Genomic DNA, 57,226 nt, shown 5'->3' on the forward strand with positions numbered 1-57,226 from the left:
CAGCATCGTTTTCATTATGTTCATGAAGGATCCTCTTCTCGGTTCTGTATGGGTGGCGCTGTGACTCAATCGCCTCATCTGTACAAAACTTTTGAATTTTTTATCAGTTTCCAAGCAAACTACATGAGCGATGGGGCTGTTTCAATGTTGAAATGTATCTGTAACGTTGTGCTTCGGCAGTTTTAATGATTAAAGCTACAATTTTTATTCATCTTGCATCGCTTAAAGGCTTTTAGGATACAACACTACATTGTGTGCATTGGATCGTGGACAACAAAATTAAAAGTAAAGTTTATCCTCCGATTCTAAGACAGGTGTTGATCAAACCAATATATTCAACATAAAAAAAGTCTGAGCATGGATTCATGCTCAGACGCTGTTTATAAGAAATCTAAAAATTAATGCTTCAGATATTGAGTCGGGACTTTTGGTAAAACCACGCTTGATGGGTATTGTGAATTCGAATAGATCGAAATCGATCCCAAAAGCGATGAAGTTAAACTTGGTAATGGGGCAACGCCTTTCCATACATCACTGGAAACCACCGAAATTTGAATACGATGTCCTTTAGGAATAAGCGCAGCAGTTGCTGGAATCTCAACATTGACCAAGACTGGCTTGTTTTTGTCTAAAGGCTGAATATCCGATGCTTTAAATGTATGCCAAGGTTGAATCATTTGTCCTTTGATATAACGAGAACGTGATTCGTCAACTTTACGCATGGACGCTGTGATAATACCCGTGCTTAATGTTTTAGCATTGCCCGTTCTTGGGTCCACATCGGATACACGTACGACTAAACCACTGTCTTTAGAGCTGGATGAAATCCACAAGTCAGCTTGTATCGGTCCATTTAAATAATAGTCTTCAGTTAAAGGTACTGAGTTAAAGACCGACGCAGGAATATTTGCCAAGTTGCTATTTTCCAGACATGGGAACGGTAGGATAGACGTTGCACCAATGAGAACTTGTTCAACAGTACTTGAGCATAAACCGAAAGTTGGCGCTTGTAATAAGTAGTTTTCACCAGAGCTTGACGTTGGTCGATCTTTTGCAAGATTTCCACGTGTATTTAAGAATAAACGATCAGGTTCTAATGCTACATGCGGCCAATCTGTACTGACGACATAATCTTCATAACCGTGCACCCATTGTGTGACATTAGGTAGAGTTTCAGCGCCAGTGTTGATGCCTTTTAAATATTGATCAAACCATTGAAGTTGTATTTTGTCTAAACGCGGTACATTACCTTTAGGCAAACTTGGGAAAAGTTGTGCGGCTTGAATGTGTGCCCAAGGTCCAATAAAGGTTTTTACTGTGGTATGACCTTTTAATGCTTCATGCCAAAGCGGTTCACTGCGTTGGAACAAATCACGTGTTCCCCCGACAATAAAAGTCGGAACTTTAATATTATTGGCTTGTTCTAACAGCGATCTTTCTTGCCAAAAGTCATTATCAAATGCATCAGCTTTGCCTTTTAGAGCATTGGCAAAAAGCGGTATTTGGAACTCTGTACTGTTAATAATTTTATCGAGTGCGGTAAGTTTTCCAGTAATCGGGTCTTGAACCAAGGTATCAATCGGTAAAGTACTCAACAGTGTAATCAAACTCATCCAAAGTGGAATGAAGTTAGTATTTAGCTGTCCACCATTGAAAAGAATATCACGGTACGCATCACCCATAGGTACGATTGGGAACGCTGCCTTGATTGCTGGATGTTGTGTCGCTGCACCCAGCATCGCCGTGATTCCTAAATAAGAAACGCCATATAAGCCGACATTTCCATCAGAGAAGCTTTGTTTACTTGACCAGTCAATAATTTCATAAGCATCTTGTTGTTCGACTTTGCCAAAAGCTTCCCACTTGCCCGTAGAGTTACCTGTTCCACGAACATCTGCAACGACTGTTGCGTAGCCACGTTTCACCATTTCAGGGTCTGCACCACCTGCTATTGCTGAAACCTTACCTGCAACCCCTGCGCTATAGGCAGTTTGAATAACAATCACAGGGAATTTTGCATTGATAGGACGACCTGACTCATCCGCAGGGAGCGTGACATAAGTGGCGATTCGCGTTCCATCACGCATGGTAATCCACTGTGCTGGTAAGGTCACCGACTTAGGATATTCAGCAGGTCGATCATACAATTGCCATTGAGCATTGGCATTGGAAAGTAATGGGACTTGAGGTTGACTCGGAGATTGTCTAGTTCCGAGTCGGGTGTTTTTTAATGCAACGGGAGTACCTGGGAGTGTGACATCTGGGGAGGTCACCGGGTCGGGTTGAGGAATTAAATAGCTTAAGTCTGGTGTCACATTTGGAGTTGGATTAATTGTTTTATTTGCTATGCCAATGGTGGTCGCAAGTATCGTGACACCGATGCCAACAGCAGCATAGAAAGAATTTAGCAACTTCATTACATAATTCCTTTTTGTTTTTCATTTTTTTAGTAGTGCTTGAGTGAAGAATGAAATATGCATAAAGCAAAATCGTTCCATTCATTTTATTTTTATGTCTCCTAATCTGATCAAAAAAGATAATTCAGATCAGGCTTTGATGTTGTATCACTGTTTAGTTTAACTAACAAGTTGGGGCCTTGCTGTTTGTCGGATTGGCAATGATGTTTTGATTAAGTATTTTATTTTTAATATAAAAAAATATTGATTGGGTCAGTTTAAAAAATACAACTGTATATAAATTAATCATAATTTAGAAGATATTTCTTTTATCTGATTTCTAAAGAAAATTATAAATTATGAGCATTTATGCCAATTAGGTACTGTGATTAAGAAATCATGAAGTAGCTTCATTCCAATTAAAAAAGCACAGTCGGTTTTAGCCAATTGTGCTGTTGTAGTTTACGAATGATCAGATGAATGGTGTTTTAGAGCCTTAGAAATGTTCACATTGTTGAAGGTTTTGCGCTTTAAAGTGGTTTTTCAGCGCGTTGAAATTGGCTTGTTTCACCGAATCTTGAATATCAAATACGGTTTGTTTGTTCTCCACATCGGCATCTAAATTTGAATGGGCTGAAATCAGTTGCTCCCCTTGGAAGAACCAGTATTCAGTGGCTTTACCTGTTTCAAAGTTGCCTGTAAATTCGATGAGGCAGTTATTGCTTTGCTTAATAAGGCGTGCTGAGTTGCGCTTGGTTTTAGGCTCTACAGCAATGTTTTTATGTTGTTCTAAAACGATAGGGGCGTTTGGATTTGATGGAGCAGTTGAGCAAGCGCTAAGTAGTATTATGAAAACAGGGCACGAAATAATTTTGTTCATAGATCTGATTTATATCTAAAAGTATTAATAGCGATTTTAATATTGTTGAAGCTATGTTACAAAATAATAAATGTAAATAAATCATGGGTTTTAGAGAAAAATGTATTTAAAAAATCTCCATATTAGAAACATAGGGCCACTAGAGAAATTGGATATTGAGTTTGATGTTCAAGAAAATTTAAACCCAAAACCGGTAATATTGGTAGGAAAAAATGGTTCTGGAAAAACTTATACTCTCTCCTATATCGCAGATGCATTTTTTGAAATAGCTAAACAAGAATTTAGCGATATTGTTGCTAATACAGAAAGTACGAGTACCCCCTATTTTAGAGTAATTTCAGGTTTAGACATCAATACTAAAGCAAATAGTCAAAGTGCAGCGGCATATCTCAGATTTATTAATAGTAAAGACAATAAGGAAATACATTACTGTGAGAAAGTAGGAACAATTGAAGAAGTACAAAATCTTTTAAATTTATATGGCAATAAAATTAATGGGATTAAAGGCGGGATTGCGAGTGATAAAAAGCTTCTAGCTTCAAAGGAAGATTGCAATAATTTATTTTCAAATACCATTGCTTTTTTTCCAAGCTTTCGCAAGATTATTCCACATTGGTTGAATTTAAGGGCACAAACTCAAGAAATTTTTAATATTGAAGGTAAATATGGGGGACGATTGCATAAAGAAATAATGTGTATAGATACTTTTCAGAAAAATATTCAATGGATGCTTGATGTCATTTTAGACTCGGCAATTTTACCTGCTGAATTAGATCATATTATTGATGTAAATGAAAAAAATTTACTAATACAAAATAAGCATGCTATAAATAATTCATATAGAAATATGAATCGAATCTTTCAAATAATTTTAGATAATGATGAGTTGTATTTAAAGACAGGTTTTAGAAATGAGTCTCAGTCTAGATTGTCGTTACATAATAAAAATGGACTACTAATTCCCACACTAGAGCAATTATCTACAGGTCAATTAATTTTACTTAATTTATTTATTACTATTGTTCGGCATGCGGATAGGAAAGATTTGAATAATAGTATCAGAATAGAACAGGTTGAGGGGATAGTAGTGGTCGATGAAGTTGACGCTCATTTGCACACTAAACATCAGAGTGAAATTTTACCTAAGTTAATAAAATTATTTCCTAAAGTTCAATTTATTATGACTTCACACTCTCCTCTTTTTGTTCTAGGAATGGAGAAAGAGTTTGGAGCTGAAAATATTCAGTTAGTAGATCTACCATCAGGAATGAATATTACATCTGAAAGATTTGGTGAGTTTGATGAGTCATTTAAGTTTTATAAAGAAACAGCAAAATTTGAGGAAACTTTACATCAAAAAATTCAAGAAACACAAAAACCTTTAATTTTGGTTGAAGGGAAAACAGATATTAAATTTCTTAAGAAAGCATTTGAATTAAAAGGTAAATCTGAGTGGTTAGAAAATATAGAGGTTGATGAAATTGGTGTTACCCAAAATGATGGGCAAGTTAAATTTGGTGGGGACAGTAGCTTAGATAAAGGGTTTGATTTTTTAAGGCATAATGAGAAAGCTATTACTAGAAAAGTTTTGTTTTTGTATGATTGCGATACAAAAACACAAAATCAAAAAGTTGGGAATATTATGAAAGCTAAAGTTCCTTTCAATGAATTTAATAAAAAAATTAAAAAAGGTTCTGAAAATTTATTGAAAGCAGAATTATTTACAGAAAATTTTTATACAACGAAAGAGAAAGAAAGTGATTATGGTGCTATATCTACCATTGTGGATTTTGAAAAGAATTTATTCTGTGATTATGTTTATGAAAATATAGATGATCCGACTAATTTTGATAAATATGAAGAATTAGTATTCCCAATTATTGAAGAGTTTTTAGCATCATAAATAAAAAAACCCGCTAAAAAGCGGGTTTTTATTCTATTTCAAATATTTAGCTTAGTGCTGTAACACTGAAATATCAGCGACTTCCGTGAACAAGTCACGAAGCTGAGCAAGCAAACGCAGACGATTTGCTTTCAAGTCTGCATCTTCCGCCATGACCATAACATTATCAAAGAAGGCATCAATTGGCGCACGTAATGCTGCAAGCTTAGATAACGCAGTCGTATAATCTTTGGCATCCAAAAGCGGTTGAACCACAGGAAGAAGATTTTGAATCTCTGCATAGAGTGCTTTTTCCGCATCTTCAACTAATTTAGATTCTATAATCTCACCTGTCGGTGCAGCTTCCTTCGCAAGAATATTTGCCACACGTTTATTCGCAGCAGCCAAAGCCGCAGCTTCAGGTAAATCACGGAAATGATTGACCGCATTAACACGCTTATCAAAATCAAGTGGTGATTTTGGTGACAAGGCTTGAACCGCTTGAATCACATCAACCGCAACGCCTTGGTCTTCATATTTGGCACGATAACGACCTTCCAAGAACGCAATAGCATCTTTTAAAGTCTTGTCATGATCTTTGATCACATCGCCATAAGCGTTTAGCGCCAGCGTGATCAATTGTTCAATCGATACATCAAGCTCGTTTTCAGTCACTAGACGTAAGATACCAATTGCAGAACGACGTAGTGCAAACGGGTCTTTAGAGCCTGTCGGCGCTTGACCAATACCAAAAATACCTGTGAGCGTATCTAAACGGTCAGCAAGGGCAATCGTTGTACCTGTTTTGGTTTTCGGTAAAACGTCACCTGCAAATTTAGGTAAATACTGCTCACCTAAAGACTCAGCCACTTCATCATTTTCGCCTTCAAGACGTGCGTAGTAAGTGCCTGCAATCCCTTGAAGTTCAGGGAATTCACCCACGAGTTCAGAGGTTAAGTCACATTTTGCAAGAAGTGCAGCTTTTTCAGCGTCTTCCGCTTTTGCACCAGTGATAGGCGCGAGTGCTACAGCGAGTTTTGCAATACGTTCAGACTTGTTCCAAAGCGTACCCAATTCTGCTTGGAAGACCATGTTCGCAAGTTTCTCTTTACGAGAAGCAAGCGGTTGTTTTTGGTCTTGTAAGAAGAAGAATTCAGCATCAGACAAACGTGGACGAACAACCTTCTCGTTACCTTCAATAATTTGTGTCGGGTCTTTCGACTCAATATTTGAGACAGTAATGAAGTATGGTTGAAGCTTATTGTCAGCATTCACTAAGCAGAAGTACTTTTGGTTGTCCTGCATGGTCGTGATCAATGCTTCTTGAGGAACAGCAAGGAAGCGTTCTTCGAAGCTTGCACGAAGCGCAACAGGCCATTCAACCAATGCTGTTACTTCGTCACGTAAATCTGCAGGCACAATCGCAATCGCATTCACTTCATCCGCCAACGCTTTTACTTGTTGGTCGATGATCGCTTGACGCTCTTCAAAAGAGGCAACAACGTAAGCCGCTTTTAACTTCGCTAAATATTCATCAGCATGCGTTAAAGTAATTGCTTCAGGTGCATGGAAACGGTGACCGAATGTCACGTTACCAGCTTTGTGATCTTGAATCGTTGCATCAACAACGTCGTTGTCTTTTAACAGAACAACCCATTTAACAGGACGTACAAATTCGGTACGGCTTGCCGCAGAACGCATACGTTTTGCAATTGGTAGGTTGTCTAAAGCTGCTTGTAAAATTTGCGGTAAAAGTGCATCAAGACTTTGACCTTTTACATCTTTTAAGTAGCAAACTTTTTCAACTTTACCCGCTTGGAAAGTAGAGATTTGATCTACGGTGATGCCTTGACCACGCATAAAGCCTTCTAAAGCTTTAGTTGGGTTGCCTTCCGCATCAAAGGCAGCTTGTTTTGCAGGGCCATCAAAACGTTTTTGTGTGTCTGCTTGTGCAGCATCAACATTGATGATTTTAAGTGCAAGACGACGTGGTGCAGCATAAGCTTCGATAGAATCAAACGCTAAGCCTGCATCTTTTAAGCCTTTAACGGTTTCTGCTTGTAGTGCATCACGTAATTTTTTAAGGCTTTTTGGTGGAAGTTCTTCACAACCTAATTCGAACAAAACGGTATGTTTAGACATTATTTGCTCTCCTCAGATTTTGCTTCTGCTTCAACTTGTGCCTTTAACTGTGCCAATACTTCATCACGTAGAGCTGGTTCTGCCATTGGGAAACCAAGTTCCGCACGTGCAGCCACATAAGCATTTGCAATTGAACGCGCCAATGTACGTACACGTAAAATATAACGCTGACGTTCAGTCACAGAAATCGCGCCACGCGCATCGAGTAAGTTAAAGCTATGCGACGCTTTAACCACTTGCTCATACGCAGGAAGTGGAAGTTTTGCTTCGATTAAACGTGTTGCTTCAGTTTCATAGAAGTCGAATAGTTCAAACAGTTTATCAACAGGTGCGTATTCAAAGTTATAAGTCGACTGTTCAACTTCATTTTGATGGAATACATCACCATAAGTCACTGTACCAAACTGACCTTTAGTCCAAACCAAATCGTAAACTGAGTCTACACCTTGCAAGTACATTGCAAGACGCTCTAAACCGTAAGTGATTTCTCCAGTAACAGGGTAGCACTCAACACCACCGACTTGTTGGAAGTAAGTGAACTGAGTCACTTCCATGCCGTTTAACCATACTTCCCAACCTAAGCCCCACGCGCCAAGCGTTGGAGATTCCCAGTTGTCTTCTACGAAACGAATGTCATGTACCAATGGATCAATTCCGATCGCTTTAAGCGAGTCAAGATACAACTGTTGTATGTTGTCTGGGTTTGGCTTAAGTACCACTTGGAATTGGTAGTAATGTTGCAAACGGTTTGGGTTTTCACCATAACGACCATCTTTCGGACGACGTGAAGGTTGAACGTATGCAGCGTTCCAAGTTTCAGGCCCTAATGCGCGTAGGAAAGTTGCAGTGTGGAATGTACCTGCACCCATTTCCATGTCGTAAGGCTGTAACACGACGCAGCCTTGCTCCGCCCAGTAGTTTTGTAAGGCAAGAATTAAGCCTTGGAAAGTATCAATATGCGATATGGCGCGACTCATGGTCTTCCACTTAAAATTAGAGAAAAATTGCGCTCAATTATAAGGACTTTAGCAGGGAGTGGCAAAGGGTTAATACGCTGAAAATATTTTGGAAAAAATTAAAATGGTCTTGATTCATGCCAGATTTTGCGCGGCTTTGCTACAATTTTATGCTAGATCAGCAATGGGGTGAGATCTAAAAATCAGGAATAAATCAGATGTATAGCATCCTGTTCACTGAAGCGCGATAAAGTTAAACTGATCTCATACGATTGCGGTCTTAGAATTAGTTCAATCTTCACACAATATAATAATGCCTAATAATAAGGAACTTCATGACCACTTACCAAATTCAGTGTCATTTGAAATACAAGATTGTGCAACCTACCGAATTTATTTTTATGGTTCAGGTCGCCCATCATCCCGATCAGAATATTCTCGAAGAACAGCTCACCATGAATATGCCGGTCAAATGGCATGAATTTCGGGATGCTCAGCATCAAAACCGTCATATCCGGTTGCAACTCGAGCCTTGTGAGGCATTTGAACTGAATTATAGCGCGACAGTTACCCGTCAGCCGTGCATTCCTGTTGATCTGAGACAAAACCTGAATGAAGTCAAAATTCCAGACCTGCCGGATGAAGTACTACCTTATTTGCTGGCCAGCCGCTATTGCAATTCAGATTTATTACTAGAAATGGCGAAACGCTCATTTGGCTGGATGACACCCGGCTATACGCGTGTAAAAGCCATCGAACAGTGGATTTATAACAATATTTTTTATGTCTCTGGCTGCTCTGACCAGTTTACGACTGCGACGGATGTACTGATCCACCGGGCGGGGGTATGCCGTGACTTTGCCCATTTAGGCATTGCGCTGTGCCGTGCTTTAGGAATTCCGGCACGCATGGTAGTCGGTTATGTGGAAATTGAAAAGTTTTTACCTGATTTTCATGCCATTTTTGAAGCCTATCTGGAAGGAGGATGGGTGCAGTTTGATCCGACCCGTTTAGCTCCAGTCGACGAGCTGATTCGCATTGGCACCGGGGTAGATGCCGGAGATGTGGCATTCTCAACCTATTATGGTCAGGTCGAGCTGCTTAAAATCGAGCCTCTGATTAAACCTGAATGCGATAGCGGCGCTGAGGCTAAAATTACCTGACATGAATGATCTTATTGAAAATCCTATGAGGAGTTGAACCGTAAAAGAGAACTAGATGGATGACTGTTGCCTGGAGAGAGACTTGGCTTTTTAAACAGCATCCATTTAAGTGTAATTAAAAGATATAAAATGAATACATCTTTAAAGCGACTAGTTTTATAATGAGCAAAATCTGTAAACATTAAAATCAGGCGCGCCGTGTTCCATTCCAATCTTGACTGGCTCAATACCTTAAAACCGAATTTTAAAGTTCTTCCACTCAAAGACCGTTTACTCTGCGGTATTGGGGCACTACTGGGTCTCACGGTATCGTCATTACTGAGTTTATGGATTCTGGGTGATTTTGAAGCCTGGTATATTGCGCCGATGGGGGCCTCATCTGTGCTGCTGTTTGCAGTTCCGGCCAGTCCCTTGGCACAGCCCTGGAATATTCTGGTAGGTAATACTATTGCTGCGGTAGTGGGTGTGACCTGTGCCTTGTTTATTGCCAGTCCGACTGAAGCTTTTAGTCTGGCGGTGGCCTTGGCCATTATCCTGATGATGACCACAGATTCCCTACATCCACCCAGTGGTGCTGTCGCCATTACGGCGGTACTCGGCGGCAATGCGGTCCATGAACTCGGCTATGCTTTCGTTTTCTATCCGGTGCTGCTGAATTCGATCTTATTGATGGTAATTGCGATCGTCTTTAATCGAATGATTGGCAAGCGTTATCCGCAGCAGGCGCAATTGAATACCCGTTCCAAAGATCCGACCCCGACCCAGAAAGTCACTATTCAGCCGCAAGATATTCAGGAAGTACTAGATCAGCAAACCGAGCTGCTGGACATTAGTGAATATGACCTGCAAAAGATTATTCTGGAAGCGCAGGACCGAGCCAATGCCCGTGCGGTCAACCAGTTTACTTGTCAGGACATTATGACCAAAGACGTGGTGACCTTGCATGCCAATGATGATATTCAGCATGCACTGGACAAGTTTAAGCAGATGAACCTGATGAGCCTGCCGGTGGTTAATGCGGAAGGCAAGCTGGTGGGAACGCTGGCCATGTATCAGGTGGTAGAATGGTTTAAACGTGCTGCAGATGTGCGCAGCAGCTGGGAACATCAGGTCAAACATATTATGACCCGCAAGGTAGTCACAGTGCAGCCATTGCAGCCGATTCAGGATCTGGTGCCCTATTTTGTGGAACGTTCTTTTAACTATATCCCGGTAGTGAGCGAGCAGCGTCTGGTCGGAATTATTAGCCGTGCAGATATTATCGCTGCCCTGAATCAGGAACTAAACCATTTTAAAATGAGAGCTTAAAACTGTTTTAGATTGTCCTAAAAAGCACCCAAGGGTGCTTTTTATTTGGAATCTGGATTTATTTAAACTTAGATAAAGAACCAGTAAATAAACAGGGAAACCAAGAAAATACACATGATATTCAGGACAAAGCCGACTTTCATCATTTCACTTTGTTGAATATGGCCAGTACCAAACACAATCGCATTCGGTGGTGTCGCAACAGGAAGCATAAATGCACAAGAAGCACCAATGCCGATCACAATAACTAAAATTTCCTTAGGCATGCCCATTTGATCTGCAATCGCTGCAAATACTGGTACTAACAGTGCAGCTGATGCAGTGTTACTGGTGAATTCAGTCAAGAAGATAATGAACGTAGCAACGACGAAAATAATGAGGAGTGGGGAGGCATCACCAAAGGCATTGGCAAGCGTTTGACCAAGCACCAATGAGCTGCCTGAATCTTTTAAAATTGCACTGAGGGTTAAACCACCTCCAAATAGAAATAAGACGCCCCAATCTGTATTTTCAGCGACTTGTTTCCATGTTGCAGTACCGATAATCACGACCAAGCATGCTGCCAAAACAGCAATCCAAGTATCAGGTTGTGAAATACCAAAGTTCTCGGTCAGCTTTTTGCTGAAGATCCAAGCAATAGCCGTACAGACAAACAATACCATTGTTGCAATTCGAGTACCCGTCCAAGGAATATCCTCAGTCACAAATTGCACTTTATGATTGAGCTTAGGTCTAAGTACCAGATAAAGACTCAAGAGCATGGCAGGTAAAATAAGAAGCATCATCGGTAAACCGATTTTCATCCAATCTGCAAAATCATAGTCTAAAGCTTTTGCTGCAATTGCATTTGGTGGAGAGCCAACCATGGTCCCTAAGCCACCAATACTTGCAGAATAGGCAATACCTAACAGGATAAAAACAAATGTTTTTCGATCTCGACTGACATCTAAATGTGAAAGTAAACCAAGGGCAAGTGGAAGCATCATTGCTGCAGTCGCCGTATTTGAAATCCACATAGATAAAAGTGCTGTTACAGCAAAAATCGCTATTACAGAGATGCCGAGATGACCACCAGACATAGAGATGATCCACATCGCAATTTTTTTATCGAGCTTTTGAATATGCAGCGCGGTCGCTAATGCGAAGCCACCAAAAAATAAAAAAATCACAGGATCTGCAAATGTAGCTAATGCCGCTTGTGTTGTGATTGGTATAAGCTCATCGCCTTTAGCCATAGGCATCGCGAGAAGAACTGCGAGTACGGGTACCAATAGGGCGGTAATCGTGATGTGGATGGCCTCAGTCAGCCATAAAATGCCGATAAAGCAGAGTAATGCCAAACCTTTATTGGCATTTTCATCATAGGGTAAGACTTGATAGAGTCCATAAGAAATAAAAGCGGCGATCAATATCAACACCCAACCTTTGATGAGCCCTTTTGGCATCATGTTGGTCGGGGTCGCGAGTTGTTCCGTCATATTCGCTCCTTTTGAATATCGCTATAGGTTTTATAGTTGCATGTATTAAACTTCTTAATTCTGAAGAATGAATATCCTTATCACTTTTCAAAATATACTATTCAAACAATGAAATCGATTGTTCTAATAAATTATAGCTTTGCCACAGGGCTTGAATACCGAGCAAAAGTAATAGGATCAATACTGTATTTTTAAAAAACTGTTGAGAGATGTGTTGCCTGATCAGTCCGCCGATCCATACCCCAAATATTGCAAAAACACAGATCAACATGACTAAAAGTTGTTGATGCTCATCAATATTGACCAAAATTGGGTAAAGTAGAAGGAGTTGTATCAATTTGCTGGCGATAAAGCTTAAATTACTCACGATCACAATATCGGTTTTACTCAGCTGACAGCTGAGTAAATACATCATTAGAAATGGTGCCATTGCATTGGTAGCACCACCGATAATGCCTGCTAACAGACCGAATATCAGCATATTGAGCACTGACGGGCTGACGGTGAATGAATGTTGTCGTAATTGATCAATCACATACAGCACCATCACCATGCCAAGTAAAAGCTTTAAATAACCTTCATTGAGCCACAATAAAAGTTTTACCCCAAGCAGACTGCCAACTAAGCTACTTAGAATAAGGGGGAAAAATCTTATGCTGTAGTGTTGAATGCTCTGCCATATTGAATACTGAGGGTGAGCAGTTAGCAGAATTAAATTTAAAATGAGGCAGGGAAGAATGACCAAAGTGACAGCGAGGCTGAGCGGGAGTTGAGTAGAGAGTACGGCGGTACTCATCATGGGAAAGCCGAAACCGCTCAGGCCATGTAATAATGCGGCCAGTGCGCATAGCCACAATACCATCCATTCCGACTGTGCCATTGATTGTCCATATTTGTTGTTTTGTTCAAGTTAGCGCTATTTTGAGAAAGATGCAAAATGAGAATAAAAAAAACACGATAATTGGGGGAAATTATCGTGTTGAAAAACTCACCCGAGGTTGTGTGGGTGATTGAGGGTAAACTCAAGTTAAAGCGGTGATCTGTCCTGATGTACAGTGCGCATTGGACGATCATAAGTATCTGAATGTTCGTGCTGAACTTTATTTTTTGGCATCACTAACCAAAGCACTAAGTACACTAAAATTCCTGGAAATGCAGCGCTCATCACTGACACTAGAACAAAAATAATTCGTAATAAATTCGCATTCCAACCAAAACGTTCAGCAATACCGCCCATCACACCAGCAATCATGTTAGAGCGGTTTGAGCGATATAAACCAACATTGGCCATTGAGTTCTCCTTTAGAACCTAAAATAGTCATGAAATAGACTTCGCAATTTCTCTTTAACGTTTGTCTATACATTTTATATGGAGAATAATTTTTAGTTTTAAAGGAGATTATTCACAAAATATCGTAATTTTATGTAATGAAAAAGATAAAACCTTGATGTGGTATAGGTTCTGGATAATTAGACAGAACATGCTAATACTTGTATATCCCTATTTTATAAGGATAATATTTTTATACATCGCAATTTATGAAATGGCTCAAGATATAAAATGATGAATTTAAATTTTAAAGTTCATTCAATCTCAATGTTCAGCATTATCGCCATCATGAATATTGCACTTGCAGCATGTAGCCAGAATGAATCGCCACACATTGAACACATCAACCAAATTCAGGAGTCGCATACGCCTGAGTCTTCTAACTCATTAACGAATGTCGCAGGTAAGGCACGGCCTCCAATTCAAGAGAAAGCGGATACAACACCGCAGTCTGTTGCTAAAGAATGGCAAAAATTTGTAGGTCGTTACCAAACCACGATGCAATGTGATGATGGCTTTGCTCGTTGTGATAAGGGAGAAGCTGAGTTTATTATCAATTTATTGGCTGATGGCACAGCTCATCGTATTTTTATGCATCGTGGTAAGGTTGAATTTACAACGCAACGTCAATATCGCCAAGATCGTTGGTTGTATGATCCGCATCACCATCAAATCATTATTTTGAGAGAGAGTGGGGTTCAGTTTTTTTACGATTTGGATGAGCAGGGTAATATGGTCATGGATCTTGATAAAATTGCCAATGCAACGCAAGTGAACCAAACTTTCTTTAAAGACAATCCGCTTCCGTCACGTGCATATACTTTGCAACGTCAAAAGCTTTAAAGACATAAGAATTGATACTCTATAAGGGTAGCTTGTATTATATTGCAGGCAATAAAAAAGCCTTTCAAGATGAAAGGCTTTTTTAAGAATCTGGTGGGTCGTCCGCGACTCGAACGCGGGACCAACGGATTAAAAGTCCGCTGCTCTACCAACTGAGCTAACGACCCATAGGGGTTTCAAAATAAGTGGTGGGTCGTCCGCGACTCGAACGCGGGACCAACGGATTAAAAGTCCGCTGCTCTACCAACTGAGCTAACGACCCATCTCGTTTTGATGTTGCGTATTTTAGCAAGTTATTTGAGTAGCGCAAGTAAAAAATATAAAACTTTGTTACGTTTGGCTAGAAATGACACAATTTCGTGTTTTCTAGCCAAAAAACAATCGATTTTAGCTTAAAAACGATATTTATACTGTTCAATATTTTTCAGAATCTCTTCATTTAAATCGCAATATGCATCTTCATTTGGTAATAAAACCAAAATACGATCTGAAGTTTTGTCTGGAAAATAAGCTTCTTCCTTTAACTTACTCTTTTGATATTTAAATGTTCCTGTAGTTTCGAGTGTTTTCTGTACACGTAAGAACACTGGAACTGCATAGCTAGGCAAAGACTTCTTAAAGAACTGAGCCATATCGGATAAATCTTGCTCATTTAGTTCAGCACCTTCTGCTAAAGTGATGGCTGCCATACCTGCACGACCGTTAGTATTTGGAATCTCAACGCCGTATACCACTGCTTCTGTGATCTTTTCATAATCACTACAAATATTTTCAACCTCAGTTGTAGAGACATTCTCACCTTTCCAGCGGAAGGTATCACCGAGACGGTCAACAAATTGAGCATGGCGGCACCCGATATCTCGCACAAGGTCACCCGTGATGAAATAAGAATCTCCTTTGGTAAAAACATCATGCATGATCGAGGATTTATTCTTTTCTGGATCGGTATAACCATCAAATGGCGAGCGATTGGTAATTTTACCAATCAATAAGCCTGTTTCACCTTTTTTGACTTTAATACAATGACCTTTTGCATCGCGAATAGGAGCTTCTTTTTCCTTGTCATATTGGATAATGGCATAAGGAATAGGAGAGAAACCTACAGTGTTGTCGAAGTTTAAAATATTGGAAAAGCCGACATTGCCTTCACTTGAAGCATAAAGTTCGAGTACTTCTTCAATGCCAAAGCGATTTTTAAATTTATCCCAAATATTTGGACGCATGCCGTTACCAATCATCTTGGTGACGCGATGATTGCGATCTTGGTGTGATTCAGGTGCATCTAGAAGATAGCGACATAGCTCACCAACATAACCAATTGCTGATGCATTAAATTTTTGAACATCTTTCCAAAAAGAAGAGGTTGAGAACTTACGACGAATCGCTAGCGTCGAACTACCAGCAATTACACCACACCAGCAAACCACCATGCCTGTGGCATGATAAAGCGGTAAAGTGACATACATAACGTCATCTTTATTTAGATTGAGGACATGACCATATGTGCCATACGCTAACATCCAACGACTATTGGTAAAGACTACGGCTTTTGGTAAACCTGTTGTACCAGACGTATAAATATAGAATAAGCCGTCAGCACCAGTCACCTTATGTGTTTCAGCTAGATTATCTTTAGATTCAGATAAAATTTCTTGTGCAAGATTATGATAGCCATCAGGTGCTTGACCAGCATTTTGACGTGTATTTTGATCAGCCAGCCAATAGAGCTTATCTTTTGCGACAGTCAGTTGTTCGCGTACTTCATCTACAGCTTCACGGCATTCTTCACCGACAATTACACCGATTGGTTTAACCAAATTAATACTATGGGTAAGTACCTTACCTGTTTGAGACGTATTGACGAGCGCTGAAACAACCCCAATTTTTGCAAGACCAATGACGGTGGCAATAAGTTCACTACGGTTTTCAACAATGACCGCAATCACATCACCTTTTTTTGCACCCTTAGCGATGTAGTAGTGTGCAATTTGGTTTGCCCAATCATTTAGTTGTTGGTAGGTATATTTCTGATCTTCACATAACAGCGCAATACCTTGAGGATTTTTTTGCGCTGCACGCTCAAAAGCGAGGGCAAGACCTGCTGGCGTTTTAGGAGTACGTAAATAAGCCTGTTTGAGCCCGACAAGAATATTTGGCAACTTCGTGACCAAATGTGGGAGTCGTGCTGCTACGTCTTTGATTCCAATGAGATCGTTTTGATAAGTCTGGCTCATACTGGTCCTATTTTTTGTGATATTCCGTTTAGTCTTTAATTTTTCGCAAGTTTTTTTACTTGGTTTTGTCACTGAATATCTTATCCATTTTGAAAAATTGATCAATTCTGAACAGGATTTTTCAGTCAAAACTTTAAAGACCATAACAAAAAAACCTAGCCACCGTAATGACTAGGTTTGTCAAAAGCTAATGTAGTTTAAGCAAATTACTCAGCTGATGGTGTTGCTTTTTTAGGTGGGCGACCACGAGGGCGACGCGGACGAACAGGTTTATCTTCTTCCTGCTGTTCTGCATCATCCTTATCTGCTTCAGCTTGTGCTACGGCAACTTCCGCCACTTCAACTTTCGCAGTTTCTGCTTCTGTAGGCGCTACTTCAGTTGATTCTGAAGATTTTTCTTCAGGTTGCTGTTGTGAAGAAGTTTGAACTTTTTCTTCAGTCTTCACTTCAGATTGAGTCACTTCAGCTGTCTGTGTTGCTGTTTCTTGATGTGCAACTTCAGATGTTGCATCAGCTGCTTGTTGAGCATCCGCAACAGGTGCTTCAACTTTCACGGCTTCTTGTGCTGCAACTTCTTCAAGACGCGCTTGTTTTGCTTGCTCTGCTGCAAGTTTTGCAAGACGACGACGCTCACGTGGATCGTTTGCAACACGCTTATCAGACACTGGTTTTGGAGGTGTTAAGTCCAACACAGGTGCAGGCTCTTTTTCAGCTGGAGCTTGTTGAACAGCGACATCACGTGTGACTGGTTTTTTCTCAGTAGTAGGTTCAGCAGATTGAGTATTTAAACTCGCTGCATACTGTTCAGTGAACTTTTGCAATGCGCGATTGAAGGTTGGAATTAATCCAAACTGCTCAATCAATACAGAGCAATCCGCACCATAAACATGTTGAATTAAACTTAAAACCGTATGTTGTGCTAAAGCTGGCACTTGTGAAGGGCGAAGCTTCGGCGCATCTGATTTTGCTTTCTGGTCATGTTGATGCTTGTTACGACGACGTTGACGTGGGTCGTTACTTGCACGTTGTGGTGCTTGTTGAGGTTTAACCTCAGCTTCAATGACAGGTTCATCAACCGTAATTTCCACTTGAGGTGCTGACACTTCAGCGTCTGTCACAACAGGTGCTGGAGCAGTTGCTACAGGTGCTGCCACTTCAGGCGTTAATGCAACAATCTCACTTTGTGCTTGATCAACATTAACCACTAACGCTGTTTTAAGCTCATCATTACGAGGTACATCAATTAAATCAACTTTAACTTGAGCTTCTGGAGCAACAGGTGCTGAAGATTGCTCTTGATTTAATACACTTTGATCGCGGTGACGATTTGGGCGTTGTGGACGTTGTGCATTACGGTCACGACGTGGTACAGCTTGTTCAGTTTGTGCTTCGAAAGCCGTCTCATTTTGTTGAGGGCGCTTTTGATGACGTTTCTGATCACGCTGTTCTTGACGTTGCTCATGACGGTTTTCATTGCGTGACTCATGACGATTGTCTTGACGTTGTTCATGGCGAGGTACCTGTACAACTTCTTCAATCACATGTTGATCTGCGTTAACTTCGCGTGTCTCACGTTGCTTATTGCGATTTTTCTTATTATGACGTTGTGGACGCTCGTCTTTTTCAGTTTGGCGTTCTTGGTCACGTGCATCATTTTTCGTAACAGGCGTATGTGAAATATACGCATTTGTTTCAACAGGTGCAGATGCTTCAATTGCCACAGGTGTCACAGGTGCAATATGACCGAATTGACCACGACTTACGGCACCACCGTTCACCATTTGTTCAATTGCAGCCGCTGCAGAGTTAGCCGTACGCGATTGGTCAATCGTACTCGCTTGTTTTTGAACAAAAAGATTTTCTAACCATGCGCATGGGCTAGTTGCTGGAGCAGCTACTGCTGGGGCAGTTTTTTGTGCTACCGCAGGTTGTGTAGCATTTTGATTGTTTTTATGACGCTTATTGCCTTTTTCCTGTGTGACAGGGGCATGCGTAGGTGGAGCTGTATGCTCTTCTTCTAAGTGCCATTCTGAAGACTCATAACCCAACTCTTTTTCACTAGAACGAGTCGCTTCAGTACGTTCATAGCTGGTTGGTGCAAAGCCTTCAGGATTATACGAGATTTCGTAATGTGGCGTTTCTAAATGCGGGTGAGGGAGTACAGTCACACGTACATTTGAAGTTTGCTCCAAATACACGAGGCTATGACGTTTTTCATTGAGAAGGAATGCTGCAATTTCAACAGGAACTTCTACTTGAACTTCACCTTGACGCTCATGAAGTGCAATTTCTTCAACTTTACGCATGATCGAAAGTGAAAGAGAGCGTAAGTCACGAACCATACCTGTGCCATGACAACGTGGACATACATAGCCAGTCGCTTCTTCTAAAGAAGGGCGTAAACGTTGGCGACTCATTTCCATTAAGCCGAAACGAGACAATTGACCGAACTGGATACGTGCACGATCACTTTGAGTTGATTCACGCAGTTTCGCTTCAACCATACGTTGATTACGTTCTTTGGTCATATCAATGAAGTCAATCACGACCAGACCACCGATATCACGTAAGCGAAGTTGGCGAGCGATCTCTTCTGCTGCTTCTAAGTTAGTACTAAGCGCAGTTTCCTCTACATCGTGACCACGAGTAGATTTTGCAGAGTTAATATCGATCGAAACCAATGCTTCTGTTTGGTCAATGACAATTGAACCACCAGAAGGAAGTTTCACTTCACGCTCGTAAGCTGTTTGAATTTGACTTTCGATACCAAAATGAGCAAATAAAGGCTCATTCAAAGTATATGTTTTTAACTTGTCTAACTGGTTCGGCATCACGGCTTTAACAAAGTTATAGGCTTCGTTATAAGCTTGTTCAGAATCAATTAAAATTTCTGCAACATCATCACGTAAATAGTCGCGAATTGCACGAGTAACTACACCAGCTTCCTGATGAACCAACATTGGAGAAGGGCCAGAATTTGCTGTACTTTGGATGCGTGCCCAAAGATCGAGAAGGTGCTGAAGATCAAGTTGAAGCTCTTCTTGTGAGCGACCAATCCCTGCAGTACGTACAATCACGCTCATCCCACGAGGTACATTTAAAGACGCCAACATTTCTTTCAATTCTTCACGAACTGAACCAGAAATTTGACGGCTAATACCACCACCTTTCGGGTTGTTTGGCATTAAGACCAAGTAACGACCAGCAAGGGAAATAAAAGTTGAAAGAGCAGCGCCTTTGTTGCCACGTTCCTCTTTTTCAACTTGAACTAAAAGCTCAGTACCTTCAGTGATTAACTCACGAATGTTTGAAGTTTGACGAGGGTCAGCTTTGTAATATGAGTTTGCGATTTCACGCATTGAAAGGAAGCCTTGACGGCCTGCACCATATTCTACAAACACAGCTTCAAGAGATGGCTCAACGCGAGTCACATGACCTTTGTAGATATTGGCTTTCTTTTGTTCACGAGTACGATTTTCTAAATCGAAATCGTAAAGACGGTGACCAGTGATGAGTGCAACGCGAACTTCTTCGGCATGTGTTGCATTGATCAACATACGTTTCATGGGTGTAACACCTAATAGTGATACACAAGCAAAACATCGCGATTTACGTAGCGAACATCAACCCGCATGGATCAATTCCTAGATCACCATAATCAGTTTGATCTAAGTGTATTACCGGCCTTTATTGATCGGCTTCGGTATTTTGATTCACGTATTGATGACGGCAATACGGCTTTAATCCTGTCACTGATTAAAGAAGCCTGAACATTCACTGGCGGACTAACGGTGCATTGGATGTTCGTTACTTTCACTGTCACATTGCTCGAAGATCATCTCTTCAATTTTTTGATAGAGTGTCTTGATACGGAATTATCGTCGTATCTTTACAAATTGTGCAGATCCAATGCATCTAACGTTATAGCCTGAATGAGAAATCAGGTTGCGACCATTCTGATGTGTATCAGTTAACGTTTAAAAACCAACATAATTGTTGGCGACATATTTTTTTAAACAAACTGATTTATGTGCAAAAGCACAATTAAACGCAACAGTTTGTCTTTTTGCCGATATAATAAGCCTTCGGCGTTGGCATATTCTTTTGGGACCATTCCGAGTTTATGCTAAACAAAAATTTAGTTTGAATTTCAAAATTTTGAAATCTCTAAACAAATGTTCACTTACGGCGGTATCCGTGCGCTGACTATAGCAAACCTTAGATCATCTGCCTATGGGCTACACAGACATTTCTAGTCAATTGGGTAGTCTAAATGATCAGTTTTTAATCGAATTTAGTATTTTTTTAGGTCAACGTAACTGTATGAATTCTACGCAAGAATGGCAAAGCGTCACTTGGTTTGAAGTGGATGAGCACCAATTGGGGCAACGCATCGACAATTTTCTATTCGCTCGTCTTAAAGGAGTACCGAAAAGTCGAATCTATCGTTTAATTCGTGAAGGTCAGGTGCGGGTCAACAAAAAGCGTGTGAAAGCGGAAACCAAATTAAATATTGGTGATCAAATCCGTGTTGCACCGATTCGTTATGAACAAAAAGATGAATCTCAAGCTCCAGTATCAGACAAAGTCGCGCAGGGCTTGTTAAGCCGTGTGGTTTATGAAGATGAAGGTCTTTTAGTGGTGAACAAACCTTCTGGGATTGCGGTGCACGGTGGAAGTGGTGTGGCGTATGGTTTAATTGAAGGCTTACGCGCAGCGACAGGGAAAAAATATTTAGAACTGATCCACCGTATTGACCGAGATACTTCAGGCTTGGTGATGATTTCTAAAAAGCGGAGCGTGTTAAAAACACTTCAAGATATGCTTCGTGAACACAAGATTCAAAAAACTTATGCTGCTGTGGTGAAAGGCCAAGTCACATTAGACTCACAATTAATCGATGCACCATTACATCGCTATGAGTTAGCCAATGGTGAACGTCGAGTACGTGTATCTAAAGAAGGAAAACCTTCAAAAACCCAATGGAAGGTAGCAGAACGCTTCATGCATGCATCACTTGTGTATGCGTCACCGCTTTCTGGTCGTACACATCAAATTCGTGTACATGGACTCAGTATCGGTCATCCCTTGGTGGGTGATGAAAAGTACGGGCATGAGACGGAATATCGTGGACCTAAACCACGCCGTTTATGTTTACATGCAATGCGCTTAGAGATCCCAGGATATCCAGTAATTGAAGCACCATTGCCTGAGGATATGCAAAGCTTGGTTGCACAACTTCGCGCACAAAAAGCGGATAAACCTGTAGTGCAGTCTCAACAAGACTGAGTGCGTCTCAGTGGTTGGTAAGGATTGAATCATTGTGTCATGACGAGGTCATGCAACGATGAGATCTTAATATGTCATTATGATATTTACATGGCATCCACCCGATCAAAATTAGGATAAAAAATATGACATCAGCGGTAAAACTCATTATTTTTGATTGGGATGGCACTTTGTTTGATTCAGTGGGTCAAATTGTTGAAAGTTTAAAATTTGCCGCCAAACAATTTAATCAACCTTTGACTGATGAGGATGCTAAAAGCATTATTGGCTTAGGATTACCTGAAGTTGCGCAGGTTTTATTTCCTCAGGTTCCTGATTTACACGAGGCAATTTTACAGTCTTATTCAGCGCATTATGTTGAGCACTCGAAACATGATCGTTGGTTTGATGGTGTGGCTGAAATGTTGCATGATCTCAAAGAGTCAGGTATTCATTTGGCTGTTGCGACAGGAAAAAGTCGTAAGGGGCTAGATCGAGTACTGGGGCAAACTCAGAGTGTGAGTTTGTTTTCAGCGACACGTGCAGCCAGTGAAACAAAATCAAAACCAGATCCGTTGATGTTGGCTGAAATTTTAGCCGAAACTGGTTTTAATGCAGATCAAGCGATAATGGTAGGAGATACTTCATACGATCTTGAAATGGCATTGAATATTCGTATGCCAAGTGTAGGGGTGACGTATGGCGTTCATGTACCTGAGGTACTACAGCAATATCATCCACTTGCGGTCGTGGATTCCATTGATGAATTACATCAACTTTTAAAAAATTTAATTAATCAGTCAGTTGCTTGCTAAATCACATCGATAAAAAACCCGCTCAATTCAGCGGGTTTTTTATTCACGTTGAACTTTGATTAAAGTCTAAATAAAAGACTTTTGAAAGTAACTCCATAAATTTTTGCACAGCAATACCAGTGGCATTCTTGCGATAACTTACAAAGAGATCAAGCGAAGGTAGCTCTACATCGAGTGGACGAGTCACACTATTTTCCAAGAGAAGTGGCATAATATAGCCAGGAAGAATCGTACACCCTAAGCCAATACCAATAGAGTTAATGTTAAACAAGATATTGTCAGCTTTTTGAACAATTTTAAAAGAAACGCCATTTTGTTCAGCAAAGCCTAAAATGGTGTCATGCAGGGTCTTAGATTGCTCATCTGAAGGGATCACAAAATCAATGCCATCAAGCGCTTTTACAGGAATACGATCGTACTTTGCCAAAGGGTGATCTTTAGGCAGAATAAAAACTAAAGGCTCACGGAGTACAAAGCGACTCTCGATCTCTTCAGAATCTAAACGTTGACGAGTAAAAGTAATGTCCAATTCACCTTTCTTTATGCCTTTGAATTGCTCAATATTATTTAAGCTTTGTAATTCAATTTTTAATTCGGGATTTTGAACACGTAAGTTAGGTAATACATAAGGAAAGATTTTCATTTCTGCAACTGGCACAAAACCAATGCGTAGCATTTTTTGTTTTGCTTTAGACACTTGGCGCGCCATATTAATTGCTTTTTCTGCTTGAGCAATGGTGAGTCTCGCCTGTTCCAGAAACACAGCGCCTTCTTCGGTCAATTCAACTTTTCGTTTGGTTCGATTTAGTAAACGCACACCAACATCTTCTTCTAAATCTTTGATTTGTTGGCTGAGTGAAGGCTGTGCTGTGTAGAGCTTAAGTGCAGCTTTGCTAAAATTAAGCTCTTCTGCAACTGTAATAAAATAGCGCAAATGCCGTAATTCCATATAGCCTTCCAGAGAATAATCTAAAAAATGTCTTAATGTTGCTAAAGATGAGTATAAGTGAAATTGATCAATAAGTAGATGTATTTTGGTATTTAGTTAGTGAATGAAGCATTTTTTTGTATTTTAAAATTTACATGCATTTAATTTCTTACTTAGATAGAAATTTTAGATTTCAAGATCGAACTCTCATCGTGAATGAGTGACTGATTTGTATAGGTTTAGAAAAGATTGTATCTATTAAAGTTGAAACCAATTGTTTCGGCTTTAAGTCTATGAAAAATAATAATGTAGAGAAAAGTACGTTGAAGCTTTGGGAGATCAGTTGTTCAGCGTTAAGTCACATCCTAAACAAAATTTAACTTCCTCTATTTAAGATTTCTGTGGGTGATTAAAAAAACATCAAAAATCAGAAAAAAACAACAAAATCATAAACAAAAAGAAAGTCTGAGTTGTATATGATGAATAATAGAGGGATGATTGGTGTTCTATTTCACAATTTATTGATGAAATTATAACCACTTCATGGGAATTGAGATTGATGTTGTCTTAAATGAAACACGAACAGTGTATCTTTTAAAAACATAATTTAAAAATGCGAATAGATGATGAACATAATCTATTTATATAACTGAATAATCAACTATTTCAAAATCGCTTCGGTTTAAGGTGCTTACATTTATTATGTCTAATTTGACTGATATTCCAACGACGACTTCGAGTAATCCAGAGTCTACACTTGTTGTTGGACGGAAGCCGCAAGATTCTAATCTGCACTATCAACTAAAGACTGAAGATTGTATTCGGCATGTGTGGTTTAAACCAAAACTTAAATTGGTTTCACTGGATCACCATAATGGGCAAAGATTCGTTAATCAGGAACCACGTCCTGCACAGCTCAACCAATGGAATTTATATAAATGGTTGATGGCTCGTAAAAGCTTTACCTGGCAAGGTGATTTCGCGAAAGAGCAACAGGACTTTATTCAAACCAAACGTGCTAAGCCTGAGGCTCGTCCGCATGCAGATTTAGAAGATTGGCAAGTATGGTTTGTTGGTCATGCTACGGTTTTAATTCAAATTGGTCCATATAACTTCTTAACCGACCCTGTATGGGCGGATTATGTAAGCCCAAAGCACGGGAGTGGACCGAAACGTGTTATCCCTGCAGGGATTGCACTTGAAGATTTACCACAGATTCACGCAGTATTACTCAGTCATAATCACTATGATCATATGGATTTAGCGAGTTTGAATTGGCTACATCAAAAATTTGCTATGCCGATCTATACAGGTCTAGGAAATGCAGCCTATTTGCCGAAAGCATTTCATGTGATTGAGATGGATTGGTGGCAGTCTGCCTTATTCAAAGATTTTAAAATTGTCTACACGCCTGCCCAACATGGTTCTGGTCGAGGGCTTCGTGATCAAAACCTTGCATTATGGGGTGGTTTTTCAATTTTATCTGAGCATGGTCATTGTTACTTTGCTGGTGATACAGGCTATGCACAACATTTTAAAGAGATTCACCAGCGCTTAGGTGCACCAAGGATTGCTTTACTGCCAATCGGTGCATATGAACCAAGAGTATTGATGCAATATCTACATATGAATCCTGCTGATGCATTCCAAGCACATAAAGATTTACACGCAAAACGTTCACTAGCGATTCACTATCGTACTTTTCAGTTGACAGATGAAGATCGGAATCAACCTGAGTTGGATCTGCACCAAGCGATGAAAAATGCATCTAAATTTATCAGTCCGTTTTATTGTATTCGGGAAGGTAAAAAACTAATTGTTTGAATAAAAAAAACCGCTGATAACAGCGGTTTTTTTATGGAGATATTAATTAAAGTAAGCCTGGATTTCCTTGTGCTGGGTCAGTTGCACGTGCAGCCTGTGCATCAGCTACGGTCATGCCTAATGCTTTTGCAACACCCTCGCCATATGCTGGGTCACAAGCATAGCAGTTACGAATATGACGATACTTAATGAAATCTAATGCATCGCCCATTGCTGCGGCTGTATTGTCAAATAAAGCCTGTTTTTGCTGATCATTCATGAGATTGAATAATGCGCGTGGTTGACTGAAATAGTCATTGTCATCTTCGCGGTAATCCCAGAAATCTGCCGCACCAGAAATTTTTAATGGTGGCTCTTTATATTGTGGCTGTTCCTGCCATTGGCTGAAACTATTTGGTTCATAGTGTGGCAAAGCACCATAGTTACCATCAGTACGACCTTGACCATCGCGACGGTTTGAGTGAACAGGGCAACGTGGTGCATTCACTGGAATTTGATAATGGTTAACACCAACACGGTAGCGTGCAGCATCTGCATAGTTGAACAGACGTGCTTGAAGCATACGGTCAGGTGAGAAGCTGATGCCTGGCACTAAGTTACTTGGGGCAAAGGCAGCTTGTTCTACGTCTTGGAAGTAGTTTTCAGGGTTACGATTAAGTTCGAATTCACCGACTTCGATCAAAGGATAGTCCCCTTTAGGCCATACTTTGGTTAAGTCAAATGGGTGATATGGAACTTTCTCTGCATCTAGCTCAGGCATGATTTGGACGTACATTTTCCATTTCGGGAAATCACCACGTTCAATCGCATCAAATAAGTCAGTTTGAGAACTTTCGCGATCTTTCGCAATAATCGCTTCAGCTTCTGCATCAGTTAAATTCTTAATGCCTTGTTGCGTGCGCATATGGAATTTAACCCAGAAGCGTTCGTTGTTGGCATTGATAAAACTGAAGGTATGGCTACCAAAACCATGCATGTGACGGTAACCATCTGGGATACCGCGGTCTGACATGACAATCGTCACTTGATGTAATGCTTCTGGAAGTAAAGTCCAGAAATCCCAGTTGTTGGTTGCACTACGTTTGTTGGTTTTAGGATCGCGTTTTACTGCTTTGTTTAAGTCAGGGAACTTACGCGCATCACGTAAGAAGAAAACTGGAGTGTTATTACCTACTAAATCCCAGTTACCTTCTTCAGTGTAAAATTTCATTGCGAAACCGCGGATATCACGTTCAGCATCTGCTGCACCACGTTCGCCAGCAACTGTAGAGAAGCGCACAAAAATATCGGTTTTTTTACCGATTTCAGAGAATAATTTAGCGCGAGTATATTGCGTAATATCATGGGTAACAGTGAAGGTACCAAATGCCCCAGAACCTTTCGCGTGCATACGACGCTCAGGAATCACTTCACGAACGAAGTTACCTAGTTTTTCATTCAGCCATAAATCTTGTGCAAGTAAAGGACCACGTGCACCTGCTGTCATACTGTTTTGGTTGTCTACTACAGGAGCACCAGCATCAGTTGTTAAGTGGGTGACAGGACATTTTTTTGAGTCATCGCTCATATTCATTCTCCATTTATAATATATGTCTTTCTTGATGGTTGGCTGAGCATTCACTTTTATAAGATCTAGCGCTTCCAATACCAGAGACATGAACCGTTTTGTTCGATCATTCTAAAGCAACATTGTGACAAGAATGTGTGTTTTATTGAGTTTACAAATTCATCATAAATCATGATGCGTTCAATTGGAGAGTTTAATTTGTAAATAAAATTCCAATTACCCTCATATAAATTAAGGGTTTATTTGAATATTCACCAATAGAATATTTGGTTCAGGTTAAAAGGATTTAACGATGATTTACAGTAAGGTTTTGGTTGTGCAATTCTTGGATATGAATCATAAGTTTGGTTGTTTAAGTGTTTGAATCTTACTGTCATGAAGCATTGCATGATTACTTCATGACGGCGATTAACTTAAGAATCTTTGTTAAACATCAAGCACAATGATTGGTGAGCGAGCTACAGTGTTGCATAGGGTAATGCGATGTTGAATAGTGGATGAGTCAACTTCTAACTGAGTTTGACCTTCCAATTTAGTGCATACACAGGCTTTGCATAAACCTTGTTGACAACCGCTTGGCAGTTTCAGTCCAGCTTGACGCGCGGCTTCAAGTAAAGTGACATTCCCTTCAATGTCGATACTTGAATTACTCTTTTTGAAAATCACTCGACGTGTAACCCCATCAGACTCAAAACTGAGAGGAGCAGGTTTAAAATTTTCTGTGTGAAATGCTGCTGCTTTAACGCCTGCTTGAATAAGTTGTTGGCGAGCAGAATCGATTAATGCTTGAGGGGCGCAGGCATATACGTGTTGGCATTTAAAATCTCGAATATAAGCTTGGAAAATTTCAAGACTAAAACGTCCTTGTCGTAAATCAGATGCCGACTCGTTCTGAACTTTGGAGCAGATGAAGTGAACATTCAAATTTGAATACTTCGCGATTTGACGAATCTCATTTTCAAACAAAATAGAATTTTCATCATGGTTAAAGTAAAACAAATGAGCTTCAGCTTTACTTTCGATACGCTGATATTTTCTTAACATACTTAAAATTGGTGTAATACCGACTCCTGCTGCGATAAAGATTAACTTCGGCGGAAGGGTGTCTAAAACAAAATCAGGTGTAGATTGTGGTGGACTTACAATCGTCACCTTTGTATTTACAGGAACATGATCATGAATATAGTGAGAAACGATGCCCGCAGGTGTACGTTTCACTGCTATTTCAAAATAGCCATCTGCGCTTTGGCTTTCATGCAATAAGCTGTATTGACGAATATAAGTTTGCCCATTTATTTCAAAGCTTAATGAAATAAATGCACCTGCCTGCCATTTTAAATGTTCCCAGCCTTGAGGCTTGCTCATTTTGAGTGTTTTGACTTGACCATTAAGCTGTATTTCGACTTGTATAACTTTTGCCGACGCATTATAGAACTGTGGCTTGTGTAAATATGTCATGGTTGAGGGTGGCTGATATTGAATTCCTCGTTTGATACGTTTTAGAAATTCTTTTGGTCGAATGAGTAATTTGAAAGGGTTATTTTTTTCTTGATTACCAAAAGGTAGAGTTCTTTTAATGAGGCTGAGCGGTATCGCTGGAATCAGCTTTTCCATGGGTGAATTGTGATAAGGCAAATGATATTTTTCACAAATACTACGTACTACAGCTTTGATTTGTCTTTGACGATTACATGCTAAATCTGGAAATAAATGATGCTCAAGATGTGTATCTAATCCGCCATAAAAGATTTCAAATGGAGGTGGATTTGGATACGGGACCTCATCATCAAGGATTTTTTTGAGAAACTGATCCAGCGGTGCATATGGGATAAAATTGGTGGTACTTTTAATCTGTCGTATGAAATATTCTTCTTGCGTCTCATCAGGTCCAGGATCTGAATAAAGCTCCAAATTTTCAGCGTGATGTTCTAAGAAGAGGATATGAAGTAAAAAACCATAGCCTATCGTTGTTGTAAGATAATTTCCGATAAAAACAGGTAATTTTTTTGACCATTTTGCAGCAACTGGTGCTTCAATAAACTGTTTTTGAACATGATCTTTTATGAGACGAAATGATTGAGTAAAGGTTTCTTTGGAAAGGATTTTTCGACCTTCTGTACGTGCTGCTGATGTGGCTGTATAGAGTGTGAAATAGTAGGATGGAGTGATCATCAGCGCACTGTAAATCAGCAATTGAACACTGTGATGCCCATACCAGCTTTGACCTGCCAAGCTTCTTAAAAAGGAATACCCTAAATCATGATCTTTGCCAACGATGTTGGTAAATGGATGATGATTTTGATGATGCATGACGCGCCATTCACGAGGATCAGTCACAAAGTCCCATACCCAGCGTTCTGAGTGAAACTCGGTTGCTTGGGGGAGGTGATCATAACTTCCGTGCATGATGTTATGACCGAGCTCTGAAAATTCGAGTAGGGTGTGTAAACAACCCAGAATAATGCCCCGTCCCCAAGATTCTAAACTTACACATTCACGAATAAGTTGATCACTGCGTAATTTTATAGCCTTTGAATATGCAGCAACATTTCGAATATGATCAATATCTTGGTCGTTCATCTCGGCTTTGGTTTTTTGATATAACGCCGTGAGTTCATTGACCAGGCTTTGCTGTTCCTCAGCAAGATTGGTATACTTGTTCATAAAAAATTCCATTTTCTTTTTTTATGAATATAAGAGATTGAATTCACTTGTAGAATGATAATTAAACAGTTAAATTTGACATTAGATGACAAATAAAAACGTGAACAATGATGCTTAATTCATGGAAGTTTTTAAGGGAAGCGAATACAGCTCGGGTACTATGTCATGTTGCTGAAAGCTACGGTATTACTTTTGAGCAATGCCTCGAAAATACACAACTGACGAAACAGGATCTTTATCAAGAAAATTTTGAAATCCAAGAGCGAAATGAATTACAGATCATCAGAAATATTCTGAATCTAATCTCTGATGAACATCCCATTGCGCTCGAAGCTGGGCTTCGACATCACACCACCACATTAGGGGCTTGGGGATTTGCAATTTTAAGTAGTCCCAATGTCAGAGAAGCGTTGTTGATCGCGATACGGTATCTAAAATTAGGCGCAATTTTTTCTGATGTGGCCTTGCAAGAAGATGGTGAATTTACACATTTAAATTTATTCCATCATGATCTAAGTGCTGATATGCAATTATTTATTTTAGAAAGAGATATTGCCACGATCATCACACTTCAAAATGATATTCTTGGTGCTCAATTACCCTTTCAGATAGATTTAGCGATGACCAAGCCTTGCTATGCAAACCAGATAGAAGGCTTAACAGGCTATCCTATTTTTTATGATAAACCACAAAGTCGAATCACGATTCAATCTGAATTGTTGCTTACCCCATTGCGTCAAGCTGATGACTTCACTTTTATGCGTTATCAAAAAGAGTGTGAGCATGTATTTCGACGCCGAAAAAGCTTAGGGGACTATAGTAAAAAAATACGTGAGTTTTTATTAAAAAATGCATCCCAAATGCCGACGATTGAAGATATATCGAAAGCTTTAGCTGTCAATATTCGTACCATTCAGCGCAATTTAGCCAATGAAGGGATTACGTTTCACCAATTGGTTAAAAATTTACGTGAGGATTTGGCAGATGATTTATTGCTGGGTACTGATCTCACAATAGATCAAATTTCTGAACGGTTGGGTTATGCAGAAGTATCTGTTTTTTCTAGAGCATTCAAGCGCTGTAAGGGTATGCCACCAGCAAAATATCGAAAGATGATGCAACAATAGCAGAACACAATACTGAGATCATATTAAGACGTTAATAAAAATTTAATGACAATTCAGGTCATCATTTGCACTAGATAATCTACTTTCAAAAGCTATACTCGATAAGATAAATAATGAAGTTATATATAAAAATTCCAAAGAGGGTGCGTTTATGTCGGCATGGATGACACATCAAATACATAATCAATTTGATGAGCTTCAAGATTACAATTTATATACAACAGATCCAATCTTACAAGAAATCTTACAGCGTTATGGCAGTAGAAACTCAGTCCATTTAAGTGAGTTTGGCGCAGTCGTAGGTTGTGAAAGCTTTTATCACCATGCTGATCTTGCCAATAAACATCCTCCTATTTTACATAGTTTTGATGCTCGAGGCAGGCGGGCAGATTTTGTTGAATTTCATCCTTCATGGCACAAATGGATGGCGTTAAATCGTAAATATGCGGTTCATGCACATCCTTTTCTAAATTTCACTCAAGAATCTGGTTGGGTGGATTGGGCAGCAAAATTCTTCCTCAGTGGTCAAGTGGAGTGTGGAAACTTATGTCCAAACTCAATGACCTTGGGCAGCATTCCATTGATTCAAAAAGAACCTGAGCTGTGGAAAAAGCTAGGAGATAAACTTTTATCCACTGAATATGATGAACGCGATTTACCGATTGCTCAGAAAAAATCGATTTGGATTGGAATGGGCATGACTGAAAAGCAGGGTGGTTCTGATGTGCGTGCTAATGAAACGACAGCTGTTCCAGTTGGGCAGTCTGGAAGAGGACAAGCCTATTTACTAACTGGGCATAAATGGTTTTTTTCAGCACCTATGTGCGATGCACATTTGGTTGTTGCTAAAACTGAGCATGATGGCTTGGCATGTTTCTTTGTTCCGCGATGGTTGGAAGATGGCACAAAAAATGCGATTCATATTCAACGACTCAAAGAGAAGGTTGGAAATCGCAGCAACTCCAGCTCTGAGGTCGAATTTAAAGAGGCTTGGGGCATTATGATGGGGGAGGCTGGACGCGGCATTCCAACGATTATTGAAATGGCGAACTATACCCGATTAACGTGTGCGGTAGGTTCAAGTGGCATTATGCGTCAGGCCCTAGTACAAAGCATTGCCTATACTCGTCAACGTCAAGCATTTGGTAAGAGACTTATTGAGCAGCCATTAATGCGGTCTGTACTCACAGATCTTGCTTTAGAAACTGAAGCGGCAATGCAGTTGAGTTTCCATTTGGCTCATTGTTATGAGCATGACAGCGAACTTTGTTTGGCATGGAAACGTATCATGACACCAGCAGCAAAATTTTGGGTCTGTAAAAGAGCAGTAGAGATGACTGGTGAAATGATGGAAGTCTTCGGTGGCAATGGCTACGTCGAACATGGCATCATGGCTCGTCTCTTTAAAGAAGCACCTGTAAACACCATTTGGGAAGGGTCGGGTAATGTCATGTGTCTCGATGTGCTTCGTGCTATTTCTCGTGATCCTGAATCAATCGAGCACTTATTTAAAGATTTAGCATCTACCGCAAGTCACGACAAAATTCTCAATGAAGAGTTGCAGGGACTGTTTAGATTATTTCATCAGGAACCTGATGATTTACAATTTATGGGGAGAAGCTTAGTCAGTCGTTTGGTTGTGCTCTCTCAAGCAGTATTGCTGAAACGTTATGCGCCAGATTTTATTGCCAATGCTTTTATTGCGACGCGTTATCAAAAATTTCATGGTCAAGTGGTGGGAATGCTTAATCCTAAACAAGTAGATGTGACCTCAATTTTAAATCGAGCATTTGCCGCTTAATTATTTTACAAAATCCTTTTCTGATAGACAGCCAACACATAGATGCGGTTGGCTGTTATCGATACATAAAAATAAATAAGTACGACAGTGTGAAAACATAGAATTCACTAGAATCGTGTCATTAAAAATTTTTAAATTTTGATCATATTAAAGTGAATAAAACATGTTGATCAAAAGTTATCTCCTTAATAAAGATTATTCGTCATTATGCATATGCAAAAAAAATCAAAAAAATTAAAGTATTTTTTGGTCTTAGTGGTATTGGTTGCTTTAGCTCTTTCTGTTTATTTCTATATTCAGTCACAAAAAAAGCAGCCAGAACCGCAGACCGTTGAAGTCACTCAAGGTGATCTAACGCAGATTGTTAAAGCCACAGGTGAAATTTATGCATCCGATATTGTCTCCGTGGGTGCGCAAGTCTCAGGTCAAATTCAAAAGCTGTATATCAAGTTAGGACAGGATGTAAAAAAAGGCGAATTAATCGCTGAAATTGACTCGACAACACAGTTGGACAAGCTCAATACCAGCAAAGCCGAACTTGAAGCTGCGAAGGCAGACTTGGCAGCGAAATGTGTCGCTTTACAAACTTTAAAACAAAACTATCAGCGTAAATTAACCTTATACAAAGCTGAAGCAGGCTCTCGTGAAGAGCTCGAACAGGCGAATAATCAGCTTAAACAAGCGATTGCAGATGTTGAGTCAAATGAATATCGGCTGAAACAATTACAGATTAATGTGAATACAGCACAAACTGAATTGGGCTACACACAGATTCGCTCTCCATTGACGGGTACCGTGGTTTCCATGCCTGTTGAAGCTGGTCAAACCATTAACTTTGCACAAACGACACCTTTGATCGCGACGATCGCCAACTTGAATAAGATGGAAATCCGAATGCAGGTCGCAGAAGGTGACTACACTAAATTAAAAGAAAACATGCCAGTTAAATTTAGCACCTTGGCAGACCCCAATGTGAAATTAGATGGTGTGATTCAAAGTATTGATCCTGCTTTAACGACCCTGACCAAAGGAACTTACGACGACAAAAATGAAAATGCGAATGCAGCAGTGTTCTACTATGCAAGAATGTTGGTGGACAACCCTGAGCGTAAGCTCAGTATCGGTATGACAACTCAAAATGACATTATTGTAAATCAAAAAAAGAATGTGCTGAAAATTCCGAAAACAACGGTGATTGGATATGGATCAGATGCCATGGTTTACCTCTATCAATCTGATGCGAAACCTCAACCAAGAAAAGTTGTGACTGGAATTTCTGACTCAAATGATATTGAAATCAAGGCTGGTTTAAAGTTGGGTGAAAAAATTTTGGCAGAGGCACCTGACGATAGTGCGAATACATCAGGCGATACTCAATGAGTTTGATTGAATTAAAAAAAATAAATAAATTTGTAGGTCCAGAAAATAATCAGCAACACATCCTAAAAGATGTCAGTCTCAGTATTGAACAGGGTGAGTTTATTTCGATTATTGGGCAATCAGGTTCAGGTAAGTCTACTTTAATGAATTTACTTGGATGTTTGGATCAAGCCTCTTCAGGACAGTTTCTGTTTCGTGGACAAGATATTTCCTTATTGAGTAATGATGAGCTGTCATCGTTACGTTTAAAAAGTTTTGGGTTTGTGTTCCAACGCTATAATTTATTGAATGCTTTATCTGCTTTAGAGAATGTCGCCTTGCCCGCGATTTATTCAAATTTGAATGCACAAAATCGTTCAGATCGAGCACTGCAACTTTTAGCTCAGCTCGGTTTAGCTGATAAGAGTGACAATAAACCCAATGAAATGTCGGGTGGACAGCAGCAACGAGTCAGTATTGCCCGTGCGCTTATGAATGGTGGTGAGGTTATTTTAGCCGATGAACCCACAGGTGCTTTGGATTCTGAAAGTGGTGAAATGGTCTTGCAAATTTTGGAAGATCTACACCGTCAAGGGCATACGATTATTTTAGTCACTCATGATAAAAGTATTGCAGAACGTGCAGATCGTGTCATTGAAATTAAAGATGGACGCATTCTTTCGGATACGCAGCGTAAATCTTTAGGGCAAGTTTCTCCATCAAAAGTTTTTCATGCGGACATGAAATTCAGCTTTGTTTCCCAAGTGTATGAAGCGATGAAAATGTCTTTGCACTCAATTTTCGCCAATCGTTTAAGGTCATTTTTGACCATGCTAGGGATTATTATTGGCATTTGCTCAGTCACCATTGTCATTGCCATTGGTAATGGTGCAAAAGAAAAGTTTTTGAATGATTGGGGAGGACTGAAAACAGCAACACTTGAGATTTATCCTGGTGGAACAGCTTTAGCTGCATCTGCCAGCCGTTTAAATATGGATGATTTAAATGCTCTCAATGAGATGAAAGAAATTATCCATGTTTCTCCACATGTCAGTTTAAGTGGGAACATGATTTATCAAAATCGTAATATTGATGTGAGTGCAACAGGTGCAGATGGTTTTTATTTAAAAATTAGAAACATGAAAGTTCAACATGGTCGCTTTTTTACACAGAGCGATGTTGAACAGCGTTCCCAAATTGTAGTGATTGATAAGCAAGCTGCTGAAAAGTTATTTGGACAGCAAAAATTAGCTTTAGGTAAAACAGTCTTATTTAATAAGCGTTCTTATGAAGTTGTTGGAATCGCTGAACCTCAATATAGCTCAGGTTCTTCACAAATTTGGATGCCTTATAATGTATTGATGTCACAAATTTCAAGTAGTGATCATGTCAATCTGCTGACTGCGGTACTACATCAAAATACTGACTCAGTGAAAGCCGAAAAGAAAGTGAGGCAACTATTGATTGCTCGTCATGGTGTGGAGGATTTTGATATATATAACAGCGATGAGTCTATGAAGTCCTTTGAAAAATATTTAGGAACGATGACTTTCTTTATTTCTGCAGTAGCCTTTATTTCATTGGTCGTAGGTGGCGTTGGTGTGATGAATATCATGCTCGTTTCTGTGACCGAGCGAATTAAGGAAATTGGCTTACGAATAGCAGTTGGTGCTCGCCAAAGTGATGTGCAGGCTCAGTTTTTGATTGAATCTGCAGTTTTATGTTTAATTGGTGGCGTAATTGGTGTTGCGATCGCCTTGATCGCCAGTTTTATTTTTAATGCGATTAGCTCAGATTATAAGATGGTATTTTCATGGTCAGTTGCTATTATCGCACTGCTATTTTCAACGCTGGTTGGTTTGATCTTTGGTTATATGCCCGCTAAACGTGCTGCAAACTTAAAACCAATTGAAGCCTTAGCCCATGAATAAGAAAAAATTAGAGATGGCTGTTCAGTGAGTATTGTCTGTATTAACAGGTATTCAAAGTTCAAGATACTAAAGTTAACATTTTTTATCGTGGAATTTATTGTTGCAAATCAGTCTAATATTTTAACTGCAAATTCAATTTATTTACTTACTAAACCGTAAGTACTTCTCATCCTTCTTCTGCCTCAATAAGCTTTTAATTCGCCTTGTTGCACTGCCACATCCGCAGTATGACGAGGGGGAATATGGCACTTTTGCTTTAAAGCTTATTTAAAAAATAAAGATCAATAAGAACCATAGATAAATTTATCTTATGAGGCTGATATGAAAAAACTCCTAACCACTAGTTTATTTGTGACCACCATTGCTTTAAGTGGCTGTAATGATTCTGATGATAAAAGTCCAAAAGATTCATCAAATCCATCTCCACTCACTTTGCAGACTTATACTCCTGGAGAGGATGCTGTTTTTTCCGTTGCATCAACTTTAATTACAGGAAAAAAAGATGCTATTTTGGTCGATGCTCAATTTCAGAATCAATACGCTAAAGACGTAGTCAATCTGATTAAGAAATCAGGTAAAAATTTAAAATATATTTATATTTCCCATAGTGACCCTGACTATTATTTTGGAACCAATGAAATTTTAAAAGCATTTCCAAATGCTAAGGTTGTTTCAACCGCGCAGATAGCTTATTTGATACAAGCCTCTAAAGAAGATAAGTTATCAGTTTGGCAGCCACAATTAGCAAAAGGCGATGCCCCTGAAAAGATTATTATTCCTGAAGCCTTAAATTCAGGACATATGGAATTAGATGGGCAAAAGCTTCAAGTCCAACTTGATCCAGAAGATTCCGCACATAGTTTCTTATGGATTCCAAGTTTAAAAACGGCATTGGGTGGTATTTCGGTCGCTTATGGTGAGCATTTGTGGATGGCCGATACCAATGGTGTGCAAGGGATCGATCTTTGGAAGAAGCAAATTGATAAAATACTGAGTTTAAATCCTGAAAAAGTGATCCCAGGTCATTATGTAAAAAGTGACTTTTCACCTAAGCCATTGGATTGGATTAAAGGGTATTTAACGAACTTTAAAACAGCAGTTACTGAAAATCAAAGCTCGGAAGGGATTTTTGGATATATGAAAGCAAAGTATCCAGATCTTGAGTCGAGTGAAGAAGTGCTAAAAATGTCTGCACAAGTATTTGCCAAAGAAACCGATTGGAAAGTTGCATCTCCTTATCCGCCAATAGGACAAAAAATTCAAGTCGATTTTACGAGTTTGAAATTTGATCTTGATGTCAAAGACCATCAAAACCTAACTTTTACAGGTGCCGGTGGCGCAGTTGGGCCAGATCTTTCTGAAGCGGTAAAATACACACCTGTTGAGATTGCTAAAAATATTTTTATGGTTTATTGGCATGAGGATAAATCAGGAGATAATGTCGTTCATATTCAAGATTATAATCGAGATATCGTTTACACCAACATTGCTGGGAATGATGGAACAATTCATCTTAAAGGCAAAATACTAGGCGTCAAAGGTGTAATCAAGGACATCGGTTTACAACAAGCATTGAACAAACCATTCTTCGCTATTGGACAGACTTTGGCGTTAAACATCAATGGTCAAACGCAGCGTCTTGAATTCAAAGACCAAAGTCTTTTAAATATCACATCAGGACAAAATAAATCTGCCAATATTGAATATTTAGCCACACAGGTTGGACCTGAGCAGTTTATGGTGTATTGGACAGATGATGCGACTAAAGAAAATGTTGTACTGATCATCGATCAAAAGCAAAAGATCATTTACCAAAATATCGCAATGCCAGATGGAAAATTTAATCATCATCGAGGTACATTTAGTCTTCTACCGAAATAATGATGATTTAGTCCTTTCTATGCTGAGTAAGAGTACCTTCGGGTGCTCGAGTTTTTGATCAATTTAACATAGAAAAATGGCAGAGCTAATCTTAAACATTGTATGCATTCGATGAATGTCATTGAAAAAACCATTATGAATTTGCTTGTATAATGTACAAAAAAGCGTAATATCGCTTTCCCATCATGAAGGATGGATAAACTGAAGGTGATAAAAAAATGGCAAAGAAAAAAGCGTTGCCAGAAGTTGTGATTCACAACTTTGTGGCAAAACATATGCATGAAGTCAACAAAAGCCAAGTTTTTGTAGATCGTAAGAAAAATGCAAAACGTGGCTATAGCAAGCACAAAAAAGGGAGATATTCGAATGATTATCTCCCTTTTTTTATATGCCTAAACACGTGAAGGTTAGTCTGCTCCACCACTACTTCCACCATAATCTATATCTACATATGATGATTCTCCCATTTGGTGTTCAGAATTCATCGTTGAGCCATGACCTAGCGTATGATTTGAAATAGGTTTGTTAGGTGTTGAACTACTTTTTAATTTACTAACATATAAATGAAATAGAATTACCGAGATCGCTACGATCAACATGAAGATAAAAAAAGCCAATTGATTATGTTGTTACTCAGCTGTATCTCTGCTTAAACGGGGATTCATATTAAGCATTTACAATACGATTTGATTTAACCATATCCGCTAAACCATGGTGACGGAAATAATATTCCATCCAACTTTTCACAATGAGTGGATTACTCATTTTCACCACTTCATCCAAAAGTGTTTGCGCATCTACCATTGGAACATGACAAATTGCTTTACGGACTCTGAGAATATTGCTCGAACTCATTGAAAGCGTATTAAAGCCCATCGCCATCAGTAAAATTGCTGAGAGTGGGTCGCCAGCCATTTCACCACAAATACTGACAGGTTTGTCATATTTGTGACACTCTTGAACTAAGCGTTGCAATGCTCGAAGCACTGAAGGATGGAAGTGAGAATAAACACTGGATACGCGTGGGTTATTACGGTCGACTGCCAACAAATATTGGATTAAATCATTCGAACCCACTGAGAAGAAATCAACTAATTCTGCAAACTCACCAATTTGAAGTAAAACACTAGGTACTTCCACCATGATGCCAATTTTAGGACGATTAATTTTAACTTGTTCTTCTTCCTGAACCGCAGCTAAGTCACGCTCAATAATATAAAGCGCTTCTTCTACTTCACTGACGCTGGTGATCATTGGCAGCAAAATATGCAAATTATTCAAGCCGACACTGGCTTTTAACATCGCACGAATTTGTGAAGAGAAAATCTCAGGATGATCCAAGGTAAAACGAATCCCTCTCCATCCTAATGCTGAGTTTTCTTCTTCTATTTCGAAATAAGGTAAATCTTTATCTGCACCAATATCCAAAGTACGCATCACGACTGGTTTATTGGCAAAGTGACTAAGTTGTTGACGGTAAATCGCTCGTTGTTCTTCTTCACCCGGGAAACGATCACGTAACATAAATGGAATTTCTGAACGATAGAGTCCGACACCTTTGGCGCCGCGTTGTACACCACGCACGACATCAATCATTAAACCTGTATTCACAAATAAGCGTACTGCAACACCATCAGGAGTGATGGCATCTTTGGTTTCATACTGTTTAAGATCTTTGGCGATTTGTTCTTCTTCTTTTTGGATGTCACGATAACGTTGACGTAAACGACGTGGTGGATTGATAAATACACGTCCTTGATAGGCATCAACAATCATTTCCACATCATCAAGGGTAGTCACCGGAAGTTCGGTAACCCCAACGACTGTCGGTATACCCAAAGCACGTGCCACAATCACCATATGTGAATTGGCAGCCCCTTCAGACGTCACAATCGCTGCAATCTTATCGACAGGAAGTTCAACCAATGCTGCCGTACTGATTTCCTCACCCACAATGATACTGTCATTGCTCAATTCACGATGACTTAAATCATCTTCTTGAAGTGCTGCTAAAATACGACGCCCAAGGTCTTTTAGGTCTGCAACACGTTCTCGTAAATAATCGTCTTCCATTTGTGCAAAGATTGCCACATGACGATCAATAACGTGTTTAACTGCACCTTGAGCCCAGTGACCATCACGGATTAACTCTTTGATTTCAGCAGGCAGGGCATTCTCATCCAACATTCTCAAGAATACGCTAAATAATGCACGTTCCTCAGACATCAAAGAATCTTGCATTTTTTTCATCAAGTGATTGAATTTCTTGACGAACTGAATCAACCGCATGATCAAGTAATTCAAGCTCTTCACTAATATCTTCAGCTTCGCGGTCAGGTACTGAACCTAAATCTGCGGGTGGATAAAGAATAAGTGCACGACCTAATGCAATACCACCTGCACCTGATGATCCTTGAAATGTTTTATAGGTTGGAGAATTATTTGGCTTACGGAAAACATCAATATTTCCAACTGCATGCGCATGGGCGATAACGCCAGAAAGTTGCGCACAAAGTGTGACTAAAAACGATTCAGCAGCTTCGCTAAAGTCTTGTGGTTCAGTATTCTGAACCACGAGAACACCCATGACTTTTCGACGATACATAACAGGAACGCCAAGGAAAGAGTTATAAATCTCTTCACCCGTTTCTGGGAAATACGCGAAACGCTCATGTTTAAACGCATTCTTGATATTGACGATTTCCTCGCGTTGCCCAACGAGTCCGACCAAACCCTCACCCAACTGTAATGATACATTGCCAATGGATTCAGCATTTAAGCCTTTGGAAGCCATCAGAACGTAACGTTGGTTACGTTCATCAAGTAAATAAATAGAGCACACATCTACATGCATTGCTTCAGAAATTTGGTTGACCATAATTTCTAACGAATCATGCAAACTGACAGACGCATTGATTTCTTGGACAATGCGCCGTAAAGAGTCTAATTGCATGTTCGACATGTAGCGGTGCTCCTCTTAAAGGGATGTAATTATGGTGATTATTCAAATAGTCGAAATAAAAATCAAACATTTAAATTCAATGTTTAATATAAATCATGCTATGGCAGATGCATACACAATTCCAACATGGCACGACGGTAAACATCTTTTTTGAAGTTCACCACTTGGCCTAGTGGATACCAATAGCTGACCCATTGCCATTGATCGAACTCTGGCGGATCATTTAAGTTCAACTGAATATGATTCGTTGACGCGACTAATTTCAATAAAAACCATTTTTGCTTTTGTCCGATACACACAGGATCAGAATCTGATCTGATGTAGCGAAGTGGCAAACGATAATGTAACCAACCTTCGGTCTGAGCAATTATTTGGACGTGCTCCGGCAATAACCCGACTTCTTCACGGAGTTCCCTGAAAAGTGCCTGTTCTGGAGTTTCACCAAATTGGATGCCTCCTTGAGGAAATTGCCAAGCATTGTGACCAATGCGTTTTGCCCATAAAACTTGTCCAATATCATTTGCCAAAATGATCCCGACATTCGGTCGGAAACCTTCTGAGTCGATCATTTGGCACCTAAAATTTATTAAATTCGTTGACTTTGGGTTCGGGGGCATCCACTCTCTATGCCCAACTCGAAAAGTTCAAAGTAATAATGTTTTAAAATTGCTATGATCTTAACGAATTTCTATCGACTAGCGGAGATAGATTTACATTTTTTTTCTTAAATTTCAGTTTGAACGAGTAATTTCATGAAATTGGCGTTGTTTGATTTAGATCACACCTTGTTAAATACCGACTCTGACCATTCTTGGGGCGAGTTTTTAGTCAATGAAGGCTTAGTTGATCCAGTTCGACATCGCGCCATGAATGACAAATTTTATGAAGATTACAAAGCGGGACAACTTGATCCAATTGCCTACAACGAATTCGTATTTGAATTTTTAACGCAACATGACAATGAGTATTTGACCGACTTACATCAGCTTTTTATGCAAAAAGTGATTCGACCTCAAATGCGTCCTGAAGGTTATAAAGCGATTCAACGTCATCAAGATGCTGGGCATCAATTAGTAGGGATTACCGCAACATCAGATTTTATTACTGCACCTATTTTTCGTGAATTTGGTATTACAGAAATTATTGCAACCAATGCAGAAGTGGTTGATGGTAAATATACGGGTAAAGTCATTAATATTCCGTGTTATCAAAAAGGTAAATTGGCACGATTAGATCAATGGCTTGAGGGACGAGAAGTTACTGAATCATGGGCATATTCAGACTCCATTAATGATCGATTCTTATTGGAATATGCGGATCATGCGATTGCAGTCAATCCAGATGATCGTCTTGAAGCATTGGCTAAAGAGCAGGGTTGGGATATCCAAGACTGGTCCATTTAAGACTATTTTATTCTCAAAATTAAAAATTGCTAAAGCCATTGTATCAATGGCTTTTTTTCATTGATCAGCATTGAAATAACTTGAGATGAAATTCAGCATAAATTTACAGACGCTTTCATCCCTTAGTGATACCTTATGCGCAAACAACTAACTTAAAATTAATCAAAATCATAAGGAATACACGATGCTAAATGCAGAGCCAAGAATGACCAACTTATTTGAGCAATTAGGATTAGATTCTAGCGAGCAAGCTATTGCAGAATTTATTGAAACACATCAGTTAGAAGCTGAAACCTTTTTGACTGAAGCAAGTTTTTGGTCTGAAGGTCAACGTCAATTTTTGAAAGAAAAATTATGTTCAGATGGTTCATGGGCATTAATTATCGATCAGCTTAACGAGTCTTTACATGAAGATTCATTGAAGAAAAAAGCTTAAGTAGCTCACTTGTCTTAAAAAGTAAAAAGTCATCTGATTAGATGACTTTTTAAATAACGAGTGCTGAAATTATTTCATTAAATCAACCAAGGCCTTGGCTGCCTTAGATTGGGTGCGTCCCGGATGCCAAACCATACCCAATTGACGCTGCATTTCTAAATTAATATCCAGTCTGACCAAGTCTTGATTGACCAAAGTACTTGGCAAGACAGACCAACCTAACCCAATAGAAGCCAACATGCGAATGGACTCAAGCGGGTTATTACTCATGGACACTTTAGGTTTTAATCCATTTTTTTCAAATTCTGCAAGGGTGATCTGCGCTGTATATGTTTGAGCTGCAGGTAATAAACTTGGGTACTGCATGAGATCTTCAAGGCTTAAATTTTTCATATTTGCCAATGGATGAAAAACTGCAGCAACGAAGACCAATGGATCACTCCATAAAGGAACATATTTTAAACGTTCATCTAGGACTGGGGGTAAGGTTAAGAATGCCAGTTCAAGATCACCCGCTAACACTTTTTCATGAGCTTGTTCTGAATCTACAAAATGCACATCTAATGTCACATCAGGATATTGCTGAACATAGCTTTTTAAATGTTGCGGTAAATGATGTAATCCAATGTGATGGCTGGTACCAACTTTAAGCTTTCCTTTAATCTGATTTTGGTCGTGGCTTAAGGTGTGATGAATATCACCTAGTTCATTTAACCAATTTTTAACTTTAGGAAGCAGGGAATGAGCCGCATGGGTGGCTTGTACACCTCGGCCAGCAGATTCAAATAATTTGACACCAAAATAATCTTCTAAACTATGAATACGTTTGGTAACAGCGGGCTGAGTGATAAATAGTTGATCAGCTGCCATAGAAATCGAACCCGTTTCCATGACTTTTATAAAAGCTTCAAAGGCAGCAAGATTCATAATTTAAACTCGGTTATGAAAATATTATTTAATTATAAAATAAATTTATATCTATTGCGAAGTAATTCTTCATAAACTGTTGCAAAAAAAGCCGCATAGTGCGGCTAAGATGAGGAGGATCACAGGTGAAACTATGCGACGATATTTTCTTCCTGTTGTATCGTTTTTTTCTCCCACACGCGTTCGTGAATGAAATAAGCCACGGCTTGTACAGTAGGCTCAAGTAAACTCAAAGTAATTGCCATCCAAATGCTGCCTGTGACAAGGTAGCCTACAATCATGGCTACCGTAATGTGCATAATGTAGTAGCTTAGTGTTTTTTTGAACATGCGTTGATTATCTTCAACAAATTTTTGAATATGTGCCATGTGAACATCCTCAGTTGGTGGTGATCTTGGAGATGTTTAAATGATAAGCATTCTTATTTAATCTGTAAAAGCGAATATTGTTTTTAAATTAATCGTTTTTATAGATGGTTTTGGTGTTTAAATTGATTCTAAAAAGTTTTTAAACTAATAAAAATGATAAATTAGATTTATGTGAATAGGCCGTTATAATCGTAATTAATGACAGAATTACCCAGTCCAGTGGAGCAAATCGACATGGCAGGCGAAACCCAAAAAGCAGAAACTCAAACAAAAAAAACGTTGTACGATAAATTGTGGGACGATCATTTAGTTAAACAACGCGATGATGGATCTTCTTTACTTTATATCGATCGTCACTTGTTGCATGAAGTGACTTCTCCACAAGCTTTTGAAGGCTTACAACTTGCAGGGCGTAAACCTTGGCGTTTAAGTGCAAACGTGGCAACGCCTGACCATAACGTACCAACGTCTACGAAAGAGCGTTCTGAAGGGATTGCGGGGATCGAAGATGATACTTCACGTATCCAAGTGCAAACTTTAGATGATAACTGTAAAACATTTAATGTTGCACAGTTTGATATCAACGATGTCCGTCAAGGGATCGCACACGTTGTTGGACCTGAGCAAGGTTTAACTTTACCAGGTATGACGGTTGTTTGTGGTGACTCTCATACAGCGACGCATGGTGCATTTGGTTGCTTGGCACATGGTATTGGGACATCAGAAGTTGAACATGTATTGGCAACGCAATGCTTAGTTCAAAAGAAAATGAAAAACATGTTGGTACGTGTTGACGGTAAATTAGGTCAAGGCGTAACACCAAAAGATGTGGTTTTAGCGATTATTGGTAAAATCGGTACAGCTGGTGGTACAGGTCATGCCATCGAATTTGGTGGTCAAGTGTTCCGTGATATGTCGATCGAAGGTCGTATGACGGTGTGTAACATGGCGATTGAAGGTGGTGCCCGTGTAGGTATGGTTGCTGTTGATGAAAAAACCATTGAATACGTAAAAAACCGTCCTTATGCACCGAAAGGTGAGCAGTGGGATGCAGCAGTAGAATATTGGAATACTTTACATTCTGATGAAGGTGCACACTTTGATACAGTTGTTGTATTACAAGGTGAAGAGATTGAGCCACAAGTGTCTTGGGGTACATCTCCTGAGATGGTGATTCCTGTATCTCAAGCAGTACCGACATTAGAACAAGCAAAAGATGATGTACAACGTAACGATTGGACACGTGCTTATCAATATATGGGCTTAACCGCGGGTCAAGCATTGTCTGATATTAAATTGGATCGCGTATTTATCGGTTCTTGCACCAACTCTCGTATTGAAGATATCCGTGCGGCAGCTGAAGTTGCAAAAGGCAAAAAAGTTGCAAGCACGATTAAGCAAGCGATGGTTGTTCCGGGTTCTGGCTTAGTCAAAGCACAAGCAGAAGCTGAAGGTTTAGATAAAATCTTAATTGAAGCTGGTTTTGAATGGCGTGAGCCAGGTTGCTCAATGTGTTTAGCAATGAATGCAGACAAATTACAACCGGGTGAGCACTGTGCATCAACATCAAACCGTAACTTCGAAGGTCGTCAAGGTAATGGTGGTCGTACGCATTTAGTGAGCCCAGCGATGGCAGCAGCAGCGGCAATTGCAGGTCACTTTGTTGATGTACGTTCATTCTAAGAGGAGCAAACAACATGAAAAAATATACCGTTGAACAAGGTATCGTTGCACCTTTAGACCGTGCCAATGTCGATACAGATTTAATTATTCCAAAACAGTTCTTGAAATCAATTAAGCGTACAGGTTTCGGCGCGAATTTGTTTGATGAGTTACGTTATTTAGATGAAGGCTATTTGGGGCAAGACAACTCAAAACGCCCTTTGAATCCAGACTTTGAGTTGAATAAACCACGTTATCAAGGTGCTTCAATCTTGATTTCACGTGCCAACTTTGGTTGTGGTTCAAGCCGAGAACACGCGCCATGGGCTTTAGAAGAATATGGTTTCCGTACCGTAATCGCACCAAGCTATGCAGACATTTTCTACAACAACAGCTTTAAAAATGGCATGTTACCAGTGATCTTGTCTGAAGAGATTGTTGATCAATTATTTAAAGAGTGTGCAGCACAAGAAGGTTATCAGTTAACGATTGATCTTCAAGCACAAGAAGTGCGTACGCCTACAGGCGAAGCATTTAAATTTGAAGTTGATCCATTCAGAAAGCACTGTTTGTTGAATGGTTTAGATGATATTGGTTTAACGTTACAAGCGGCAGAAGACATTCGTGCTTATGAGGAAAGAACTAAAGCTGTTCGCCCATGGGTATTCCAAGAAATCAAAGCGTAACTGATACTTAAAGCTATAGTGCTCTGATTCAAGTCTTGCTAATATCGGTGCAAAATTATTCTTTTAGTTTTGCGCCGTTTGGTGAGGTTGGGCACAAATGAAGGCAAAAGTTTTATTACGCTATGCGTTTTTCGGATTGTCTGTCGCCGTTTTATCCGCTTGTCAGACCGTAGACCGATTACAACTGAAAAAGATTAAAGAAACGCCTGAAACCAGAAATCATGCTTTGATTTATTGCTCAGGAACGTTGAATTGTGAGTTTGAAAGATTCGATGAGCATCCCATTGTTGATGCTCAATCTCGAAGATTAGATCAGCGTGCGATCAAGCAAGGTATGGTGCGATTAAATGCTGACTCTTTGAAAGATCCGCAAGCCTTATATCTTTCAGTTCCTGCTGGACTGCATGAGGTGGTGGTTCGCTTTTATCCGATTTCAGAGGAAAAAGCAGAAACTATTAATGTCATCCATCGCTTCGAAGCAAAAAAAGATTACCGATTTGTAATGTTTAGAGATCGAAGCAGTGGGAAAAAAAGTTTACTTGATGCTTCTGCACCAGAGCCATTATGTGTTGACTTGTTGCAAGAGCAACAAACCATTCGCCGTTTCTGCAAACCCTATAATGTTCTCAATGGACTAGGTGAGTTTGTGGAACAAAAAAATTTAAAAACACGTTAGTTCATACTAACTTTACAAATGGAAAATCTCATGTCTAAACAAATCTTGATTTTAGCTGGTGACGGCATTGGTCCTGAAATTGTAAAAGCAGCTGAACAGGTCCTCACCCGTGTCAATGAAAAATTCAATCTAGATTTAACATGGGAACAAGGTTTATTGGGTGGCGCTGCAATTGATGCGCATGGTTCACCTTATCCAGAAGTTACCTCTGAACAAGCAAAAAAAGCAGATGCGATTTTGTTAGGTGCTGTTGGTGGTCCGAAGTGGGATACAATTGAGCGCTCAATTCGTCCTGAGCGTGGTTTATTGAAATTACGTAGCGAACTTAACCTTTTCGCTAACTTGCGCCCAGCGATCTTGTATCCTCAATTGGCAGATGCTTCAAGTTTGAAACCTGAAATTGTTTCAGGCTTAGATATTTTAATTGTCCGTGAATTAACTGGTGGTATTTACTTCGGTCAACCACGTGGTATTCGTGAATTAGAGAATGGTGAGAAGCAAGGCTTTAACACCGACGTATATGCAGAGTCAGAAATCAAACGTATTGCTAAAGTGGCGTTTGAAATGGCGAAACTACGCGGTGGTAAAGTGTGTTCAGTTGATAAGGCGAATGTTCTTGAAGTCACTGAGCTTTGGAAACAAACAGTAACTCAGTTGCATGCTGAACAGTATGCTGACATTAACTTGTCACATATGTATGTCGACAATGCAGCAATGCAATTGGTTCGTGCACCTAAACAATTTGATGTGATCGTAACAGGTAACTTGTTCGGTGATATCTTGTCTGATGAGGCTGCGATGTTGACTGGTTCAATCGGTATGTTGCCATCAGCTTCTTTAGATGAAAATGGTAAAGGGATGTATGAGCCTTGTCATGGTTCAGCACCAGATATCGCAGGTCAAAATATCGCAAACCCATTGGCAACAATTTTATCTGTTGCAATGATGCTTCGATATACGTTCCGTCAAGAAGCTGCAGCAAAATCGATTGAAGATGCAGTAGGGAATGTTTTAGACCAAGGTTTACGTACAGCTGACATTATGTCTGAAGGCATGAAGAAGGTTGGGACAATTGAAATGGGTGAAGCAGTTGTTGCAGCGCTTAACTAATTTCAGTTGATTCATTCAAAACGCAGCCTATGAGCTGCGTTTTTTATTGCCGAGCTTTTGAAAGCGATATTGTTTTTTTAAGCTAAAAACACTTGAGCAAGTCATTACGTTACCGTATGACTGACTTGCTGAAGCTGTCCATACAGGAATCATAAAACTATTTTCATCTCTCATCGAATTTCCCATTGGAATCGAGGTGTTGACTATACGTTCAAAGGTGAAAATGGATCGATCATCTCGAATCTCAAGATTGGGCTTCAGCTTAATGTTAAAAGAATTCAACTCGGTAGTTTCTCGGATATGTTGGATATCTTGTCCTACAAATTGTGAAACATAAGTATTCATATTTTTTTGTTCTGAAAATTTGCTGTTTGGCATGCCGTAAACAGGAAAAGTGTAAATATGCAGATGGGCAAAAAACACAATTTATTTAGTGCACGAAATAGTGGGGCAGTACGACGATTTTTTAGATTGAATGTGCAAATGGGCTTTGTTGGTATATATGATTGGATAGTAAATGAATAAATAGTGAGTTTAATTATTCTATATATCTGAATTTGTCTCTTATCACAAAGACAGGCGATTGATTTAGCTGAATGAACTTTCTATGCGATTCATAAAATAAAAGTACAAAAACAAAAAAAGCCACTCAATGTGGCTTTTCGCTTACTAACACTTAGCGTGCACGGTAAGTAATGCGACCCTTAGATAAGTCATAAGGTGTCATTTCAACTTTAACACTGTCGCCAGTCAAAATACGAATATAGTGTTTACGCATTTTACCAGAAATGTGTGCAATTACTTCGTGACCGTTTTCTAAACGTACACGGAACATAGTATTAGGAAGCGTTTCGGTGACAACGCCTTCGAACTCGATAAGTTCCTCTTTATTGGCCATAGCCTACCTGATGATCAAATTGGAAAGGCGCAAATTATAGGCAAAATTTTAGAAAAAAACAAGGTTAAACCAAGTTCAGTCGGCGTTTCTATGGTCAAACTTGTCGAACAAACAAATAAAATTTTTAAACAAAAAAATGCTTAACTATGTTGTCAGTTTGGTCAATCGACTGTAATCTAATTCATAAGTTTTAAGTAAATATTAATAACATACAAGGAAGGGCACTGCGTGAGTCAGCTAACTGATGCTTCGGTTGTTCTACGATTAGGTTATCAAGCAATTCGTCGTGCTGGATTGCCCACAGAAGAAATTTTAACAAAAGCGGGTGTGGCCTTAAATCAAGTAGATCAAAATGCGCGTACGCCTTTAAGCGCGCAGTACGCTTTCTGGGTTGCTGCCGAAGAAGTCAGTAAAGATCCAGACATTGGTCTACATTTAGGTGAGCATTTACCACTTTATCGTGGTCAAGTGATTGAACATCTTTTTATTTCATCTGAAAATTTTGGCGAAGGCCTGAAAAGGGCTTTAGCATATCAACGTCTAATCAGTGATGCATTTCATGCCAAATTGGTTATTGAAGATGATCGTTGCTACCTAACCAATGGTGAACAACCATTCTCTGAAAACCTAGTCAATCGTCATTTTTCTGAGTGCGCGATTTCAGGCATTTTAAGATTCTTCAAATTTATTACTGAAGGTCGATTTCAACCTATATATATCGATTTTAACTTTAGCGAGGGTGCTTCAGACGATGAGTATTTCCGTGTATATGAGTGCCCGGTAAGTTTAGGCCAAAAAGAAACGCGACTTTATTTTGATCCTGCAATTTTAGATTATGTACTTTGGCAAGCCGAGCCAGAATTACTTCAACTGCATGAGCAGTTGGCGATTGAAAAATTACAGGAGTTGGCTCGATACGATTTAGTGGGTGAGGTGCGCCGTGCCATTGGTTCTACACTTGAGAGTGGAGAAACAACGCTAGAAACTGTGGCAGCTCAGTTGAATATCACCCCACGTCGTTTGAGAACACAGCTCAGTGAAGCCAATACAAGCTTCCAGCAAATTTTATCTGACTATCGTTGTCGTTTAGCTAAAAAACTTTTGGCAAACACCAATGAAAGCGTAGAGAGAATTGTCTATCTGACGGGTTTCTCAGAACCAAGTACGTTCTATCGTGCCTTTAAACGATGGACCAATGAGACACCTGTTGAATATCGTAAGCGTAAACAGCGCTAAAAAAGTCCCTTCTTATGAAGGGATTTTTTTCAATTCAAAATAAAAAATCTATTCAGGCATGTTTAACCAATGAGGGCCTAGCGGAACTTTAGGCAAGTTAAACTCTTCAGGATAGTGTGCTTGGATAAAGTAAAGGCCGTCAGGTGGTGCTGTGATCCCTGCTGCTTTACGGTCTTCTGCTGCGAATATTTCATCAATATGGTCAATGTCGTACATCCCCTGACCAATTTCCAGTAAACAGCCCATAATATTGCGAACCATGTGGTGTAAAAAACCATCTGCTTGGATGTCTAGAACGAGGTAAGCACCGTGTTTGATGAGTTTGCAATGGCTCACATGGCGTACAGGCTGGTTGGATTGACACGCAGCAGCTCGAAAACTTTCAAAGTTATGAGTACCCTCAAATTTTGAGGCTGCAGCAATCATTTTATCCACATCAAGTGGGTAATAAGCATGCGTTACTTGTTTGTGGAGTAAGGCAGGACGCATGGGTCTGTTATAAACGACATAACGATAACGGCGAGCCTGCGCTTTAAAGCGTGCATGAAAATCACTGCCCATTTCTTGAATCCACTGGATGGCAATATCTTTCGGGAGTGTACTGTTAGCTCCCATAAGCCAGCCACGAATTGGACGTATTGCATTTGTGTCAAAGTGAGCCACCATATTTGTGGCATGAACACCTGCATCTGTTCGACCCGCACCATGCAAAATGATGGGTTCATCAGCAATTTTGCTCAACACTTTTTCCATGGTTTCTTGTACGCTCGGCACGCCTGGTTGCTGTGTTTGCCAACCTCGATAACGAACGCCACTAAACTCAATTCCGATTGCAAAACGTGGCATTTGAACCTCTAATTTGATGAATCATACCAATGCTGTAACCATTGATCTGTGGAGGGGTATTGTAAATACATTTTTAGAATTTTGGCATAAAGATCGGCATCACTGAGTGTATCGTCGATCAAAATATCAGATGCTTTAATCCAACTGCTAATTGCATAGCGTTGATCTAATTCTCCAAACATGACCTGACTACTTAATACAATATGGCAGCCTAAGGCACGAAGCTGCTTCAAAATATCTGTGGTATCCGCATTAATTGCTAAATTACCGGTTCCATATGCTTGAAGTATGAGTACATGAGGCGAGTTGTCGATAAAACGCGTTAAATGCTGATTGAATAATTTGATTTCAATGGGGCGAAGACTCAGATTCGCAATATTGAGTTGTGTCGAGCGTTCAATATGTTGCTCAGTAATGTCGACAAAAGAACTTGATATGGGCTTGATGACATTTGTAAATGCTTCACCACAAAATGCATTTAGTGCCGTGCGATGAGTCTTGACTGCAGTTCTGGCATGAAAAATTTGATGGTTAAAGCATAAGTAAACACCATCAGACACATTTTCCATATATTGGATGGCATGATTCAGATTATCTAAAGCATCGCTCGATGGATGCAAAGATGTCGCTGCATGATTGAGCAGAGGAAATTGGCTACCTGTGATAATGACTCGACACGTATCATGGAGAAATCGAGAAAGAATAGCCGCAGCATAACTCATGGTATCGGTACCATGAATGACAATAAAATTTTGAAATTGTTTAGCTTGCAATTGTTGAATTTTTTGGATTAACAGCAACCAATCACGCGCCGTACATGCACTACTGTCTTTAATCTCATGAGCCTGAACAAGCTCTATTGGATTTTGAACGGGCAAAATTTCTTTTAATTGCGGGAAAAAATCGGCAGCAGGCATAGGCGCTAAAGGTTCACCAACGCAACCAAATGTCCCACCCATATAGATTAAAGCTATTTTTGAACTCATAAAAAAAGCAGCCTGATTAGACTGCTTCATATTAAGATTGATTGGAATCAGATTCCATGCTCTCTCGGAGTTTTGCTGCACGCATTTTTTGTTCGTCATTGTAATGCGATTCATATTCCGTAATTAATTTTTCTGCTTCATCAAACGCGCCAAATTTAATGTATTGATCCGCTAAATCTAAGTTAAGTTGAATTTCATCAACGTTGAGTAATTCAGGAAAACGTTGTACAAGAGGATCATCAGGACGATTCGGATTCATTTTTATCGCAGATGTTTCATGCGAATGACTCTGTTGCACATCCACGTTTTCATCTGATGAATTGAGGTCAAAATTAAACTCGTTTGTCGGTTCAATTGAGCTTTCTATTGTAGATTTTGAATCAAGATTTTCCTCAAAGTCGAAAGTTACAAAATCTAAATTTTGATCATTCACGCTTTGTTCTGGAACTTTTGCTGAGCTAGATATTTCAGCATCAAAGTTAAAATCATCTGAAAGATCAAAAGTGAGTTCATCCTTAGATGTTGTTTGAGAATGAGGCTGTTCCGACTGATCTGAAAAGCTAAATTCCAATGGATCTATTTCAATATTCAGTTCTTGTGGATTTTTTTCTAATGGAGAAGAGCTCAGTGCTGAATGAGAGAGATCTGTTTTTTCAACCCATTCTTGACTTAAATCAAGTGTGAAGTCGAGATTTTGGATGGACTCATTTTCTGAAGCAAGGTTCTCAGCATCAGTTGAGTGCACTGATGCTGTTTGTGATTTATTTTCAGACTGAAAACTGGAGAAATCTAAATCAAACTCTAAGGGTGCGCGATCTTCAGTCGATTGATTGGTTGTTTCAGATTCAGTCTGTGTTTGAGCATTTGGCTCGAAAGTTAAATCTGTCGTTATAAATTCTAAAGGTGTTTGCTCTTTTGATGCAGGAGTCTTCTCATCATCTTGCTGGAATGGGTGTTGTGAGGTTGGTTGCGGTGTATCTTCCATAAAAAAATCGAGTTCAAAATGCTCGTTTTGCGATGGAGTCTGTTGTTCAGTTGCCTGCTGATTTTCAGCCTGATCAGAAGGGAGCTGGTCAATGATTTCTTCATTGGTTTTATTGAGCGTAAACTCTTCTGCTAAATCCAGCTGTTCTGAGCTAAATACAAAATGAGCATTAGGTTCAGCAGAGACATGCTCAGTTTCTTCCTCAGGAGTGCTTTTCTTCTCTTTGGCTTGTAAGGGATGTGGGTTTTGTTCTGTTTCAAACACAAATGTTGAGCTTTGAGAAGGAAGAGAAGATTGCTCTGTGGTCTCATTTGTTTCAGTGGGTGTGCTTTCCTGAGTGCTATGTTGTTCATCCTGTGATTTGATGAGATGATCAAAGGCTTGTTCTGATTGCACTGCAGGGATTTCAGTTATAAAACTGGTGCTATGAAACTGTGCAGCATGACGAGGCTGATTCTCGGTGTTCGATATATCCCGTGATTCTTTCGCAATTTCTTTATTCTGTTCCGCTTCTTTTGCAGCTTTAAGTTTGTCTTCAGCTTCATCCGCAATGTAATGTAATCCAGTGGAGCGTAAATAATTACTTAATTGTTTTAAAGCAAATTCATCATTCTGTAGGATGTGAATATCAATCAAATACGAGTAAAGCTCATGTTGTCTAGGATCACGATTCAATGCTTGATTGATTTTTGCTTCGGCTGACATATAGCTTTCTGATTGAATTAAGTATTCAATGCTGGCTTTAAGTTCATCAGCCACTGGTTCGGCACTTAAGTCTTGTGGTGCGCCATGACCGTGCTGTGAATAGGCTTGTTGTGGGGTGGAGCGAGTTTTAGGGCTTTTCTTAGCGCGTTTTACACTCACATTTTTTTTAGATTTTGTTGATCCTGTGTCACCATTTTTTTGTTTATCCTCACGTTTTTTGAGCACCAGTGCGATTAACAGCAAGACGACAAATGGAATGACATACAACATAATTTTTCCCCTTCATTGAATTCAATGAATTTATTGCAAATCTAATACCTGAGTGCTCGAAATATTGGACTGTTTTTAATCTCGATTTTTTATATTCTCAGTTCATCATTATGCATCGATCAAGATGTTCGAAATAAGAAGTGATGAGATTGTAATTTAACTGTTTTTTGTATAGATGTCATAATATTTCCTTTCAAATAGCACTCCAAGCTCTAATCAATTCAAATTGCATAAAAAAAGCCGATCTAATCAGACCGGCTTTTTATTGAAGTGACTATTAAAAATTAAGCATTTTTATAGTCAATCAAGATGCGTAGCATACGGCGTAAAGGTTCAGCAGCACCCCAAAGTAATTGGTCACCAACAGTGAACGCGCCTAAATACTCTTTACCCATATTAAGTTTACGTAAACGACCTACTGGAACAGTAAGCGTGCCTGTTACTGCAACAGGTGTAAGATCAGTCATTGATGCTTCACGTGTGTTCGGCACAACTTTAGACCAGTCATTTGCACTTGCAATGATGTCTTCAATTTCATTTAAAGGAACATCTTTACGAAGTTTTAAAGTCAATGCTTGTGAGTGACAGCGCATTGCACCAATACGTACACAGTGACCATCAATAGGTACAATTTGTGAATTACCAAGAATCTTATTGGTTTCAACTTGACCTTTCCATTCCTCTTTCGATTGACCGCTTTCAAGCTGTTTGTCGATATAAGGAATTAAAGAACCTGCTAAAGGTACACCGAAGTTTGCTGAAGGGAATCCTTCACCACGTTGTAATTCAGCAATTTTAGAGTCGATATCTAAAATTGGAGAACGTGGATCGTCTAATAGATCTTTTGTATTGTTATACAAATAGCCCATACCTGTGATGAGTTCACGCATGTTTTGCGCACCCGCACCAGAAGCAGCTTGGTAAGTCATTGAAGTCGCCCATTCAACAAGATTGTTTTGGAACAGACCACCAAGACCCATTAACATCAATGAAACAGTACAGTTACCGCCTACAAATGTTTTCGTACCTTTTACCAAACCGTCTTTGATCACATTCATGTTGACTGGATCTAATACGATGATTGCTTCATCGTCCATACGCAATGTAGATGCAGCGTCAATCCAGTAACCATTCCAACCATCAGCTTTCAACTTAGGGAAAACTTCAGTGGTATAATCACCACCTTGGCAGGTAATAATGACATCCATTTGCTCCAGACTATTAATGTCTGTCGCATCCATAAGTGCTGGGGCAGTTTTACCACCAAACGCAGGGGCTTCACCACCTGCATTACTGGTAGAGAAGTAGAATGGCTCAAAATGAGCGAAATCATTCTCTTCAACCATACGTTGCATAAGGACGGAACCAACCATCCCGCGCCAACCGACCAGACCTACTTTCATGTCACTTTGCCTCGGTGCGTTAAAATAAAAAAGGGGGTTCGAGTGTATCAAAAGAGTGTATAACTGCAAGTGGTACACAATCAAAACAGCAAATATATTGTGCAATATATCTTGTTTATGTTACATGCAAAACTAATATAAATTTATGAATCATCGAAAAATTAAGAATATATAAAGAGAAGCGCTATGCTATGGATTGAGATACTGGCTGTTGTTGTGATTTGGTTAAGTTTTTGGTCTTTGATTCCGCGTGATGAGTGGTGGTTTCGAGGTGCCGATTTTCCAAGACTACAAATTTTAGCCCTAGGCTTTATCGCATTTATCCTCCTGTTGATTTGGGATGGGGAATGGGATTTAAGACGCCAAGTCATATTTGTTGGATTAATTGCTGCATTAGCATATCAATTGAAGATGGTTTTGCCTTATACCTTAATTTGGAAAAAACAGGTGAAACAGGTCCAACCAGATCAAATTGATCCATCAAAGCAAATCTCTTTAATTGTGTCGAATGTTTTAACACCAAATACAGAATATCATCGTTTGATTGAACAGATTCATCAGCATCAACCCGATATCGTATTGACGCTTGAAACAGACCAAACCTGGCAGAATGAACTTTCAGTCATCGAAGCGGATTATCCTTATCGTGTTCCAGTACCTTTAGATAATCTCTATGGAATGCATCTCTACAGTAAGTTGGAATTGAGTGATACCGAAGTCAAATTCATACTGAGTAATGAGATTCCTTCTATTCATACCACAGTGAAATTACGTTCTGGACAGCCAGTTCAATTATATTGTTTACATCCCAAACCGCCGAGTCCAACTGAAGCCAAAGACTCTACATTACGTGATGCTGAATTGTTGATTGTGGGTGATCAAATTAAAGACTTGGATGAAAGTTGCATTGTCATGGGAGATCTAAACGATGTGGCATGGTCTCGTACCACACGACTATTTCAACGTATCAGTGGTTTATTAGATCCGCGTGTTGGACGTCATTATGTCAATACCTTCCATGCGGACTATCCGCTATTACGATGGTCACTCGATCATGTATTCCACAGCACTGATTTTGCTTTGGTGAAAATGGAGCGATTACCGCATATTGGTTCGGATCACTTTCCTGTGTACGTTGTTTTACAAACTGGACGACAATTTGAGCAAGTACAGCAAGAATTAGAACAGACGGATGCTGATGAGCAAGAGGCTCAGGAGGCGATTCAAGAAGGTATTGCGAAAGCTGAGAAAGAAGAGAAACAAGTGACAGATGAAATTGCGCAAGATTATAAAGATGTCAAACAAGTGTGAATGGATGCGTGTAAGAAATTGCTTACAATGAATGTGTCTGTTGACCCATAGTCACGAAGCGAGCTTAAGCGTAATCTAAGCTTATCGGCACAGGGAGTGGGAATGGAATGATCCCAATATGGAAGACGACGCCGACGGAAAATCATCATGGAGATGATGTAGGAAAGGAAAGCCAATAAAACAATAATATGATTTTTGAAAAGCACAACCTCATCGACCCGAGTTTTACAGGATGTAGAACTCGGGTTTAGTTTATGGTGGGTTTAAACGTTTAAATGCATACAGGTCGAATGAATTAAATCTCGTTATTCAGCTCTAATCTTTTATTAATGCTATGATTTGCCAAAATGAAAATATTGAGCAGATGGGGTATGAGTTTGTTTCTTAAAAATATGAAAGACATAACTACAAGCAAATCCTTCGCTTCGATCGTTGTGTTAAATGTACTAATGAGTACCAGCGTATTTGCACAAGAAGCTGATGAAAAAATGATGGATGCGGTTGCATCTCAAGAACAGGTCGCGAACACTGAAGCTAAAGAAGCTAAAGAAGCTAAAGAAGCTAAAGAAGCTAAAGAAG

44 protein-coding genes, 2 tRNA genes and 1 pseudogene (1 of these 47 only partly in view) are annotated in these 57,226 nt (G+C 39.5%); 22 read left to right on the forward strand and 25 right to left on the reverse strand.

Features of this window, described 5'->3' with window-relative positions; all coding sequences use genetic code 11:
• The 3 genes from BMW42_RS05540 to BMW42_RS05550 all read right to left on the reverse strand — a co-directional run.
• A protein-coding gene (locus BMW42_RS05540) for a hypothetical protein (protein WP_143047399.1) crosses the window boundary here: on the reverse strand, positions 1-24 show its 5' end (the start). Its footprint begins 609 nt before the window's first position; the window shows 24 of its 633 coding nt (coding positions 1-24); it begins with the start codon at positions 22-24; its stop codon lies beyond the left edge, outside the window.
• Positions 25-398: 374 nt separating this feature from the next.
• Positions 399-2,417: a CocE/NonD family hydrolase gene (locus tag BMW42_RS05545; RefSeq protein ID WP_092766693.1), complete on the reverse strand. Its 2,019-nt coding sequence runs from the start codon at positions 2,415-2,417 to the stop codon at positions 399-401.
• Positions 2,418-2,892: 475 nt separating this feature from the next.
• Positions 2,893-3,276 carry a hypothetical protein gene (locus BMW42_RS05550; protein ID WP_092766694.1) on the reverse strand — a complete coding sequence of 128 codons (384 nt, stop codon included), beginning with the start codon at positions 3,274-3,276 and terminating at the stop codon, positions 2,893-2,895.
• Between the two features lie 100 nt (positions 3,277-3,376).
• On the opposite strand from BMW42_RS05550, the gene BMW42_RS05555 reads away from it, so the two are divergent.
• Positions 3,377-5,179: an AAA family ATPase gene (locus BMW42_RS05555; RefSeq protein WP_092766695.1), complete on the forward strand. Its 1,803-nt coding sequence runs from the start codon at positions 3,377-3,379 to the stop codon at positions 5,177-5,179.
• A 51-nt stretch (positions 5,180-5,230) separates the two neighbouring features.
• Here the strand turns inward: BMW42_RS05555 and glyS are convergent, their stop codons facing one another.
• Together glyS and glyQ are read right to left on the reverse strand one after the other, a co-directional pair.
• The gene (gene glyS, locus BMW42_RS05560; RefSeq protein WP_092766696.1) at positions 5,231-7,300 is read right to left on the reverse strand and encodes a glycine--tRNA ligase subunit beta; all 2,070 of its coding nucleotides are present in this window, start codon (positions 7,298-7,300) and stop codon (positions 5,231-5,233) included.
• Positions 7,300-8,277 (reverse strand): glycine--tRNA ligase subunit alpha, encoded by a 978-nt coding sequence (glyQ, locus tag BMW42_RS05565; RefSeq protein WP_035264216.1) that lies wholly within the window; start codon positions 8,275-8,277, stop codon positions 7,300-7,302. Before glyQ ends, glyS begins: the two co-directional genes overlap by 1 nt.
• Positions 8,278-8,591: 314 nt before the next feature.
• Between glyQ and BMW42_RS05570 the strand changes: the two genes are divergently transcribed.
• Both BMW42_RS05570 and BMW42_RS05575 read left to right on the forward strand, forming a co-directional pair.
• A complete protein-coding gene (locus tag BMW42_RS05570; protein ID WP_035264213.1) occupies positions 8,592-9,419 on the forward strand; it encodes a transglutaminase-like domain-containing protein in 828 nt (275 codons plus the stop codon).
• A gap of 198 nt (positions 9,420-9,617) precedes the next feature.
• Entirely contained in the window at positions 9,618-10,727 is a 1,110-nt protein-coding gene (locus tag BMW42_RS05575; protein ID WP_035264211.1) for an HPP family protein, read from the forward strand.
• A 68-nt stretch (positions 10,728-10,795) separates the two neighbouring features.
• On the opposite strand, the gene BMW42_RS05580 is transcribed toward BMW42_RS05575, so the two are convergent.
• From BMW42_RS05580 to BMW42_RS05590, 3 genes are all read right to left on the reverse strand, one after another.
• Positions 10,796-12,205, reverse strand: a complete 1,410-nt coding sequence (locus BMW42_RS05580) for an SLC13 family permease (RefSeq protein ID WP_092766697.1) — start codon at positions 12,203-12,205, stop codon at positions 10,796-10,798.
• Between the two features lie 97 nt (positions 12,206-12,302).
• Positions 12,303-13,085: a sulfite exporter TauE/SafE family protein gene (locus BMW42_RS05585; RefSeq protein ID WP_092766698.1), complete on the reverse strand. Its 783-nt coding sequence runs from the start codon at positions 13,083-13,085 to the stop codon at positions 12,303-12,305.
• Positions 13,086-13,232: 147 nt separating this feature from the next.
• Positions 13,233-13,496, reverse strand: coding sequence for a PspC domain-containing protein (locus BMW42_RS05590; RefSeq protein WP_035264203.1), 264 nt, complete (start codon positions 13,494-13,496; stop codon positions 13,233-13,235).
• Positions 13,497-13,766: 270 nt separating this feature from the next.
• On the opposite strand from BMW42_RS05590, the gene BMW42_RS05595 reads away from it, so the two are divergent.
• Positions 13,767-14,378, forward strand: a complete 612-nt coding sequence (locus BMW42_RS05595) for a hypothetical protein (RefSeq protein ID WP_092766699.1) — start codon at positions 13,767-13,769, stop codon at positions 14,376-14,378.
• A gap of 91 nt (positions 14,379-14,469) precedes the next feature.
• Here BMW42_RS05595 and BMW42_RS05600 read toward each other — a convergent pair.
• The 4 genes from BMW42_RS05600 to BMW42_RS05615 form a co-directional block, all read right to left on the reverse strand.
• A tRNA-Lys gene (locus tag BMW42_RS05600) sits at positions 14,470-14,545 on the reverse strand.
• Between the two features lie 19 nt (positions 14,546-14,564).
• Positions 14,565-14,640: transfer RNA gene (locus BMW42_RS05605), tRNA-Lys, on the reverse strand.
• Between the two features lie 130 nt (positions 14,641-14,770).
• Positions 14,771-16,612, reverse strand: a complete 1,842-nt coding sequence (locus BMW42_RS05610; RefSeq protein WP_092766700.1) for a long-chain-acyl-CoA synthetase — start codon at positions 16,610-16,612, stop codon at positions 14,771-14,773.
• A 206-nt stretch (positions 16,613-16,818) separates the two neighbouring features.
• On the reverse strand, positions 16,819-20,178 hold the full coding sequence (locus BMW42_RS05615) for an Rne/Rng family ribonuclease (protein WP_092766701.1): 3,360 nt from the start codon (positions 20,176-20,178) through the stop codon (positions 16,819-16,821).
• 757 nt (positions 20,179-20,935) lie between these two features.
• On the opposite strand from BMW42_RS05615, the gene BMW42_RS05625 reads away from it, so the two are divergent.
• Both BMW42_RS05625 and BMW42_RS05630 read left to right on the forward strand, forming a co-directional pair.
• Positions 20,936-21,901 (forward strand): RluA family pseudouridine synthase, encoded by a 966-nt coding sequence (locus tag BMW42_RS05625; RefSeq protein ID WP_035264199.1) that lies wholly within the window; start codon positions 20,936-20,938, stop codon positions 21,899-21,901.
• 125 nt (positions 21,902-22,026) lie between these two features.
• On the forward strand, positions 22,027-22,695 hold the full coding sequence (locus tag BMW42_RS05630) for an HAD family hydrolase (protein WP_092766702.1): 669 nt from the start codon (positions 22,027-22,029) through the stop codon (positions 22,693-22,695).
• 43 nt (positions 22,696-22,738) lie between these two features.
• Here BMW42_RS05630 and hcaR read toward each other — a convergent pair whose 3' ends face one another.
• Complete coding sequence (gene hcaR, locus BMW42_RS05635; protein WP_092766703.1) at positions 22,739-23,644, reverse strand: DNA-binding transcriptional regulator HcaR; 906 nt, start codon at positions 23,642-23,644, stop codon at positions 22,739-22,741.
• A gap of 681 nt (positions 23,645-24,325) precedes the next feature.
• On the opposite strand from hcaR, the gene BMW42_RS05640 reads away from it, so the two are divergent.
• Positions 24,326-25,447 carry an MBL fold metallo-hydrolase gene (locus BMW42_RS05640; RefSeq protein ID WP_092766704.1) on the forward strand — a complete coding sequence of 374 codons (1,122 nt, stop codon included), beginning with the start codon at positions 24,326-24,328 and terminating at the stop codon, positions 25,445-25,447.
• A 46-nt stretch (positions 25,448-25,493) separates the two neighbouring features.
• Here BMW42_RS05640 and BMW42_RS05645 read toward each other — a convergent pair whose 3' ends face one another.
• Positions 25,494-27,014, reverse strand: a complete 1,521-nt coding sequence (locus tag BMW42_RS05645) for a catalase (protein ID WP_035264193.1) — start codon at positions 27,012-27,014, stop codon at positions 25,494-25,496.
• A 426-nt stretch (positions 27,015-27,440) separates the two neighbouring features.
• Positions 27,441-29,678, reverse strand: coding sequence for a fatty acid desaturase (locus BMW42_RS05650; protein WP_092766705.1), 2,238 nt, complete (start codon positions 29,676-29,678; stop codon positions 27,441-27,443).
• Between the two features lie 107 nt (positions 29,679-29,785).
• On the opposite strand from BMW42_RS05650, the gene BMW42_RS05655 reads away from it, so the two are divergent.
• The 6 genes from BMW42_RS05655 (at position 29,786) to BMW42_RS05680 (ending at position 38,181) form a co-directional block, all read left to right on the forward strand.
• A complete protein-coding gene (locus BMW42_RS05655; RefSeq protein WP_092766706.1) occupies positions 29,786-30,805 on the forward strand; it encodes an AraC family transcriptional regulator in 1,020 nt (339 codons plus the stop codon).
• Between the two features lie 151 nt (positions 30,806-30,956).
• On the forward strand, positions 30,957-32,606 hold the full coding sequence (locus tag BMW42_RS05660; RefSeq protein WP_092766707.1) for an acyl-CoA dehydrogenase family protein: 1,650 nt from the start codon (positions 30,957-30,959) through the stop codon (positions 32,604-32,606).
• A 207-nt stretch (positions 32,607-32,813) separates the two neighbouring features.
• Positions 32,814-33,986 carry an efflux RND transporter periplasmic adaptor subunit gene (locus BMW42_RS05665; protein ID WP_092766708.1) on the forward strand — a complete coding sequence of 391 codons (1,173 nt, stop codon included), beginning with the start codon at positions 32,814-32,816 and terminating at the stop codon, positions 33,984-33,986.
• On the forward strand, positions 33,983-35,896 hold the full coding sequence (locus BMW42_RS05670; RefSeq protein WP_092766709.1) for an ABC transporter permease: 1,914 nt from the start codon (positions 33,983-33,985) through the stop codon (positions 35,894-35,896). Before BMW42_RS05665 ends, BMW42_RS05670 begins: the two co-directional genes overlap by 4 nt.
• A 321-nt stretch (positions 35,897-36,217) precedes the next feature.
• Positions 36,218-37,777, forward strand: a complete 1,560-nt coding sequence (locus BMW42_RS05675) for an MBL fold metallo-hydrolase (protein ID WP_092766710.1) — start codon at positions 36,218-36,220, stop codon at positions 37,775-37,777.
• A 218-nt stretch (positions 37,778-37,995) separates the two neighbouring features.
• The gene (locus BMW42_RS05680) at positions 37,996-38,181 is read left to right on the forward strand and encodes a DUF7230 family protein (protein ID WP_035264181.1); all 186 of its coding nucleotides are present in this window, start codon (positions 37,996-37,998) and stop codon (positions 38,179-38,181) included.
• 262 nt (positions 38,182-38,443) lie between these two features.
• Here BMW42_RS05680 and ptsP read toward each other — a convergent pair.
• Both ptsP and BMW42_RS05690 read right to left on the reverse strand, forming a co-directional pair.
• A pseudogene (gene ptsP / locus BMW42_RS05685) lies at positions 38,444-40,739 on the reverse strand (phosphoenolpyruvate--protein phosphotransferase).
• Positions 40,740-40,837: 98 nt separating this feature from the next.
• Positions 40,838-41,308, reverse strand: a complete 471-nt coding sequence (locus tag BMW42_RS05690; protein WP_035264177.1) for an RNA pyrophosphohydrolase — start codon at positions 41,306-41,308, stop codon at positions 40,838-40,840.
• A gap of 183 nt (positions 41,309-41,491) precedes the next feature.
• Here BMW42_RS05690 and BMW42_RS05695 point away from each other — a divergent pair, with 183 nt between their 5' ends.
• Both BMW42_RS05695 and BMW42_RS05700 read left to right on the forward strand, forming a co-directional pair.
• Positions 41,492-42,142: an HAD family hydrolase gene (locus BMW42_RS05695; protein WP_092766711.1), complete on the forward strand. Its 651-nt coding sequence runs from the start codon at positions 41,492-41,494 to the stop codon at positions 42,140-42,142.
• 184 nt (positions 42,143-42,326) lie between these two features.
• Positions 42,327-42,578: a DUF2789 family protein gene (locus BMW42_RS05700; RefSeq protein ID WP_035264173.1), complete on the forward strand. Its 252-nt coding sequence runs from the start codon at positions 42,327-42,329 to the stop codon at positions 42,576-42,578.
• 69 nt (positions 42,579-42,647) lie between these two features.
• On the opposite strand, the gene BMW42_RS05705 is transcribed toward BMW42_RS05700, so the two are convergent.
• Positions 42,648-43,505, reverse strand: a complete 858-nt coding sequence (locus BMW42_RS05705; RefSeq protein ID WP_035264171.1) for a LysR family transcriptional regulator — start codon at positions 43,503-43,505, stop codon at positions 42,648-42,650.
• A 131-nt stretch (positions 43,506-43,636) separates the two neighbouring features.
• Positions 43,637-43,873: a DUF2061 domain-containing protein gene (locus BMW42_RS05710; RefSeq protein WP_035264169.1), complete on the reverse strand. Its 237-nt coding sequence runs from the start codon at positions 43,871-43,873 to the stop codon at positions 43,637-43,639.
• Between the two features lie 234 nt (positions 43,874-44,107).
• Here BMW42_RS05710 and leuC point away from each other — a divergent pair, with 234 nt between their 5' ends.
• From leuC to leuB, 4 genes are all read left to right on the forward strand, one after another.
• Positions 44,108-45,556, forward strand: coding sequence for a 3-isopropylmalate dehydratase large subunit (gene leuC, locus BMW42_RS05715; protein ID WP_092766712.1), 1,449 nt, complete (start codon positions 44,108-44,110; stop codon positions 45,554-45,556).
• A gap of 14 nt (positions 45,557-45,570) precedes the next feature.
• Positions 45,571-46,221: a 3-isopropylmalate dehydratase small subunit gene (leuD, locus tag BMW42_RS05720; protein ID WP_035264160.1), complete on the forward strand. Its 651-nt coding sequence runs from the start codon at positions 45,571-45,573 to the stop codon at positions 46,219-46,221.
• Positions 46,222-46,318: 97 nt separating this feature from the next.
• A complete protein-coding gene (locus BMW42_RS05725; protein ID WP_035264152.1) occupies positions 46,319-46,897 on the forward strand; it encodes a hypothetical protein in 579 nt (192 codons plus the stop codon).
• 30 nt (positions 46,898-46,927) lie between these two features.
• The gene (gene leuB / locus BMW42_RS05730) at positions 46,928-48,007 is read left to right on the forward strand and encodes a 3-isopropylmalate dehydrogenase (protein ID WP_035264143.1); all 1,080 of its coding nucleotides are present in this window, start codon (positions 46,928-46,930) and stop codon (positions 48,005-48,007) included.
• A gap of 27 nt (positions 48,008-48,034) precedes the next feature.
• Here the strand turns inward: leuB and BMW42_RS05735 are convergent, their stop codons facing one another.
• Together BMW42_RS05735 and infA are read right to left on the reverse strand one after the other, a co-directional pair.
• Positions 48,035-48,352 (reverse strand): hypothetical protein, encoded by a 318-nt coding sequence (locus BMW42_RS05735; RefSeq protein ID WP_143047400.1) that lies wholly within the window; start codon positions 48,350-48,352, stop codon positions 48,035-48,037.
• Between the two features lie 331 nt (positions 48,353-48,683).
• Positions 48,684-48,905: a translation initiation factor IF-1 gene (gene infA, locus BMW42_RS05740; RefSeq protein ID WP_004692529.1), complete on the reverse strand. Its 222-nt coding sequence runs from the start codon at positions 48,903-48,905 to the stop codon at positions 48,684-48,686.
• Between the two features lie 228 nt (positions 48,906-49,133).
• On the opposite strand from infA, the gene BMW42_RS05745 reads away from it, so the two are divergent.
• Positions 49,134-50,141 (forward strand): AraC family transcriptional regulator, encoded by a 1,008-nt coding sequence (locus BMW42_RS05745; protein ID WP_035264130.1) that lies wholly within the window; start codon positions 49,134-49,136, stop codon positions 50,139-50,141.
• A gap of 48 nt (positions 50,142-50,189) precedes the next feature.
• Here BMW42_RS05745 and truA read toward each other — a convergent pair whose 3' ends face one another.
• From truA to asd, 4 genes are all read right to left on the reverse strand, one after another.
• Complete coding sequence (truA, locus tag BMW42_RS05750) at positions 50,190-50,987, reverse strand: tRNA pseudouridine(38-40) synthase TruA (RefSeq protein WP_092766713.1); 798 nt, start codon at positions 50,985-50,987, stop codon at positions 50,190-50,192.
• 8 nt (positions 50,988-50,995) lie between these two features.
• Positions 50,996-51,973, reverse strand: coding sequence for an asparaginase domain-containing protein (locus BMW42_RS05755; protein ID WP_035264356.1), 978 nt, complete (start codon positions 51,971-51,973; stop codon positions 50,996-50,998).
• Between the two features lie 31 nt (positions 51,974-52,004).
• Positions 52,005-53,933 carry a hypothetical protein gene (locus BMW42_RS05760; RefSeq protein WP_092766714.1) on the reverse strand — a complete coding sequence of 643 codons (1,929 nt, stop codon included), beginning with the start codon at positions 53,931-53,933 and terminating at the stop codon, positions 52,005-52,007.
• 284 nt (positions 53,934-54,217) lie between these two features.
• Positions 54,218-55,336, reverse strand: a complete 1,119-nt coding sequence (asd, locus tag BMW42_RS05765) for an aspartate-semialdehyde dehydrogenase (protein WP_092766715.1) — start codon at positions 55,334-55,336, stop codon at positions 54,218-54,220.
• 186 nt (positions 55,337-55,522) lie between these two features.
• On the opposite strand from asd, the gene BMW42_RS05770 reads away from it, so the two are divergent.
• Together BMW42_RS05770 and BMW42_RS14715 are read left to right on the forward strand one after the other, a co-directional pair.
• Entirely contained in the window at positions 55,523-56,647 is a 1,125-nt protein-coding gene (locus BMW42_RS05770) for an endonuclease/exonuclease/phosphatase family protein (protein ID WP_092766716.1), read from the forward strand.
• Positions 56,648-57,018: 371 nt separating this feature from the next.
• The coding region (locus tag BMW42_RS14715) for a hypothetical protein (RefSeq protein WP_171260681.1) at positions 57,019-57,226 on the forward strand (208 nt) is incomplete at its 3' end.

Origin of the sequence: Acinetobacter sp. DSM 11652 (genome assembly GCF_900109815.1) — a bacterium.
GTDB lineage: Bacteria > Pseudomonadota > Gammaproteobacteria > Pseudomonadales > Moraxellaceae > Acinetobacter.

Bases quoted from the DNA above. Each gene is read 5' to 3' on its own strand.
- BMW42_RS05545 (WP_092766693.1), bottom strand. From the start codon at position 2,417: ATGAAGTTGCTAAATTCTTTCTATGCTGCTGTTGGCATCGGTGTCACG.
- BMW42_RS05550 (WP_092766694.1), bottom strand. From the start codon at position 3,276: ATGAACAAAATTATTTCGTGCCCTGTTTTCATAATACTACTTAGCGCT.
- BMW42_RS05555 (WP_092766695.1), top strand. From the start codon at position 3,377: ATGTATTTAAAAAATCTCCATATTAGAAACATAGGGCCACTAGAGAAA.
- glyS (WP_092766696.1), bottom strand. From the start codon at position 7,300: ATGTCTAAACATACCGTTTTGTTCGAATTAGGTTGTGAAGAACTTCCA.
- glyQ (WP_035264216.1), bottom strand. From the start codon at position 8,277: ATGAGTCGCGCCATATCGCATATTGATACTTTCCAAGGCTTAATTCTT.
- BMW42_RS05570 (WP_035264213.1), top strand. From the start codon at position 8,592: ATGACCACTTACCAAATTCAGTGTCATTTGAAATACAAGATTGTGCAA.
- BMW42_RS05580 (WP_092766697.1), bottom strand. From the start codon at position 12,205: ATGACGGAACAACTCGCGACCCCGACCAACATGATGCCAAAAGGGCTC.
- BMW42_RS05585 (WP_092766698.1), bottom strand. From the start codon at position 13,085: ATGGCACAGTCGGAATGGATGGTATTGTGGCTATGCGCACTGGCCGCA.
- BMW42_RS05590 (WP_035264203.1), bottom strand. From the start codon at position 13,496: ATGGCCAATGTTGGTTTATATCGCTCAAACCGCTCTAACATGATTGCT.
- BMW42_RS05595 (WP_092766699.1), top strand. From the start codon at position 13,767: ATGATGAATTTAAATTTTAAAGTTCATTCAATCTCAATGTTCAGCATT.
- BMW42_RS05610 (WP_092766700.1), bottom strand. From the start codon at position 16,612: ATGAGCCAGACTTATCAAAACGATCTCATTGGAATCAAAGACGTAGCA.
- BMW42_RS05615 (WP_092766701.1), bottom strand. From the start codon at position 20,178: ATGAAACGTATGTTGATCAATGCAACACATGCCGAAGAAGTTCGCGTT.
- BMW42_RS05625 (WP_035264199.1), top strand. From the start codon at position 20,936: ATGAATTCTACGCAAGAATGGCAAAGCGTCACTTGGTTTGAAGTGGAT.
- BMW42_RS05630 (WP_092766702.1), top strand. From the start codon at position 22,027: ATGACATCAGCGGTAAAACTCATTATTTTTGATTGGGATGGCACTTTG.
- hcaR (WP_092766703.1), bottom strand. From the start codon at position 23,644: ATGGAATTACGGCATTTGCGCTATTTTATTACAGTTGCAGAAGAGCTT.
- BMW42_RS05640 (WP_092766704.1), top strand. From the start codon at position 24,326: ATGTCTAATTTGACTGATATTCCAACGACGACTTCGAGTAATCCAGAG.
- BMW42_RS05645 (WP_035264193.1), bottom strand. From the start codon at position 27,014: ATGAGCGATGACTCAAAAAAATGTCCTGTCACCCACTTAACAACTGAT.
- BMW42_RS05650 (WP_092766705.1), bottom strand. From the start codon at position 29,678: ATGAACAAGTATACCAATCTTGCTGAGGAACAGCAAAGCCTGGTCAAT.
- BMW42_RS05655 (WP_092766706.1), top strand. From the start codon at position 29,786: ATGATGCTTAATTCATGGAAGTTTTTAAGGGAAGCGAATACAGCTCGG.
- BMW42_RS05660 (WP_092766707.1), top strand. From the start codon at position 30,957: ATGTCGGCATGGATGACACATCAAATACATAATCAATTTGATGAGCTT.
- BMW42_RS05665 (WP_092766708.1), top strand. From the start codon at position 32,814: ATGCATATGCAAAAAAAATCAAAAAAATTAAAGTATTTTTTGGTCTTA.
- BMW42_RS05670 (WP_092766709.1), top strand. From the start codon at position 33,983: ATGAGTTTGATTGAATTAAAAAAAATAAATAAATTTGTAGGTCCAGAA.
- BMW42_RS05675 (WP_092766710.1), top strand. From the start codon at position 36,218: ATGAAAAAACTCCTAACCACTAGTTTATTTGTGACCACCATTGCTTTA.
- BMW42_RS05680 (WP_035264181.1), top strand. From the start codon at position 37,996: ATGGCAAAGAAAAAAGCGTTGCCAGAAGTTGTGATTCACAACTTTGTG.
- BMW42_RS05690 (WP_035264177.1), bottom strand. From the start codon at position 41,308: ATGATCGACTCAGAAGGTTTCCGACCGAATGTCGGGATCATTTTGGCA.
- BMW42_RS05695 (WP_092766711.1), top strand. From the start codon at position 41,492: ATGAAATTGGCGTTGTTTGATTTAGATCACACCTTGTTAAATACCGAC.
- BMW42_RS05700 (WP_035264173.1), top strand. From the start codon at position 42,327: ATGCTAAATGCAGAGCCAAGAATGACCAACTTATTTGAGCAATTAGGA.
- BMW42_RS05705 (WP_035264171.1), bottom strand. From the start codon at position 43,505: ATGAATCTTGCTGCCTTTGAAGCTTTTATAAAAGTCATGGAAACGGGT.
- BMW42_RS05710 (WP_035264169.1), bottom strand. From the start codon at position 43,873: ATGGCACATATTCAAAAATTTGTTGAAGATAATCAACGCATGTTCAAA.
- leuC (WP_092766712.1), top strand. From the start codon at position 44,108: ATGGCAGGCGAAACCCAAAAAGCAGAAACTCAAACAAAAAAAACGTTG.
- leuD (WP_035264160.1), top strand. From the start codon at position 45,571: ATGAAAAAATATACCGTTGAACAAGGTATCGTTGCACCTTTAGACCGT.
- BMW42_RS05725 (WP_035264152.1), top strand. From the start codon at position 46,319: ATGAAGGCAAAAGTTTTATTACGCTATGCGTTTTTCGGATTGTCTGTC.
- leuB (WP_035264143.1), top strand. From the start codon at position 46,928: ATGTCTAAACAAATCTTGATTTTAGCTGGTGACGGCATTGGTCCTGAA.
- BMW42_RS05735 (WP_143047400.1), bottom strand. From the start codon at position 48,352: ATGAATACTTATGTTTCACAATTTGTAGGACAAGATATCCAACATATC.
- infA (WP_004692529.1), bottom strand. From the start codon at position 48,905: ATGGCCAATAAAGAGGAACTTATCGAGTTCGAAGGCGTTGTCACCGAA.
- truA (WP_092766713.1), bottom strand. From the start codon at position 50,987: ATGCCACGTTTTGCAATCGGAATTGAGTTTAGTGGCGTTCGTTATCGA.
- BMW42_RS05755 (WP_035264356.1), bottom strand. From the start codon at position 51,973: ATGAGTTCAAAAATAGCTTTAATCTATATGGGTGGGACATTTGGTTGC.
- BMW42_RS05760 (WP_092766714.1), bottom strand. From the start codon at position 53,933: ATGTTGTATGTCATTCCATTTGTCGTCTTGCTGTTAATCGCACTGGTG.
- asd (WP_092766715.1), bottom strand. From the start codon at position 55,336: ATGAAAGTAGGTCTGGTCGGTTGGCGCGGGATGGTTGGTTCCGTCCTT.
- BMW42_RS05770 (WP_092766716.1), top strand. From the start codon at position 55,523: ATGCTATGGATTGAGATACTGGCTGTTGTTGTGATTTGGTTAAGTTTT.